This is a genomic window from Agaribacterium haliotis (genome assembly GCF_002312815.1).
Lineage (GTDB): Bacteria > Pseudomonadota > Gammaproteobacteria > Pseudomonadales > Cellvibrionaceae > Agaribacterium > Agaribacterium haliotis.
Genome location: NZ_NKQJ01000001.1, coordinates 230,686 through 288,356, shown reverse-complemented (window position 1 = coordinate 288,356; position 57,671 = coordinate 230,686). Strand labels below are relative to the sequence as shown.

54 protein-coding genes (1 of these 54 running past the window's edge) are annotated in these 57,671 nt (G+C 49.2%); 53 read left to right on the top strand and 1 reads right to left on the bottom strand.

The genetic code is table 11. The features are described 5' to 3' along the window. On the bottom strand, positions 1 to 305 hold the beginning of the coding sequence (flgA, locus tag CFK45_RS01345; RefSeq protein WP_096084597.1) for a flagellar basal body P-ring formation chaperone FlgA. It extends 403 nt beyond the left edge of the window; only the first 305 of its 708 coding nucleotides appear in the window; its start codon is at positions 303 to 305; its stop codon lies beyond the left edge, outside the window. A 162-nt stretch (positions 306 to 467) separates the two neighbouring features. Between flgA and CFK45_RS01340 the strand changes: the two genes are divergently transcribed. The 53 genes from CFK45_RS01340 to htpG all read left to right on the top strand — a co-directional run bounded on the left by CFK45_RS01340 (position 468) and on the right by htpG (position 57,660). Then, the gene (locus CFK45_RS01340) at positions 468 to 1,403 is read left to right on the top strand and encodes a chemotaxis protein CheV (protein ID WP_096084596.1); all 936 of its coding nucleotides are present in this window, start codon (positions 468 to 470) and stop codon (positions 1,401 to 1,403) included. A gap of 20 nt (positions 1,404 to 1,423) precedes the next feature. Next, the gene (locus CFK45_RS01335) at positions 1,424 to 2,251 is read left to right on the top strand and encodes a CheR family methyltransferase (RefSeq protein ID WP_096084595.1); all 828 of its coding nucleotides are present in this window, start codon (positions 1,424 to 1,426) and stop codon (positions 2,249 to 2,251) included. Positions 2,252 to 2,797: 546 nt separating this feature from the next. After that, positions 2,798 to 3,199, top strand: a complete 402-nt coding sequence (gene flgB / locus CFK45_RS01325; protein ID WP_096084594.1) for a flagellar basal body rod protein FlgB — start codon at positions 2,798 to 2,800, stop codon at positions 3,197 to 3,199. 1 nt (position 3,200) lies between these two features. After that, positions 3,201 to 3,638 carry a flagellar basal body rod protein FlgC gene (gene flgC, locus CFK45_RS01320; protein WP_096084593.1) on the top strand — a complete coding sequence of 146 codons (438 nt, stop codon included), beginning with the start codon at positions 3,201 to 3,203 and terminating at the stop codon, positions 3,636 to 3,638. 10 nt (positions 3,639 to 3,648) lie between these two features. Continuing rightward, positions 3,649 to 4,362 carry a flagellar hook assembly protein FlgD gene (locus CFK45_RS01315; RefSeq protein WP_096084592.1) on the top strand — a complete coding sequence of 238 codons (714 nt, stop codon included), beginning with the start codon at positions 3,649 to 3,651 and terminating at the stop codon, positions 4,360 to 4,362. Between the two features lie 9 nt (positions 4,363 to 4,371). Then, positions 4,372 to 6,354 (top strand): flagellar hook protein FlgE, encoded by a 1,983-nt coding sequence (locus tag CFK45_RS01310; protein WP_096084591.1) that lies wholly within the window; start codon positions 4,372 to 4,374, stop codon positions 6,352 to 6,354. 450 nt (positions 6,355 to 6,804) lie between these two features. Continuing rightward, positions 6,805 to 7,551: a flagellar basal body rod protein FlgF gene (locus CFK45_RS01305; protein WP_096084590.1), complete on the top strand. Its 747-nt coding sequence runs from the start codon at positions 6,805 to 6,807 to the stop codon at positions 7,549 to 7,551. A 66-nt stretch (positions 7,552 to 7,617) separates the two neighbouring features. Then, a complete protein-coding gene (gene flgG, locus CFK45_RS01300; RefSeq protein ID WP_096084589.1) occupies positions 7,618 to 8,403 on the top strand; it encodes a flagellar basal-body rod protein FlgG in 786 nt (261 codons plus the stop codon). Between the two features lie 24 nt (positions 8,404 to 8,427). Beyond that, positions 8,428 to 9,111: a flagellar basal body L-ring protein FlgH gene (gene flgH / locus CFK45_RS01295; protein ID WP_239923497.1), complete on the top strand. Its 684-nt coding sequence runs from the start codon at positions 8,428 to 8,430 to the stop codon at positions 9,109 to 9,111. Further along, on the top strand, positions 9,111 to 10,217 hold the full coding sequence (locus CFK45_RS01290; RefSeq protein ID WP_414630743.1) for a flagellar basal body P-ring protein FlgI: 1,107 nt from the start codon (positions 9,111 to 9,113) through the stop codon (positions 10,215 to 10,217). The genes flgH and CFK45_RS01290 overlap by 1 nt, the downstream gene beginning before the upstream one ends. Then, the gene (gene flgJ, locus CFK45_RS01285; RefSeq protein WP_096084586.1) at positions 10,217 to 11,308 is read left to right on the top strand and encodes a flagellar assembly peptidoglycan hydrolase FlgJ; all 1,092 of its coding nucleotides are present in this window, start codon (positions 10,217 to 10,219) and stop codon (positions 11,306 to 11,308) included. Before CFK45_RS01290 ends, flgJ begins: the two co-directional genes overlap by 1 nt. Then, positions 11,305 to 14,076 (top strand): flagellar hook-associated protein FlgK, encoded by a 2,772-nt coding sequence (flgK, locus tag CFK45_RS01280; RefSeq protein WP_096084585.1) that lies wholly within the window; start codon positions 11,305 to 11,307, stop codon positions 14,074 to 14,076. Before flgJ ends, flgK begins: the two co-directional genes overlap by 4 nt. Before the next feature lie 18 nt (positions 14,077 to 14,094). Continuing rightward, complete coding sequence (flgL, locus tag CFK45_RS01275; RefSeq protein ID WP_096084584.1) at positions 14,095 to 15,354, top strand: flagellar hook-associated protein FlgL; 1,260 nt, start codon at positions 14,095 to 14,097, stop codon at positions 15,352 to 15,354. A gap of 199 nt (positions 15,355 to 15,553) precedes the next feature. After that, a complete protein-coding gene (locus tag CFK45_RS01270) occupies positions 15,554 to 17,317 on the top strand; it encodes a flagellin N-terminal helical domain-containing protein (protein ID WP_096084583.1) in 1,764 nt (587 codons plus the stop codon). A 65-nt stretch (positions 17,318 to 17,382) separates the two neighbouring features. Further along, positions 17,383 to 19,020, top strand: coding sequence for a class I SAM-dependent methyltransferase (locus CFK45_RS01265; protein WP_096084582.1), 1,638 nt, complete (start codon positions 17,383 to 17,385; stop codon positions 19,018 to 19,020). A gap of 351 nt (positions 19,021 to 19,371) precedes the next feature. After that, positions 19,372 to 21,150, top strand: a complete 1,779-nt coding sequence (locus CFK45_RS01260) for a flagellin N-terminal helical domain-containing protein (protein ID WP_096084581.1) — start codon at positions 19,372 to 19,374, stop codon at positions 21,148 to 21,150. Positions 21,151 to 21,220: 70 nt separating this feature from the next. Further along, on the top strand, positions 21,221 to 21,610 hold the full coding sequence (locus CFK45_RS01255) for a flagellar protein FlaG (protein ID WP_096084580.1): 390 nt from the start codon (positions 21,221 to 21,223) through the stop codon (positions 21,608 to 21,610). A gap of 343 nt (positions 21,611 to 21,953) precedes the next feature. After that, positions 21,954 to 24,050 (top strand): flagellar filament capping protein FliD, encoded by a 2,097-nt coding sequence (gene fliD / locus CFK45_RS01250; RefSeq protein ID WP_096084579.1) that lies wholly within the window; start codon positions 21,954 to 21,956, stop codon positions 24,048 to 24,050. Between the two features lie 79 nt (positions 24,051 to 24,129). Then, positions 24,130 to 24,507, top strand: coding sequence for a flagellar export chaperone FliS (gene fliS / locus CFK45_RS01245; RefSeq protein WP_096084578.1), 378 nt, complete (start codon positions 24,130 to 24,132; stop codon positions 24,505 to 24,507). Positions 24,508 to 24,768: 261 nt separating this feature from the next. Beyond that, positions 24,769 to 25,152, top strand: a complete 384-nt coding sequence (gene fliS / locus CFK45_RS01240; RefSeq protein WP_096084577.1) for a flagellar export chaperone FliS — start codon at positions 24,769 to 24,771, stop codon at positions 25,150 to 25,152. 179 nt (positions 25,153 to 25,331) lie between these two features. Continuing rightward, entirely contained in the window at positions 25,332 to 25,601 is a 270-nt protein-coding gene (locus tag CFK45_RS01235) for a hypothetical protein (RefSeq protein ID WP_143247444.1), read from the top strand. A 166-nt stretch (positions 25,602 to 25,767) separates the two neighbouring features. Then, positions 25,768 to 27,201 (top strand): sigma-54 dependent transcriptional regulator, encoded by a 1,434-nt coding sequence (locus CFK45_RS01230; RefSeq protein WP_096084575.1) that lies wholly within the window; start codon positions 25,768 to 25,770, stop codon positions 27,199 to 27,201. A 240-nt stretch (positions 27,202 to 27,441) separates the two neighbouring features. Then, complete coding sequence (locus CFK45_RS01225) at positions 27,442 to 28,614, top strand: sensor histidine kinase (protein ID WP_239923496.1); 1,173 nt, start codon at positions 27,442 to 27,444, stop codon at positions 28,612 to 28,614. A 43-nt stretch (positions 28,615 to 28,657) separates the two neighbouring features. Beyond that, on the top strand, positions 28,658 to 30,100 hold the full coding sequence (locus CFK45_RS01220; protein ID WP_096084573.1) for a sigma-54-dependent transcriptional regulator: 1,443 nt from the start codon (positions 28,658 to 28,660) through the stop codon (positions 30,098 to 30,100). Between the two features lie 138 nt (positions 30,101 to 30,238). Then, positions 30,239 to 30,409: a PA3496 family putative envelope integrity protein gene (locus tag CFK45_RS18420; RefSeq protein WP_158224567.1), complete on the top strand. Its 171-nt coding sequence runs from the start codon at positions 30,239 to 30,241 to the stop codon at positions 30,407 to 30,409. 180 nt (positions 30,410 to 30,589) lie between these two features. Further along, on the top strand, positions 30,590 to 30,940 hold the full coding sequence (fliE, locus tag CFK45_RS01215) for a flagellar hook-basal body complex protein FliE (protein ID WP_096084572.1): 351 nt from the start codon (positions 30,590 to 30,592) through the stop codon (positions 30,938 to 30,940). A 21-nt stretch (positions 30,941 to 30,961) separates the two neighbouring features. Continuing rightward, entirely contained in the window at positions 30,962 to 32,626 is a 1,665-nt protein-coding gene (fliF, locus tag CFK45_RS01210) for a flagellar basal-body MS-ring/collar protein FliF (RefSeq protein WP_096084571.1), read from the top strand. Then, positions 32,623 to 33,657, top strand: a complete 1,035-nt coding sequence (fliG, locus tag CFK45_RS01205) for a flagellar motor switch protein FliG (RefSeq protein WP_096084570.1) — start codon at positions 32,623 to 32,625, stop codon at positions 33,655 to 33,657. The genes fliF and fliG overlap by 4 nt, the downstream gene beginning before the upstream one ends. A 2-nt stretch (positions 33,658 to 33,659) precedes the next feature. Then, positions 33,660 to 34,565: a flagellar assembly protein FliH gene (locus tag CFK45_RS01200; protein WP_096084569.1), complete on the top strand. Its 906-nt coding sequence runs from the start codon at positions 33,660 to 33,662 to the stop codon at positions 34,563 to 34,565. Beyond that, positions 34,562 to 36,007, top strand: coding sequence for a flagellar protein export ATPase FliI (gene fliI / locus CFK45_RS01195; RefSeq protein ID WP_096084568.1), 1,446 nt, complete (start codon positions 34,562 to 34,564; stop codon positions 36,005 to 36,007). Before CFK45_RS01200 ends, fliI begins: the two co-directional genes overlap by 4 nt. 32 nt (positions 36,008 to 36,039) lie before the next feature. Continuing rightward, complete coding sequence (fliJ, locus tag CFK45_RS01190) at positions 36,040 to 36,471, top strand: flagellar export protein FliJ (RefSeq protein ID WP_096084567.1); 432 nt, start codon at positions 36,040 to 36,042, stop codon at positions 36,469 to 36,471. Between the two features lie 95 nt (positions 36,472 to 36,566). Continuing rightward, on the top strand, positions 36,567 to 36,851 hold the full coding sequence (locus CFK45_RS01185; protein WP_096084566.1) for an STAS domain-containing protein: 285 nt from the start codon (positions 36,567 to 36,569) through the stop codon (positions 36,849 to 36,851). A gap of 26 nt (positions 36,852 to 36,877) precedes the next feature. Further along, a complete protein-coding gene (locus tag CFK45_RS01180; RefSeq protein WP_096084565.1) occupies positions 36,878 to 37,240 on the top strand; it encodes a response regulator in 363 nt (120 codons plus the stop codon). A 27-nt stretch (positions 37,241 to 37,267) separates the two neighbouring features. Then, positions 37,268 to 39,667: a chemotaxis protein CheA gene (locus CFK45_RS01175; protein WP_096084564.1), complete on the top strand. Its 2,400-nt coding sequence runs from the start codon at positions 37,268 to 37,270 to the stop codon at positions 39,665 to 39,667. Positions 39,668 to 39,676: 9 nt separating this feature from the next. Beyond that, complete coding sequence (locus CFK45_RS01170; RefSeq protein ID WP_096084563.1) at positions 39,677 to 40,246, top strand: chemotaxis protein CheW; 570 nt, start codon at positions 39,677 to 39,679, stop codon at positions 40,244 to 40,246. A 4-nt stretch (positions 40,247 to 40,250) separates the two neighbouring features. Then, on the top strand, positions 40,251 to 42,971 hold the full coding sequence (locus tag CFK45_RS18775; protein ID WP_275655664.1) for a methyl-accepting chemotaxis protein: 2,721 nt from the start codon (positions 40,251 to 40,253) through the stop codon (positions 42,969 to 42,971). A gap of 68 nt (positions 42,972 to 43,039) precedes the next feature. Continuing rightward, positions 43,040 to 43,879, top strand: coding sequence for a CheR family methyltransferase (locus tag CFK45_RS01160; RefSeq protein ID WP_204378395.1), 840 nt, complete (start codon positions 43,040 to 43,042; stop codon positions 43,877 to 43,879). Then, positions 43,879 to 44,529 (top strand): chemoreceptor glutamine deamidase CheD, encoded by a 651-nt coding sequence (gene cheD / locus CFK45_RS01155; RefSeq protein WP_096084886.1) that lies wholly within the window; start codon positions 43,879 to 43,881, stop codon positions 44,527 to 44,529. The genes CFK45_RS01160 and cheD overlap by 1 nt, the downstream gene beginning before the upstream one ends. A 37-nt stretch (positions 44,530 to 44,566) precedes the next feature. Further along, the gene (locus CFK45_RS01150) at positions 44,567 to 45,622 is read left to right on the top strand and encodes a protein-glutamate methylesterase/protein-glutamine glutaminase (protein WP_096084561.1); all 1,056 of its coding nucleotides are present in this window, start codon (positions 44,567 to 44,569) and stop codon (positions 45,620 to 45,622) included. A gap of 99 nt (positions 45,623 to 45,721) precedes the next feature. Next, the gene (locus tag CFK45_RS01145; RefSeq protein WP_096084560.1) at positions 45,722 to 46,030 is read left to right on the top strand and encodes an STAS domain-containing protein; all 309 of its coding nucleotides are present in this window, start codon (positions 45,722 to 45,724) and stop codon (positions 46,028 to 46,030) included. A gap of 35 nt (positions 46,031 to 46,065) precedes the next feature. Next, positions 46,066 to 47,808, top strand: a complete 1,743-nt coding sequence (locus CFK45_RS01140; protein ID WP_096084559.1) for a SpoIIE family protein phosphatase — start codon at positions 46,066 to 46,068, stop codon at positions 47,806 to 47,808. Positions 47,809 to 47,810: 2 nt separating this feature from the next. Next, entirely contained in the window at positions 47,811 to 48,158 is a 348-nt protein-coding gene (locus tag CFK45_RS01135; RefSeq protein WP_096084558.1) for an Hpt domain-containing protein, read from the top strand. A 238-nt stretch (positions 48,159 to 48,396) separates the two neighbouring features. Next, positions 48,397 to 49,659: a flagellar hook-length control protein FliK gene (locus CFK45_RS01130; protein WP_096084557.1), complete on the top strand. Its 1,263-nt coding sequence runs from the start codon at positions 48,397 to 48,399 to the stop codon at positions 49,657 to 49,659. A 75-nt stretch (positions 49,660 to 49,734) separates the two neighbouring features. Then, a complete protein-coding gene (locus tag CFK45_RS01125) occupies positions 49,735 to 50,265 on the top strand; it encodes a flagellar basal body-associated FliL family protein (protein WP_096084556.1) in 531 nt (176 codons plus the stop codon). An 11-nt stretch (positions 50,266 to 50,276) separates the two neighbouring features. Then, positions 50,277 to 51,281 (top strand): flagellar motor switch protein FliM, encoded by a 1,005-nt coding sequence (gene fliM / locus CFK45_RS01120; protein WP_096084555.1) that lies wholly within the window; start codon positions 50,277 to 50,279, stop codon positions 51,279 to 51,281. Then, on the top strand, positions 51,274 to 51,699 hold the full coding sequence (gene fliN / locus CFK45_RS01115) for a flagellar motor switch protein FliN (protein ID WP_096084554.1): 426 nt from the start codon (positions 51,274 to 51,276) through the stop codon (positions 51,697 to 51,699). The genes fliM and fliN overlap by 8 nt, the downstream gene beginning before the upstream one ends. A gap of 8 nt (positions 51,700 to 51,707) precedes the next feature. Next, on the top strand, positions 51,708 to 52,193 hold the full coding sequence (locus CFK45_RS01110) for a FliO/MopB family protein (protein ID WP_096084553.1): 486 nt from the start codon (positions 51,708 to 51,710) through the stop codon (positions 52,191 to 52,193). Between the two features lie 97 nt (positions 52,194 to 52,290). Next, positions 52,291 to 53,016: a flagellar type III secretion system pore protein FliP gene (gene fliP, locus CFK45_RS01105; protein ID WP_204378403.1), complete on the top strand. Its 726-nt coding sequence runs from the start codon at positions 52,291 to 52,293 to the stop codon at positions 53,014 to 53,016. A 14-nt stretch (positions 53,017 to 53,030) separates the two neighbouring features. After that, the gene (fliQ, locus tag CFK45_RS01100; protein WP_096084552.1) at positions 53,031 to 53,306 is read left to right on the top strand and encodes a flagellar biosynthesis protein FliQ; all 276 of its coding nucleotides are present in this window, start codon (positions 53,031 to 53,033) and stop codon (positions 53,304 to 53,306) included. Further along, positions 53,303 to 54,076 (top strand): flagellar biosynthetic protein FliR, encoded by a 774-nt coding sequence (fliR, locus tag CFK45_RS01095; protein WP_096084551.1) that lies wholly within the window; start codon positions 53,303 to 53,305, stop codon positions 54,074 to 54,076. Before fliQ ends, fliR begins: the two co-directional genes overlap by 4 nt. After that, positions 54,076 to 55,206: a flagellar biosynthesis protein FlhB gene (gene flhB, locus CFK45_RS01090; RefSeq protein ID WP_096084550.1), complete on the top strand. Its 1,131-nt coding sequence runs from the start codon at positions 54,076 to 54,078 to the stop codon at positions 55,204 to 55,206. The genes fliR and flhB overlap by 1 nt, the downstream gene beginning before the upstream one ends. A 150-nt stretch (positions 55,207 to 55,356) precedes the next feature. After that, positions 55,357 to 55,674, top strand: a complete 318-nt coding sequence (locus CFK45_RS01085) for a DUF4156 domain-containing protein (RefSeq protein ID WP_096084549.1) — start codon at positions 55,357 to 55,359, stop codon at positions 55,672 to 55,674. Between the two features lie 81 nt (positions 55,675 to 55,755). Further along, complete coding sequence (gene htpG, locus CFK45_RS01080; protein ID WP_096084548.1) at positions 55,756 to 57,660, top strand: molecular chaperone HtpG; 1,905 nt, start codon at positions 55,756 to 55,758, stop codon at positions 57,658 to 57,660. Positions 57,661 to 57,671 lie beyond the last annotated feature (11 nt).

The window sequence follows — 57,671 nt, the reverse complement described above, 5'->3', positions numbered from 1 at the left end:
GGTACGTAAATGCTCCAGCGTTTACCGCTGGGGCAATAGACCTTGGCGCTGAGCTTGTGCTGGTTGTAACGGGTGATCTGCAGCTGTATATCCGGTTGTTGATCACACTCGGAAAGCTTGAGGCGCTGATCGAGCTGGCTTACTCGAATTAAAACATCGTTGTTGAGTTCATCCTGGCTGAAACGTTCACTCAATTTTAGCCTGACCTCATCGTGAACGGCCTGGCGCAGTTGGTCTAATTCACCTGCGTTGATAGAAAGCGCGCTGGTGCTAAGTAGAAGGAATAAAAAAAAGCGTAGTCTCATGGATCTTGACCTATTCTGTAGGTATCCGGCTGGCAAACTTTGCCTAAGTATGTGCCAAATATTTGGCTTTTCCAGTTCTTGGAATATTCTTTAAGCGAAACAGCAAGGCGCGTGCCGGCTTGTCCGGAACTTAAAAACTGATCAAGAATTAAGTGGTGACAGATGGCAAGTGTTCTCGATAGTGTGAACCAGCGTACTCAGTTGGTTGGCCAGAACCGTCTCGAGTTGTTGTTGTTTAATCTCGGAGAGCATCAGCTCTACGGTATTAATGTTTTCAAAGTTAAAGAAGTACTGCAGTGCCCTCAGCTCAGCGAAATTCCAAAACGCAACCCTGTTGTTCGCGGTGTGGCGCACATACGTGGCGGCACCATCCCTATTATGGATCTACGCCATGCGACCGGTGGCAGACCACTAAATGACTTAAATAATTGTTTTGTGATTATCACTGAATACAATCGCAGCACTCAGGGTTTTCTTGTCAGGGGCGTAGAGCGCATTATCAATATGAATTGGGGCGATATTCACCCGCCACCAAAAGGCTCAGGCAAAGAAAACTACTTAACAGCCGTGACCGAAGTTGAAGGAAAACTGGTCGAGATCATCGATGTTGAGAAAATTCTTGCCGAGGTCAGCCCCGTTGACGAAGAGGTCAGTGCAGAGATTATCGAAAGTACGGTGGATGACGCTACGGTTCAGAAACACGTACTCATTGTTGATGATTCGGCAATTGCACGTAAGCAAGTGCAAAAAGTGGTTGAATCACTCGGTTGTAAGACCACTACGTTAAAAAATGGTGCCGAAGCGGTCGATTTCCTTAAGCACTTGGTTGCCGAAGGCAAAGACCCCTATCACGAGTTATTGCTTATTATTTCTGATATTGAAATGCCAGAGATGGATGGTTATACCTTCACTGCCGAAGTTCGGGGCGACCCCGCTTTAGATAAAATGCACATTATTTTGCACACTTCTCTTAGCGGTGTGTTTAATGAGGCCATGGTGAAGAAAGTAGGCGCGGATGATTTTCTCGCGAAGTTTCACCCCGATGAATTAGCCAAGCGTGTCAATGAGCGTATCGATGTTTTGACCTCAAATTCGTAGGCAATGATGGAAACGCTGCTGTGAGCCTTAACCCGGAAGAATTCACTGAGTTTCGACGCTTCTTGAAAAGCGCTGCGGGCATAGATCTCGGTGATAATAAACAGTACTTAGTGACAACACGAATACGCCGCGTGCTGCTAGAGTTTGGCTTGGAAAGTATTGGCGAGCTGACAAAAAGAATTCAGCGCGCGACCGAAAGGGAGTTGCGCCAGCGTGTTATCGATGCGATGACAACCAATGAAACCTTCTGGTTTCGAGATATTTATCCGTTTGACTACTTAAAATCGACACTGTTTCCTGAGATCAAAAAAAATAATGCGCTTGCCACCACGCGTATCTGGAGTGCTGCGTGTTCTTCTGGGCAAGAGCCGTATTCAATTAGTATTACTGCCGATGAGTTTGTGCGCTCTGCGCGGGGTGTCAGCGCCTTTAACTTAGAGCTGGTTGCCACGGATTTAAGCAGTGAGATTCTCGCTCAGGCGCAAAAAGGTGTATACGATAAGCTCTCTATCAGCAGGGGGATGTCTGATAAACGCCTCAGAGAATATTTTGATGCAACAGCTGATAACCGGTGGGCTATTAAGTCTGCGATCAAGCAGCGCGTTCGTTTTCGATCGTTGAACCTCCAGGACAGTTATCTGACGCTCGGAAAGTTTGATATCGTTTTTTGTCGCAATGTACTTATTTATTTTTCCTACGACTTGAAGGCCGACATTCTTAAGCGTATACACGGCGTGCTCAAGCCAGGTGGCTATTTGTTTCTGGGCAGTTCAGAGAGCCTCGGTGGCGCCTCGACGCTGTTTGAGATGGTGCACTGCAACCCCGGCGTGGTGTATCGGGCCAAGTAGCAACGAGCCTTTTTAACTTTTAACTCCAGCTCTTCCTTTATTTCGTTATTTTCTTTTTCTTTTTCTTCTTCTTTTTCGCTTTTTTGTTTGTGTAGGCTGCTAGGGCCTGTTAAGACTAATTAAATACGCTCTGCTGGAGCCTGAGTATTCGACCAGAAAGGCACTTTGAGCGCAGTTTAGCAAGCTAAATAAGCGATAAGTAACGCATCGGGGCGGATATTCAGGCCCAGCCCTTCGGGTTGTGCCCCTCATCCCGCTCTCTGTGTTGTTTGTCGCTTATTTGGAGAAACCAAACTGCGCTCCAAAACGCCTTGATAGCAGAATGAGGGGCGCAACAGAGTGCATTTAATTAGTCTTAACAGGCCCTAGTAAGTCGGGCGGCATCGCTTTGCCGCTTGCGGCGCTACGCCGGGCTGTGTTGTTGTTTGCTGTACATAAAAACATAATAAAAACAGTGTCTTATCGATTTTATTTGCCTGTGGCATGGCCATTGCATTTTAGCTTTCTAGTAAGCACTAATTCAGTTCAGCGGCAAGGTCAGGTCTTATGGCAATTAATTTTGAATCGGCACTGGGGGTGAAGGAGCACGCGATGCGTCTTCGAGCCCATCGCGCAAATATGCTGTCATCGAATCTCGCAAACGTTGACACACCGAATTACAAAGCGCGGGACATGGATTTTAAAGCCGAGCTACAGGCGCTAAGTGGCGGCGCACTTAAGAAAGATCTGCGCACTAATCACAGCATGCACATGGGCTTAAACCAGCTCGATGGCGCCGGTTTTGAAAAGCTTTATCGTGTTCCCCAGCAGCAGAGCATCGATGGCAATACAGTAGAAGAACATGTTGAACACGCCGAGTTTATGCGCAATTCACTGGAGTTTCAGGTCGGCTTTACCTTGTTAAACAGTTCATTTAAAGGCCTGAGTAAGGCCTTGCGCGGAGAATAATATGAGCCTCACAAGTATTTTTGATGTTGCCGGCTCCGGTATGAATGCCCAGAGTGTGCGCCTGAATACGACGGCGTCAAACATTGCCAATGCCGAGAGCGCCAGTTCAAGCACCGGTGAGGTCTATCGCGGTCGTCATCCGGTATTTCAGGCGCGCATGCTCGAGCAGATGCAAGGCGGCATGAGTTTGCCGCAGGGGCAAAGTGCAGGTGTCGGTGTTGATGTCACCGATGTGATTGAGAGTGATGCACCGCTGCAGCAGCGTTACGAGCCCGATCACCCGCTGGCCGACGACGAAGGTTATGTGTATTACCCGAATGTTAATGTGGTTGAAGAAATGACCAATATGATCAGCGCTTCTCGTTCATTTCAAGTGAATGTTGAGGTGATGAACTCCGCTAAACAGATGTTGCAGCGAGTATTGACCCTGGGTCAATAAGGAGAGGCGAATGAACGAAATCAGCAGTGCTGACAGTGTCTTTGCCGAGCTTGCCATCAGTCGCAAGCAGAACGACAAAGACGCCAGCCAAGAACTTGGTCAGAGTGCGTTCCTCGAACTGATGATCACGCAAATGGAAAATCAGAGCCCGCTCGACCCGCAAGACAACACCCAGTTTATTGCTCAGTTGGCGCAGTTTAGCTCGGTAGAAAGTCTCGACAAGCTCAATAAAAACTTCGACAGCTTTAGCGATAATTTTATTGCCAATCAAGCCTTGCAGGCGTCTTCACTGGTTGGCCGCTCGGTGACCGTACCCGCTGAACAAACAGCTCTTGAAGCCGGGGGCATCGTTAACTTAAGCAGTGAACTGCCGGCAAGTACCAGCGATTTGAGCCTGAATATCTACAACGAAAGCGGCTCGTTGGTTGAGCAAATAGACCTGGGGGCGCAGCGCCAAGGTTCCGTTTTGTTGCGCTGGGACGGCATGAATGCCGAGCTCAACGGCCAACTGCTCGACTGGAAGAGCAGTCACGACGAGGGGCTGCCCCCTGCAAATTACCGTTTTGAATTAAGTGCAAGAATTGATGGCGAAGAGCGCGCGCTCGATACCGCGCTCAGCGCCAATGTTAACAGTGTCACCGTTGCCGCAGATGGCACGCTGGCTTTAAATTTGGCCGGAATAGGCACCGTTAGCCTCGCCGACGTCAAACAGTTTAATGAGTAGGAGCGTAGTATGCCTTTTGATACAGCATTAAGCGGAATTCGGGCCGCGTCGGCCGACCTGGAGATAACCGGCAACAATATTGCCAACGCATCAACCACGGGTTTTAAATCGTCGCGAGCCGAATTTGGCGACGTGTACGCAACCTCGGTGCTTGGGGCGGGCAGTAACGCGATCGGTGCCGGGGTAAAAATTGAAGATGTCAGTCAGCAGTTTTCCCAGGGTAATATTAGCTTTACAGAAAATGCGCTTGATCTTGCGGTCAACGGCAAAGGTTTTTTTATTTTAAGTGAAGAGGGCGGTTTAACTTATACCCGCTCCGGCGCTTTTGGCGTTGACCCGGAAGGTTATGTTGTCTCCAATGGCGGCGCGCGACTACAGGGTTACGGTACGGATACGGCTGGTAATATTGTTCCTCAGATAGGGGATTTACAGATTGATCAGAATATTATTGACCCGCGCCAAACAACGGCGGTAGATCAGCAGTTAAATTTTGATGCAACCGCCGAAGTACTGCCGAGTCGCGGTCAGCAATTTATGTCGAACGGCCCGGTTATTGGTGTTGCCCAAGCGGGCGCCACTAATGGGTATCCGGCGCAGAGTATTGATATCACTAACCCGGATGGTGCGGTGTTAACCTACACTTCCGCTGACGATGCATCGGCGGCGGTTATCGCCGGTGAAATGAACGCAGTGTTAGGTTTAACCGCGACGGCATCGACCGATGCGACTTTGTCAAATTTTAACAACCTTACCAGTCCGTTAACGGTCACCGTAAATAACGTTCCGTTAAATGTAAATTCTTTAACTGAACTGGAAACGGCGGTGAACGCGCTGACTAATTCTACCTTGCCGGGGGTAACGGCAAGTTTGGATCCTGTGTCCGGTGATCTGTCGATCAATTCGAGTGTCGGCTCAGACTTGGTTATTAATATTGCCGGCGATGCCGGGGCAACCCTCAACGTCGCGGGGCCAGCAGGAGCGGCTCAGGCGCTTGTGGTCGGCGGCGCGACCGACACCGCTAACGTTGGCGGCACACTCGATATTATTGTTGAAGACGGTTATATCGTCAGCAACGAAGTGCCCAGCGGCACGGGAATTTTTCAGGCCCTGGGGGATATGACCGACCCGGCCAACCCCGAATTTGTTGCAGTTGAAGTCAACTCGTTTAACCCCGACGATCCGGCGACGTATAACTCGGCAACCTCAACAACTATTTACGATAGTCTCGGTGTGCCGCATGTGATGACGCAGTATTTTGTCAAACAACCATTTAACCCCACCGATCCCACCGCGCCGCCGAACCACTGGGAAATGCACGTGTTGATCGACGGGCGAGATGTCGGCAACCCCGATCCAACGGCGACGGACCCAACCGCCCCGACAAGGGCGAGTTTTGATATCTATTTTAATCCCAACGGCTCGCTCGACGATCAGCGCACGAGTGATTTTTTAATTACTAACTGGACGGTCTACGGCGATGACGGTTTACCCAATGGCGCTTTGCCGCCCAACTTGAGTGGTACTGTACCGATTCCGGAGCCGCCAATCAGTTCTAACTTTTTGATCAGTGTTGATGGCAGCACCCAATTTGGAACGCCGTTTGCGGTCAATACGGTTTATCAAAACGGTTTTACCTCCGGCCAATTAAGCGGCTTAACGGTTGATGGCGGCGGTATTGTTTTTGCTCGTTTTACCAATGGTGAGTCACTGGCGCTGGGACAGGTGCTGCTGGCCGACTTTGCCAATCAACAGGGGCTGCAGCCCATAGGCGATACATCCTGGGCGCAGACCTTTGAATCGGGTGATCCGGTTATTAATGAACCCGGCACATCGTCGCTCGGCGCCGTTCAGAGCGGTGCGCTGGAAGACTCCAACGTTGACTTAAGTGAGCAGCTGGTAAATCTAATTATCGCCCAGCGCAACTTCCAGGCCAGTGCGAAAACCATCGAAACGGCTGATCAGACAACACAAACAATTATTAACTTGCGCTAATCATAGGGCCTGTTAACACTAATTAAATACGCTCTGCTGGAGCCTGAGTATTCGACCAGAAAGGCACTTTGAGCGCAGTTTAGCAAGCTAAATAAGCGAAAAGTAACGCATCGGGGCGGATATTCAGGCCCAGCCCTTCGGGTTGTGCCCCTCATCCCGCTCTCTGTGTTGTTTGTCGCTTATTTGGAACAACCAAACTGCGCTCCAAACGCCTTGATAGCGGAATGAGGGGCGCAACAGGGTGCATTTAATTAGTGTTAACAGGCCCTAAGGTCTGTATTCTTGTTTTAAGTCTCTGCGCTGCCTGGACGCCTATGTATCCGGGCAGCGCTTTTTCTCCATCTGGCTTTGCGTTTTCTGTTGTTCGCAGATGTTTTTGATTTTGTAATTTATCTGGCACTGCTTTTGCAAATTTCCTAGTGACGTAGGCAAAGTGACAGAAAACTAGCGATGGATAAAGCTCTCTATATTGCGATGACCGGCGCCAAACACAATATGTTGGCGCAAACAGCCAGCGCAAATAATCTCGCCAACTTAAATACCACAGCGTTTAAATCTGAATTTAATCAGGCCAGGGCTCTCGGTGTGTATTACGGCGATGGCCATGCCTCCAGAGCCTATGCCATCACTGAAAACCAGGGCACGAACTTTCAGCATGGGGCAATGATACAGACCGGGCGCGAGCTTGATATCGCCGTCGATGGTGACGGTTTTATTGGTGTGCAAACCCCGGATGGCGGCGAAGCGCTGACGCGTGCAGGCTCACTTCACGTTGACGCATTTGGTGTGTTACTGAACGGCAGCAACTTGCCGGTGCTCGGCAATGGCGGACCGATCGCGGTACCGCCATTTGAAAAAATTGATATCGGCATCGACGGAGCCGTGACCATTGTACCTGTTGGTGCCAACGCCGATGAAACCGTCTTGGTCGATCGCATCTTTTTAGCGAAGCCGCAAACCGATGCCATACGCAAATCGGAAGACGGTTTGTTTCGTTTAAAAAATCCGGAAGCGGAGTTGGAGGCGGATGCAACCGTGCGTGTCGTATCTGGCTTTCTTGAGGGCAGTAATGTTAACGCCGTTGATGAATTGGTGTCGGTGCTAAATCTTAGCCGTCAATATGAAATGCAAGTTAAGTTAATGCAAACCGTAAAACAAAATTCTGAGGCATCGGCAAGAATGCTGCAGATTTCATAATTAATCGCTTGCCAACAGAACAAAAAGTAAAACTGCTGCGCGCTAGCGTCAGCTGGGAGAAGTTTAATGCACTCTGCGCTCTATGTAAGTAAAACAGGCCTGGCCGCTCAGGATATGCAGCTGACGACCATCGCCAATAACCTGGCTAACGCTTCAACCGTTGGTTACAAGCGCGATCGTGTAGTGTTTGAAGATCTGCTCTACCAAATTCGGCGCCAACCCGGAGCTCAGGCCACGGAAGAAGCGCAAATCCCATCGGGTTTGCAGCTTGGTACGGGTGTGCGCGTCGCCGGAACACAAAAGCAGTTTAGTTATGGCAGTTTGCAAATTACCGATCAGCCTTTGGATTGGGCGGTCGATGGCCGCGGTTTTTTTCAAATTCAACAAAGTGACGGCACCATTGCTTACACGCGCTCTGGCCAGTTTCATTTAAATGGTGATGGCGAAATTGTTACGGCCAATGGTCTGTTGCTCGATCCGAATATTACCGTGCCCCAGGATGCAGACAGGCTTACGGTCGGAACCGATGGCATTGTTTCAGCGTTTGTACCCGGAACCCCGGACCCGCAAGTGCTTGGAAATATTCAGACCGTCGACTTTGTTAATCCGGCGGGCCTGCAAGCTATCGGCAGTAATTTATTTGTCGAAACGGCCGCCAGCGGCGACCCGATTACCGGTACCCCGGGAGAGGATGGCCTCGGACAGATCAAGCAGGGCATGCTGGAAAACTCGAATGTCGATATTGTTGAGGAGATGGTAAATATGATTACCACTCAACGCGCTTATGAAATGAATTCAAAAGTTGTCAGCACTGCAGATCAAATGCTGCAGTTTGTCACGCAGAACTTGTGAGTGAATTAAATGTGCCGTCTTGCTGTGAGTAACTATTCCCTTAGCGCTATTGCACTAGTGCTGTTAAACGGCTGTGTGGTTCAGGCGCCTCCGGTACCCGACGATCCATATTACGCCCCGGTAATGCGTGCACACGATATTCCAGCACAGGCAAACAACGGTTCACTGTATCGACAAAATGTTGCGTTGGATCTATTTGGCGATCGCAAAGCGAAACGTATCGGAGATATTTTGACCATTGTGCTCCAGGAAAATACCAGCGCAAATAAAAGTGCAAATATAGAAATCACTAAAGACAACGAGCTGGCAACAACTGCTGCCAACGGCGGTACCGTACTTGGAACAACACCCGGTCTTGGCAATATGAGCCTGGTTACCGATTTAGGCATGGAGCGTGAATTTACTGGCGAAAGCGATGCCGATCAAAGCAATTCATTACGCGGCAGCATATCGGTCACGGTCATTGATGTTTATCCAAATGGAACACTACTTGTGCGAGGTGAAAAATGGATAACCTTAAATCGCGGTGATGAGTTTATTCGTATCAGTGGCCTTATCCGACCCGATGATATCAGCCCAAGCAATACGGTTATGTCCACGAAAATTGCCAATGCACGTATTCAATATGCCGGTACGGGTGAGTTCGCCGATGCCCAGCAAATGGGTTGGGCCAGCCGCTTCTTTAACAGTGCAATATGGCCGTTCTGATGTTGCGTTTTAATTGTTTGATTTTGCTGTTTTTCATTTCGCTTCAGCCTATGTTTTCGCTGGCCGAACGCCTGAAAGATATTGCCTCGATTGCCGGTGTGCGCAGCAACCAACTTGTCGGCTACGGTTTGGTTGTGGGGCTTGATGGCACCGGTGACAAAACTAACCAAACACCGTTTACCACGCAGAGCTTTGAGGCGATGTTGAGCCAGCTCGGTATTACTCTTCCACCCGGTTCGAGTTTTCAGTTAAAAAATGTTGCGGCCGTGGCGCTTCACGCTGAGCTGCCTGCATTTGCAAAACCGGGTCATAAAATTGATGTAACCGCTTCGTCGATTGCCAATGCAAAGAGCCTTAGAGGCGGAACCTTATTAATGGCGCCGCTAAAAGGTATTGACGGTCAGGTTTACGCCATCGCCCAGGGCAATTTGATTGTCGGTGGTTTTGGCGCTGAGGGTAAAGACGGCTCGCGTATTACCGTTAATGTACCGAGCGTGGGTCGCATACCTGATGGAGCAATGGTCGAGCGCTCTGTGCCAACTAAATTTGGCGGCGACAATGAAATACAATTTAATTTACACAACCCTGACTTTACTACCGCCAAACGGGTTGCCGACAGTATTAATCGCTTGCTTGGGCCGGATGTGGCCCAGCCGACAGATGCGGCTAGCATTAAAGTTCAGGCGCCACTTAATCCAGCTCATCGGGTTGATTATCTGGCCCTACTTGAAAATGTCGAGGTTACACCGGCCGAAGCTGCAGCAAAAATTATTATTAATTCGCGCACCGGTACCATTGTCGTAGGTAAGCACGTTCGGGTTGCGCCGGTTGCGGTCACTCACGGTTCTTTAACGGTAACGATCAGCGAGAGTTCAGCTGTCAGTCAGCCAAATGCCTTTGCCGATGGTGAGACGGTTGTTGTGCCTGAGAGCGATGTAGAGATTCAAGAAGAAAGTGGCCAGATGTTTAACTTTGCACCGGGGCCGAGTCTCGATGATATCGTTCGTGCGGTCAATGAGGTTGGTGCGGCGCCCGGCGATTTAATGGCCATACTTGAGGCGCTAAAACAGGCCGGTGCGCTAAAAGCAGAGATAGTGGTGATCTAATGAGCTACGATGCCCTTGGCCACAGTTCCGCCGCACTAGCTACAACAGATGTCTACACCGATTTAAGCGGTTTGCAGCAACTTAAGCACAGTAAAGATAAAGAGGCCGCGTTAAAAAAAGTTGCCCAGCAATTTGAATCTTTATTTGTCTCGATGATGCTAAAGTCGATGCGCCAGGCCAACGATGTGTTTTCTCAAGGCTCGATGTTCGATAGCAGTGAGAGCCGTTTTTACCGCGATATGTACGATCAACAGCTATCGCTAAGCCTGGCTCATGGCCGGGGCATTGGCATCGCCGATGCGATGTACCGGCAATTAAGTGGCGAGCAACAGCGCAGCATTCAACAGTCGGAACTTCAAGCCCCGGCCGTAGCTAAGCGTGCGGCGCTAGTTAACGCCAATGGCCACGCTGTAGATAGTGGCGCGGCGAGAGACCATCTTGTTAATAGTGGCAAGCTTAATGATGTAGAAGTTCACGGCGCCAACTCCAATGATATTAAGGTCGATAGTAGCCGGGTAGATCAAGACTCCGTGCAAAAGAGCTTCGACGTTGACGGGCTGGATGACTTTATAAATAAACTGCAGCAGCACGCTGAAGCGACGGCAAAAAAACTGGGAGTTGATGCGGATATCCTGCTTGCACAAGCCGCGCTTGAAACCGGTTGGGGCAAAAAAGTAATTAAAGATTCGCAAGGGCTCAGCAGTTTTAACTTTTTTAATATTAAAGCGGGTTCGTCCTGGCAAGGCGATCGCGTTAGCAAAACAACTCTCGAATTTATCGGCGGTGTTGCCAAAAAAGTCAGTGCGCAATTTCGCTCTTACGAAGGTGCCGCCGCAGCGTTTGAAGACTACCGAGCCCTACTTAGTCAAAACGGGCGCTATGACTTGGCCTTGAGCCTTGCCGCCGATGCCGGGAAATTTGTTGCCGCGCTGCAAGATGCCGGCTATGCAACCGACCCCAATTACAGCAACAAAATTATGTCGGTCTATGAGCGCATTAAAGACTGGCGCGAGAGCGATAAAGTCAGAAGTGGGTTTAACGGCGATAGCTCAAGTGGCGATGGGGCTGGCGAGCTTGGGGTGAGACCATGAGCTCCGATCTTCTCGGCACCGCGGTTACCGGTCTGCGGGTTAGCCAGTCGGCCCTGAGCACCACAGGGCACAACATTGCCAACGCCGGCGTCGATGGTTATAGCCGTCAGCGAGTTTTGGCTGAGACTGCACCGGCGACGCCTCAAGGTGGTTTTTATGTCGGCAACGGCGCCAGTGTTGCGTCGGTCGAGCGCCAGGTAAATCAATTTTTGGTTCAGCAGCTGCGCGTTGATACAACCCTGTACAACGAGCTCGAGGTATTTCACAGCGAAATCGCCCAGCTCGATTCGCTGTTATCCGATGCATCCACAGGGCTTTCCGGTGCGTTTGAGAGTTTTTTTGCGGCAATGCAAAACGGCGCAGACGACCCAACTTCTATTCCCGCGCGCCAGCTTATTATTAGCGAATCCATTAACTTGGCGGATCGTTTTAATACCATCCATTCACGCCTTGTGTCGATTAACGATGGCATCAATAGCGCATTAGAGACGGCGGCGGCGGAAGTGAATGCGCTGGTTGCCAATGTCGCAGAGCTAAACAGCAAAATTGCCGACGCCCTCGGCTCCGGCAACGGTGAGCCAAACGATTTAATGGATCAGCGCGATCAAACACTTAAAGAGCTGTCGAAATACATCAGTTTTCAAACCTACGATCAGGGTTTTGGCGAAATTAATATCCTAATCGCCAATGGCCAGAACCTGGTGGTCGGCTCGGAAGCCCGGCAAATAGCAGTCGTTGCCGACCCTGAAAACCCATCGCAGCGGCAACTTGTGTTCGTTGGGGACGAAGCGCAGCGGCCATTGCCGGAGGGCAGCCTGGGCGGCGAAATAGGCGGCTTGTTTCGCTTTCGCGATGACGCGTTAGCGGATACCTACAATCAAGTGGGGCGAGTGGCAGTGGTGCTTACTGACAGCTATAACGATATGCATCACCTCGGTCTCGATTTAAATAATAATTTTGGTGGCGATTTTTTTCTCGATGTTAACGACAGGCAAGTTACCTTAGATCGGGTTATCGCAAGTTCTGAAAATCCGCCGCCAAATGACCGGGTGATGAGCTTGTATATTCGCGATGCCGGTCAGTTGAGCACCAGCGATTATCGAGTCGAAATGGTCAATGACGGTTTATATACCGTTACCCGATTAAGTGATGGCGCCGAACTTGTCCGTGAACTATTACCCGGCTCTTACCCGTTTAGTGTCGAGTTTGACGGTATGGAGCTGTACTTTGAGCGCGGCTCGTTTCAAGCTGGAGACTCGTTTTTATTACAGCCAGTGCGCAACGGCGCGCGCGATTTTGAGTCGGTGCTAGTCAGTCCAGATGAATTGGCATTTGCCTTGCCGCTACTGACCGATGCGTCACTGGGCAATCGCGGCAGCGCCGATATTAGCGCAGGGCAGCTACTGTCGTTAAGCGATGCCGCCGGCAATGCACTGCCGCTGTTTGCGACACCGGGACAAATTAGTCCGCCACTGTTGGTGAATTTTATCTCGGATAGTATTTATGAAGTGCTCGATAACAGCGACCCTGCAAACCCGCAGCCGCTCAACCCACCGATGTCGATGCGCGACTACGTGCCCGGTACCGATAATTTCTTATTTTCCAGCGATCCGGGTGAAACCCAGGTACTGATGGATGGCGCCAGTATTGGTCTGCCCGCAGGCTCGGTGCCGGTGATTGGTGGCGGGCCTTTATTTAATGGTTATCCCAGCGAAGTGATCAGCATTGAGAGGCCGCCGAGTGCCTCAGGTGGTGGCGCATCGATTGATACGGTAACGATTCCTGCAAATGCCAGTGCGCGGGCAATCGCCAGTTTATTTAGCAATATTGAAGGCGTTGAGAGCAACGCCAGCAGTTATGCAGAATTAAGCGCAACCAATAATTTAAGCCTCAGTTCGCCGCTGCAAATAAATATCAATGGTGAAGATTTGATTGAGTACGAGTTTGATCCGGGCCTCGGCACCTTTGTTATCGCTGCCAACGTACCGGATCCTGCCACCGATGAAGTGGCCTTTAATCAATATCTGGAGCAGCGTATCAATGACAATAGCAACCTTCAGGCGCTTGGTTTTTTTGCTAAATCGGCCGTTGATGCGGCCACTGGCATAGAGGAGCTTCGTATTTATGCAGCGCACGGCGATGATATTCAAATCACCCTGGAGGCGGATAATACCGGCCCGGACACGATGAATGTCAGTGACGGCATCAACCCTGTTGTTGCACTCGATGGTCAGGGTGTTGGTGTAACGGCTGCGTTGGCGGTTGGTGGAACCTTGGATTTATTTTTGCCCGATGGCGTTGCGTTTCCGGCGGGAGCCCCGGTCAGTGCTTTATTTGGCGATCCGAGCGCCGCAGGTTTTGCGCAGTCAACCTATCTAGGTATTCAAGTTTATCTTCGCGGCGAGCCTGCCGCCAACGATACCTTTTCATTAGATTTTAATATCGACGCGGCCTCCGATAACCGCAATGCCTTATCACTGGTTGAGCTCGAGGCACAAAAAACCGTGGGCCAGGGCGTGTTGAGTTACAGCGATGCTTATGCCGCGTTGGTGGAAACGGTAGGCATAGACACTTCGTCATCGGGAATTAACCGCGATGCCGCCGAACAGGTACTTGAGCAGAGCCAAAAACTTCGCGACAGTATTAGTGGTGTCAACCTCGACGAAGAAGCGTCGGATCTTATTCGCTTTGAGCAGATGTACGCTGCAAATGCTCAAGTTATCAGTGTGGCACGGGAATTGTTTAATACGTTAATAGGCTCTTTCTAACGGAAAACTGTTGCCGCTATGCGTATTTCAACCCAACAAATTTTTAATATTGCCAATAACAGCATGGCTGATGCAAGCAAGGCCATGGTGAAAACTCAGGAACAATTAAGTACGGGGCGGCGTGTACTTGAACCTTCGGATGATCCTGTTGCGTCGACAAAAATTTTGGCGCTAACCGAAGAGCTGGCGATTACCGAGCAATATCGAACCAATATCAGCATTGCAAAAAATGATTTGACCATCGAAGAAGCCGTTCTGGATGGTGTGTTGAATATAATACAGCGTGTACAGGAGCTGGCCGTTCAAGCAGGTAACAGCGCCACACTCAGCCCGAGTGAATACACCTCGTTAGCCAATGAGGTTGATGCCAGGGTTGACGAGCTACAGAGCCTGATGAATTCAAAAAATGCCAATGGCGATTATATTTTTGGCGGTTATAAAAGTACCACAGAGCCTTTTGTGGGCAGTGTGCAAACGGGGTTTACTTATGTCGGTGATGAAGGGCAGAAGTTTGTTAAAGTTGCCAACAATACCACGGTAGCCTCCGGGGATTCTGGTAAAGATTTATTTGTTGATATACAGAGTAACCGGCCCGAGATTGCCACCAGTGCCTCGGCCAGTAATCGCGCCCAGCCGCCGGCGACAATCTCCATAGGTTCGGTGGTTGACAGGGCCGCATTTGAGCAGCTTTACCCCGAAGATTTAGTCATTAGTTTTAATCTCGATAGCAATATTATTCCTGCCGGGAAAAATTTTACGGTTACTGAGCGCTCAACCGGGCGTATTGTTGCGGCCGATCAGCCCTATACGCCGGGCGCCGATATTAATGTGGCGGGCCTTAGTTTTCGTATTATTGGCAGCCCTGCGTCACAAACGCCGTTTAATGCGGGTGATAAATTCTTAGTTGAAAGTACTGATAAACAGGATTTGCTAACAACCGTTGCGCGCTTTAGTGAAGTAATGAAAAACTTCGACGGCTCAGAGCAAAGCCGCAATGCGCTGGAAGATACGGTTGGCGATACCATTGCAAATTTAGGCAATGCACAAACCAGTGTGCTCGAAGTTTCCTCTAAGGTTGGCGCGCGCGTCAATACGCTCGAAAGCACGGAAAGCCTGCACACCGATGCGACGCTAGTTATCCAAGAATTAATTGCCCAGTTGCGCGATGTGGATTACGCCGAAGCATCGACGCGTTTATCTGCTGAATCTTTAATTTTGCAGGCGGCACAAACTGCATTTACTCGTGTAAGTCGTCTGAGTTTGTTTGAGCGCCTGTGAAAGCTCTTGCCGCTTGAGCGGCAAACTTTTGTCTCTCTTTATTTTTGTCTTGCTCTAAGTTGTAAATTATTTGTTTGTTTGTTTTTTAAGTTGTTGAAAATAAAGAGAAAAATATAGTTGGCACGAGGCTGGCTATTAAACAGGCAAATCCATCATTTTTTTGGTGGGGATAATTGACTAAAGGTTGTAGGAGAACACTATGCCTCTTGTTATCAACACAAACGTGGCTGCGCTAAATTCTCAGCGCCAGCTCATTCAATCTGGCAATGATATGAGTCAGGCCATGGAGCGTTTGGCATCGGGGCGTAGAATTAATACTGCGGCCGACGACGCTGCAGGTTTGGCTATTTCCAATCGCATGACCTCGCAAATTCGCGGTCTTAATCAGGCGGTGAGAAATGCAAACGACGGCGTGTCACTGATTCAAACAGCCGAAGGGGCCATGGATGCAACAACCAATATTTTGCAGCGTATGCGCGAGCTGGCCATTCAATCGGCAAACGGTATTTACGCCGATGTCGACAGGCAAACACTCGATGCTGAAGTTCAGCAATTAAAAGCGGAGCTCGATCGTATCGCCACGTCGACGTCATTTAACGGTCAGTTATTGCTCGATGGCAGCCTCGGCGAAGTGGATCTACAGGTTGGCTCGCAAGCCTATGAAACCATCACGATGAATATTCCAGCAATGGATATTAATACCTTAGGCGGCGATGCCGGTGGCGATATCGTGGGCACAACGATGAGTGTTGATCCGACGGCAATGACTATCGACGGCACCGGTACCAACACCTTGGAAATTAACGGTCAGGACGTTGGTGATCTCAGCTCGGCAACCAATATGCAAGAGCTGTTAGATTTATTTAATACCAATGTTAGCGGGGTGACGACAACAGCCTTTACCGAAATTGTCGCCGCGTCGACCGGTACCGGTATTCTCCGCGGTGGCGACACGATGGACCTCACCGTGCATCAACTCGATGGCACAATAAATACCTATCAAATAGGCGATACCGGCAGTATGGATGAGCTGGCTGCGCGGGTAGGTGAAATTACCGGCGGCAGTGTCACCGGTGAAATTAACGATGCCGGCTTACTTGTGTTATCAAATTCGGACGGCGCGGCGATTAACGTAACCTATACCGGTGCGACGGCTGCCAATACCGGTATTACAGCGTCGGCCGGTATCGCGATTAACCAGGCCTACCAGGCGTCGCTGGATTTTACTTCCGCTGACGGCACCGGTGTGACCATCGCCTATGGCACCACGGCTGTGACCAACGGTGCGGAAGTGGAACTCGGTGTGAATGCGCGCACGGCGGTCGGCGATATTCAGGGCATCGAGGTGGCCGATGGTACGGAATCTGCGTTAGCTGAAGGTGATGTGATTATTAACGGCATTACGATCGACGCCGTTGCGATCGGCGCAGATGCCTTTGCCACGGTGCAGAATCTCGCCGATCAAATTAATGCAAAATCGGCCGAACACGGTGTTGTGGCAACGGTTGCAGCGGGTGGCACGGCTGCCGATGGTGTGTTGTCGCTCAACTCGGTTGACGGAACAGAAATAACCATTGAATTAACCGGCGCGGCCAACGCAACCACAACGGGTTTATTGGAAACAAATAACTCGGCGACTCAGGGCAATTCAGTGGCCGATATTCAGATCGCAACTGTGGATGGCGCCCAGGAGAGTTTAGCAATTATCGATACAGCGCTGGAAACTATTAATGATACGCGCTCCCAGCTCGGTGCAATTTCCAATCGCCTGGAATTTACGATGGGTAATTTGTTAAATGTTGTTGAGAAAACTGAAGCATCGCGCTCGCGTATTATGGATGCCGACTTTGCCGCCGAAACCTCGGAATTAAGTCGGGCGCAGGTGTTGCAGCAGGCCTCCCAGGCGATGCTGGCGCAGGCCAATGCCCAACCTCAACAGGTACTTCAGTTGCTGCAAGGGTAAACGCAGCACAGCAGCGCCGCCGACTATGAAAATAAATAAGGCGGCGCTGGTTATGGATTTCCTCTATGATCGAAACTCAGGAAGATAAAGCACTGCTCAAGCACTGTCTTAATAAAGACTATGTGTCGTGCGCAAAAATAAATATTCGCCGCCAACTTCAGGGGCGACTCCCCGATACGGATCTTAATACTCAGGTTTTCTTTTTAAGCCACTTAAAACCCAGTGACGTTGATGCACAAACCAGGCGAGCACTGCTGCAACTGCTTGAACTGGACTCGTTGGATGTCAGTCGTTTGACCGCTTTGCTCGGTCAAATACTTGTCGATGAGTTAAACGCTGATGCCGATAATTTGATTGAACAGTCGCTCAAAAATGATTTATTAAAGCCCTTTCTGAAAAGCATGCTGTGCAGCAATATTGCGCTTGAACATCTTTTATCAAAGCTTCGCCATGCTTTATTAATGAAACTTGGCGCTGAAGGCGCATTAAATCACGGCGAAATCGATCTTGCGTCTCACTTGCTGCTACAACTGATAAAAAATGAATATTTATGGGCTGTGAGCCCGATAGAGCAAGAACTTGTTCAGGGCCTTCATCAGTTGTTGCTATTGTCGTCAAAGCAGCCTGCCTGGGAGCCAGAAAAAAGCAATTTGCTGATTTTAATGCTGGCTCTTTATATGCCCTTAGAAGAGTTGTGGCAAAACTATCAGCTATATGAATTTAGCCGGCAGCAGTGGCCGAATATTCTGCTTCCGGCCTTGGCGTTAACCGTGCAAGCGAAACTGCATGAAGCTCGGTTAAGAGAGACGATTCCGTCATATATGGATTCACTATCGGCTGTGTCGGCCAAAGTACAAGCGCAATATGAGCAGCATCCTTATCCGCGCTGGCAGCGTTTGCGCCTGGACAAAGCTCAGACGAGCAAGGCATATTTTAACAAAACGCTGCCGGGGGCTCGTTTTTCATTTCTCGACAATAAGCGTGTTGATATTTTGGTGGCAGGCTGTGGCACTGGCTCTCAGCCCCTATCTCTTGCTGCGCAACTTACGAATACTCACGTTACTGCGATTGATCTCAGTCTGGCGAGCTTGAGTTATGGCAAGCGTATGTCTGAAAAATTGCGTATTGACAACGTTGACTTTGCTCAAGTAGATCTCTTAGATGCGGCTTGCCTTAAGCAGGATTTTGACTTTGTTGTTTGCAGTGGTGTGTTACACCATTTAAACGACCCTTTGCAGGGCTGGCAGGTACTGACCCGATTGCTGCGAGACGGCGGTGTTATGAGCATCGCGCTTTACAGTGCGATTGCCAGAGCCGAGATTCGCCGCCAGCGCGCGTTTGTGCATCAGGCCGGCTTATCGTCTTCGGCCTCGGATATTAAAAAGTATCGCCAGGTTCTAATGCAGCGTGAGCCCGATTCAACAATCACCCAGTGTCGAGATTTCTGGTCGCTCAGTGAATGCCGAGATTTGATATTTCACGAGTGTGAACATCAGTACAGCTGGCTCGGGGTGAAAGAGGCGCTGGATAAACTGGGGCTTAAGTTGCTAAAAGTAGAGGCTCCCGAGGCGAGTCTTGCGCAGTTTGATCGCGCCTTTCCCGAAACAGGGGCGCGATTGAAACTGGAGAATTGGCACGAGTTTGAGAAAACAGCACCATCCACATCTATAGGCATGTATCACTTTTGGTGTGAAAAGCGTTAATGCAGAGAAGTGTTAAAGTGTATTTCGATATTTCTTTTGTGTTCGTAAACTGATTTTGTTATGCCTACTAATTCTATTTTATTTTTTTGCCGAAGTTTTGCAGCAGGCTTAGCTTATGGCTTGTCATTCGCTGCTGTCCCTACTTAAGTTATTGAAAAATAAGGTTTATATTGTTTTGGATGTGGGCCGCCTTTACACGTGTTGCCGCTAAATAATAAGTTTCAAAATAAGCCTAAAGTTCCCCGTAAATAAGCCGAAAAACTAAGCAGTGCGAAGTGGGATGTAACCCTTCGTGATAATAAACCTGTCTCATTAGATAGGTTCTCGGAAACTTATTTTGGGAGGCTCACCATGCCTTTAGTTGTTAACAGTAATATCTCCTCACTGAACGCCCAGCGTCAGCTGCTTCAGTCCGGTATGGAACTGGATAAGGCAAGTGAGCGACTCGCATCGGGTAGGCGCATTAACTCGGCGGCCGATGATGCAGCCGGCCTTGCGATTTCTAACCGTCAAACGTCTCAGATTCGCGGTCTGGATCAAGCTATCCGGAATGCAAACGACGGTGTCTCACTGATTCAAACGGCTGAAGGTGCCCTGGATGAGACAACTAACATCCTCCAGCGTATGCGTGAGCTGGCCATTCAATCGTCGAACGGCATTTATTCAGATACCGACCGCGCAACCCTGGATGCTGAGGTTCAGCAGCTCAAAGCAGAAATTGACCGAATTGCAGAGACAACCTCATTTAACGGCCAAAATATTCTCGACGGCACCTTAGGTGATGTCAGCCTGCAAGTGGGCTCCGATGCCAATCAGACCATTAGCTTTACCGTTGGTCAGCTCGATGCTGATAACTTAGGTGGTGCGGCCTCTGCGGATATCGTCGGTACTGAATCTGCGCAAACCGTAGGCGGTGCAGTTGCCGACCTTTCTGAAGCGTTAAACGAAGTTACCGGCGCTGCCAACTTGACTTTGACCATTAACGATCAAGATGTCGGTGACCTGACTGACGCCACCGTAGGTGCGACTCTAGAAGACAAACTCAGCACTATTAATGAAGCTGTATCCGGTGTTGAGGCTTCGGCGTTTGTATCGCTGACAGCAGATAGCGACGGCAACGGTGTTATTCGCGGCACAGACTACGTGCAGCTGGCGATTCTTCGTCAAGACGGCACAACCACAACTCTGCAAGTCGGCGATACCGGCAGCATGGAAGAGTTTGTCGACAAGGTGAACGAGTTAGGTGGTGCCGATATTGAAGCCAGCCTTAACGATGATGGCCGTTTAGTGCTTTCTAGTTCAACCGCTGAAACCATTACCGTCACCGAAAGCGGTGTGGTCTCGGCCGATGCCATTGGTGTAACAACCGCCACGGCGCAGCAAGCTCAGCTCGAGCTGACCATTACCGATGATTCGGTCGACAATATTGATGTTGTTTACGGTTCGGCGATCACTGCTGATATGTCTGGTGACATTGGTCTGCAAGCGCGCACTGACGGCAATATCACCGGCGCGACGGCGATCACTGCAAACTCCCTGGATCTTGTTGAAGGTGACATGACCATCAACGGCGTTGAAATCGGTGCTGTGACCGGTAGTGCCACGCTCGCCACTCAGCTGACCAATATGGTTGACGCCATTAACTTGAAATCTGCTGACCACGGTGTGGTGGCGACATCAAGCGGTACGGCAATCTCGCTGAACTCGGTAGATGGCTCGGAGATTTCGATCGAGTTTACCGACACCTTGGGCACCATGGATGAGATTCTCACCGCCTACGGTTTGATCGAAACCAATTCCTCGGAGTTTCAGGGCAACGCGGTATCGGATGTAGATATTTCTACAGAAGCGGGTGCGCAAGCGGCGATCGAAGTGATTGATACCGCGCTTGAGCAGATCAACACCACTCGTTCAGAGCTCGGTGCGGTCAACAACCGCCTCGATTTCACCGTCTCGAACTTGAGTAACGTCAGCGAAAAAACCTCGGCCGCGCGCTCTCGAATTGTCGATGCCGACTTTGCCGCTGAAACCGCTCAACTGAGTCGCGCTCAGGTACTGCAACAAGCCTCTCAGGCCATGCTGGCCCAGGCCAATGCAAGGCCTCAGCAAGTATTGTCACTGCTGCAGTAGTGATGAAGTAGGACTGGGAGCAATTAAGCTGGTGACTTCGGTCACCGGCTTTGACGCAGAGAGGTGACCCATGAATGAAGTAAGGCTAGGACAAGCAGCCCTGCAGGCTGTGATAGGTTCTTCTTCATCTAAGGGGGCAGCAGATGCTAAAGAGCAGCCGCCATCGCAAGCAGCTTCGGCTGCACAAGCGGTTCAAGACAAGGCCAACGAAGCAGAGCAAGCCAAGCCGGCAAGTGAGCTTGACCTCAAGCAAGAGGTCGCCAGAGTCAATGACTATGTACAGAATGTACAGCGCGATCTGCAATTTAGTGTTGATGAAGAATTGGACCGCACCATTATTCGTGTTGTCGATAGCGATTCAGGAGAATTGATCCGTCAGATTCCCGAGGACATCTTTTTGGAGTTGGCCCGGCGTCTTGAGCAAGACGGTGAGATGCATTTACTGAACGCGCTCGGTTAGCGCGAGTTTAAGCTTCTTTAGGGTGCCAGCATTTTGCTCGCGCCCTAAAGTTGTTGTTAGGGCTTGCGGGCTTTTATCTGTTAAGCCCGTCGTTCGTGAGCTTATTTCCCCTATCTTATTTATGCCCGATTAAGCTGGCATTAATCTCGCATATTCTCTTTCGGAAACGGAGATGTAAAAGTACATAACGCTCTATTTCCGCTGTGGGCGTCAGAAAAGTGGCATAACTAAAACTGTTTAACAAACTAAAGGTTCCTATAGTTTCGGCCAAAGCGGGCGATACTCATAAATGAGTAATTGCGCGCCTTTTGCTGTGCTATAAACGCCTTGGTTTTTTAAGACTATGATCGACAACAATATCATTCAAAGCTTAGGGGCTGGTTCGGGCATTGATACGAGAAGCCTGGTTGAGCAACTGGTTGAAGTTGAACGAGCAGCGCCCCAGCAGCGTATCGATTCAAAAACAGAGCTCGCCGAAACCCGGATTTCAGATTTTGGCCTGCTCTCGAGCGCACTGTCGACCTTGCGTGATGCTGCAAACATACTGACCGATCCCGAGTCACTTTTTAGTAAAACGGCGTCATTCACCGAAAGTGATGCTTTAGTTCCCCTTGAGTTAGATACTGATGTTCAACCGGGTTCATATTCATTTAATGTCAGCCAAATTGCTAAATCTCACACGCTTGCCTTTGATGGCTTTAGCGATCCGACCGATCAAGTTGGTGAAGGTACACTGAGTTTTAATTTTGGCTCGTGGGATCGAAGTGGTTTACCGTCGAGCGCTCCAAGTTTTAGCCAAGATCCCGATGCCGAGAGTTTTGATATTGTTATCGATAGTGATAACAACAGCTTAGAAGGGCTTCGCGATGCAATTAACAATGCTGAGAAAGGCGTAACTGCATCAATTATTTACGACGGCTCTCAATATATCTTAAGTGTGGTGTCAGAATCCGGGCTGAATAATGAGCTGGAAATTGTCGCCTCGGAAGCCGGTGGAACGCCGAGTAACAACGACGATAACGATCTGAGTTTTTTCTCATACAATGCCGATAAAACGGTTGCGGCATCGACCTTCCTGGATATTTACGACGATTTTGAAAAACAAGCCGGCCAGGATGCCGAGCTGACTTTAAACGGCATCAGCATCAGCCGCGAGAGCAACACCATTGATGATATCGTCGAGGGTTTAAAACTCGATGTGCTCAAGGTTATGGATGCCAACGATCTTGTCACCATTACCATTGAAGACGACAAAAACTTTGCCGAGCAAAATATACGTGCGTTTGTCGAGGCCTACAACGGCTTTATTGACGCAACCGACCCTATTTTTGGGGTCAATGAGGTTGAAAATGACGATGGTGAAACGGAAACAGTTGTTGGTTCCCTGGCGAACGATGCGTTGGCTAAATCCATTTTAAGCCAAATTCGCTCGGTGATTGCATCGTCTATTCCCGGTTTGGCTGATTCAAATTTTTCCTCCCTGACAAACCTTGGCATCCGAACAGATCTTGATGGAAAACTGACCATTGACGAGGAAGATTTCAGCCGAGCTTTTGACGAAAATTTTGAAGATGTGCAAAAGTTACTGGCACCACATACATCGTCGAGCTCCGAAGATGTTTTAATTAATAGCTTTAACGATGCGACAGAAGCCGGGCAATACGAGCTTATTGTTACCCAGGCGCCATCGAAAGGTTTTTTTCACGGTGCAGCGGCAAGTTTTCCAATTGATACTTCAACCAAGACTTACGGTTTTACGATTACGGTTGATGGTGTGACATCTTCGGCGCTACAACTGCCCGATGCCAGCTATGACAACCAGGATGAAATTGCAGCAGCGTTACAAAGTCTTATTAATAATGACAGTGCCATTAGTGACGGTAATAAGTCTGTTGTTGTCAGTTACAACGCCAGTGACAACCGTTACGAGTTTACTTCGTCCTCGTACGGATCTAGTTCAAATATCGTGTTTAGTGCAACAAGTGCAGACGCTTCCGAGCTCGGTTTAAGTGATGCTTCAGGCACAGCCGGTCAGACGGCTGCCGGAACGATCAATGGTGTTGCAGGCTTTGGCTCGGCCAACGTATTGCTGCCTGCGCTGGGTGAGCCTGGAGAGGGGCTGGCACTGCTTATTGGTGAGTCGGCAAGTTCCGCCACGCTGAATTTTAGCCGCGGCTTTTCCGGTGAATTAGAGCGTTTAATTGACAGTTTACTGAGTAGTGACGGTGTTATTGCAACACGAACAGATACGTTAGAACAGCGTATTGAATCTTACGAGACAGATCAAGATGATCTCGATCGACGCATTGGCGCTTATGAAGAACGTCTGTTAAACCAATTTATTGCAATGGAGAGAATTATTTCTTCGTTGAATACGTCGGGTAGTTTTTTAGATAACTTAATTCAGACACTTCCTTTTACCGCTCAGAACGATAATTAAACATAAAGTTTTAATGTTGTTCGCCGAAATAAATTAATAGTATTTATTAAAAATAATCAGTTTTCTCTTAGAGGTTGATATGAACTATTCCGCAGCTGTCGCTTCCTACTCACAGGTAAAAACTCATAGCGGTGTAGAAGATGCCAGCCCTCATCAGCTAATTTGTATGCTGTTTGACGGTGCCTTAGAGCGTATTGCTCAAGCAAAGGGCGCAATGGATCACGGCAATGTCGAATTAAAAGGTGCGAAAATTAATAGCGCTATTAACATCGTTAACGGCTTGCGAGAAAACTTAAATCACGATGATTCTGAGGATATCAGTGCTAATCTTGAGCGTTTATACGAATATATCACTCGCATACTCAGCCAAGCGCATTTGAAAAATGACAAAAGCCTTCTCGATGAGGCCGCTGTACTGTTAGCCGATATCTCTACTGCGTGGAAGCAGATTGCTTAACGGCACTTTTGTAATCCTTGTTTGTTGCCCCAAGTTATTTTTTATAGCTTTCGCACGCCCGTCGTAGTGCGCTGTTTTTTAAGGCTATATTGCTGGTCGGGCTTTAAATTTTCTTGATCACAATGGATCTCTATTTGGCGGCATATACGTTTATATCAGTTGGCACCGCTCTTGCTCTTTTGCTAATAATGCCTTGGATTTAGGCTGTTGTTTTATTGTTAAGCAAGACTTTGCCGCACGGCGGCAAGATGGAGGCAACTTATGTCGGTACACGCAACTTCTGCTGCAGCTCAGGTTCAACACTGCGCTAATGATCCGCACAAACTGATCAGTTTGTTAATGGCGGGAACACTCGAGCGCATTGGTCAAGCCAGGCAGAGTATCTATGACAACAAGCGAGATGACTTTGATATCCTGCTTGTGAAAATAGTCAGTATTATCAAGGGGCTAAGAGCAAGCCTGGATTTTAATCACGGTGGCGAGATCGCCCTTAATCTCGATGGTCTTTACGAGTACATGTTGGCGCGCCTCACTGATGGCACACAGTGCCCAGAAGACGATGTACTTGCGTTGAATGAACTCGAATCGCTGATGACTCAAGTAAAAGAAGGTTGGGATGCAATGCCAGCAGGGCGGGCTGCGTAAAGACTCTTTTGATTTGTTTGGGGGCTCGCTCGATGGCGCGTTCTGAACGCTTTGGACGGTAATTTATGTTTCACTTGAGCGTATTAATTGGTGTTAAGTCCCTAGTGCCAGCTTGTTATTAAAGCTTGGGCAAAAGCAGCCGAAAAGCTTTGAAACTGGTGCGGTCATGGAGCTTTTGTATGTCATTAATTAGTCGTTCACATGTTGATCTCGTTCGCCTCAGGAAAGGCATGCAAAGCTGTTTTGAAAGCGGTGATTGGATGGGGCTTAGGGCAAAAGACCGGGCCATGGGAGCCGCGCTGGATCAGGCGTTTCAAGACTCCTCCCGCAATGCGGTTGAACTGGTTGCTGAAATGGAGCGTGTACTGGCGCTCTATGCCCGGATTGTTGAGGCATTGCCCAGTAGCGAGCAAGAGATGTTGCAAGGCTTCCCATATTCTCGCGCATAACGACGTTTATTATGCTCCTGATTTGCCGACACCAAAGCAGTGCCTGCTCGTCGGTAATTTGACTATGGTCATTTTTCTGACTATACAAATTCTTACCAGCGCCGACTTCCTATCGTGAATGGAGTTCTCGTTAGAGTGGCGAAGCTTATTTGGGAAGACGTTGTATATGTTTGATGTAAAAAAGATTGCTGTGGTGTGTGATGAGGACGAGACCCGGCACGACATAGTTACGGTTCTGAGTTTTCTTGGTGAAGATGTATTTGAGTTAAATTTTGATCAGTGGCTGCAGTTAAGTAAGGACAATAAACAACACGTTGAAATTGCCTTTGCCAGTTCGGAGAAGGATCACGGCCAGTTTGCCCATTTCCTTAAGGATTGTTCGGAAGCAAATGACAGTATTGCCGTTGTTAATATCGGCCCAGAGCCGGAGCTTGGTGACAAGCTTGATGAACGAATCAAAACGATGCTGGTGGCGTCGTTTATAAAAATCCCGGGTTATAACGATCTAAACGATGCTTTGCATCGTGCTCAGTGTTTTATCAAAGCAATTAAAGCCAGGCGAAGCCATCATCAAAAACGCCCACTACATTTGTTTTCGTCTTTAGTGGGTAGCAGCGATAGCATACAGCAAGTCCGGGATATGATGGCTCAGGTCGCCGACAACGATGTTACCGTATTGATTGAAGGTGAGAGCGGCACAGGCAAAGAAGTGGTCGCGCGCAATCTCCACTATCACAGTGCTCGCCGAGAAGGCCCTTTTGTTCCGGTGAATTGCGGTGCGATTCCCGCTGAGCTGCTTGAAAGTGAACTATTTGGGCATGAAAAAGGGGCCTTTACCGGTGCGATCAGTGCCCGGGCCGGGCGTTTTGAACTCGCCGAAGGCGGCACACTGTTTTTGGATGAAATCGGTGATATGCCCCTGCATATGCAAGTCAAAATTTTGCGTGTGTTGCAAGAAAAATCGTTTGAACGTGTTGGCGGCAACAAAAGCTACAAAACCAATGTCAGAATTGTTGCGGCCACTCATCGCAACCTTGAAACGATGATAGACAAGGGCGATTTTCGCGAAGATCTGTATTATCGATTAAATGTTTTTCCGATTGAAATGCCCTCGCTGCGCCAGCGTTCGGAAGATATTCCTCTGCTTATTAACGAACTCGTAAAAAGGCTTGAGTCCGAAGGGCGGGGGTCCATCCGTTTTAGTTCGTCGGCGCTGTTGTCATTGTGCCAGCACCCGTGGCCTGGCAATGTACGTGAACTTGCAAACCTTGTTGAACGCATGGCGATTATGAAACCCGGCGCGGTTATTGGTGTCAGCGAACTGCCGCCGAAATATCGTCACGTTGATATTGAAAACGACTTCGATGACCTGACGCAAAGCACAGAAGCGTTATCCCCATCTGTTGTAAATGTTGGTGATACCGTGCTTCTGCCAGAAGCCGGTATCGACTTAAAAGAATATATCTCCGAGCTTGAGCAAACACTGATTCAACAAGCGCTGGACAACAACAGCGGCGTGGTCGCAAGAGCGGCCGAACAGCTTATGATTCGCCGTACTACCCTGGTTGAAAAAATGCGTAAATACGGTATGCAGCGCTAATGCTGTGGCCGGCATTTGCGTAAGTTTTAGTAAAGTCGGGCCCTCAGCTTTTCCCCATAGTTTTCTTTACTCCTGTGGCTGAATGTCAATCTCTTGACTTTGGCCTGAATTTTATCTTTTTTAAGTGTTTGATAATAAAAGATAATTTTTGTTGGCAAAGTCTTTGCTGTCTATACCAATAGTCCTACTAATGTGCCAAAGAAGTGGTTATAGACTTTGTTATCAACAGCGAATAACAGCTTGTCCCAGTCCGAACTTGAGAAGCAGCAGAGCCTCGAGGCGGCGTTTAATTTTTTTAATGAAACCAGTGCTCAGCTGGAAAACAGTTATCGCGCGCTTGAGACAAAAGTTCAGAATTTAAGTAAAGAGCTGGATCAGAGCGAGCAGCAGCTCGAGCGTGAGCACAAGCGACACAGCTTGCTGGAGGAGCGCATGCAGGCGCTGCTGCACTTTCTGCCCGGCGGTGTTTTGGTGCTTGATGAGCGCGGGGTGATTGTCGAAGCAAATCCGGCGGCAGAAAAGCTGCTGCAGAGCTCACTGGTTGATAAAGTTTGGCGCCACATTATCAATGATTGTTTTAAACCCCAAAACGATGACGGCCTTGAAGTCTCTACTCACAGCGGTCGGCGCCTCAGTGTTTCAACCTCGTCGCTGATGGAGCGAGGGCAAATCATCTTGCTGACAGATCTGACTGAAACCAGAGCTTTGCAAGAGCATTTGAGCCGTAACGAGCGCTTGTCGGCAATGGGGAAAATGGTATCGGCACTGGCTCACCAAATACGCACGCCCTTAAGTGCCGCGATGCTTTACGCCGGACATCTCTGCGACGCTGAACTTGAGCCTTCACTGCAAAAACGCTTTGCAAAAAAATGCCTGTCTCGTTTGAGCCATATGGAAAAGCAGGTGCGTGACATGATGCTGTTTGTAAAAAGCGAGTTGCCGTTAAATGATGTTATTACCGTCGGCGAGTTGGATCTTCAGCTAAAGCTTGCCGCCGAGCACTTGCTTCAGGATTCAAGACTTGAGCTCAATTGGCAAAATCACTGCGCCGAGGCCAGTTTAAAGTGTCACGTCGATGCACTGGTGTCAGCCTTGATGAACCTCGTCAACAATGCTTTACAGAGCATGTCTGCTTATGCGTCGCAAAAGCTAACGATATGTTTTGCCGAGGATTCGCTCAAACAACAGTTGAACGTAACGATTAGCGATAGCGGCCCGGGTATGGATAAGCAAACCCTCGAGCAGGTGCAAAAGATGTTTGTAACGACAAAAACCAACGGTACAGGCTTGGGGCTTGCCGTTGTCAAAGCGGTTTGTCGGGCCCATGCAGCGACGTTTTCGCTTGAGTCGGAGCCCGGTGTCGGCTGCCGCGCAAGTATTCAATTACCGCTTATCGAAGTGTCAGCGGCTTAGCCTATTTATTGGCGCTACTGTACAAACACACAAGGTATTACAAATGAAGGCAAACAAAAATCAAGCACGAATTCTGGTGGTAGAAGATGATGCTTCATTAAGAGAAGCAGTAGTCGATACCTTGCTGCTGGCAAAAATGCGTTGTGAACAGGCGGACAGTGCCGAGCAGGCAATGGCAATTTTATCAAAAGATATTGATTTTGATTTAATTGTATCCGACGTGAATATGGGGGATATGTCCGGTCACGATTTATTACTGGCGGTAAAAGATCAGTGGCCTCACATTCCCGTTTTGCTTGTTACCGCCTACGCAAGCGTTGAAGACAGTGTGAGAGCAATTAAAGACGGCGCCGTTGACTACTTAGTTAAACCCTTCTCACCCGAGGCCTTAATTGAGTGTGTACAGCGCTTTGTCGGCTTTAAGAATAAAGCCGAAGGGCGCCCGATAGCGGAGTCGCCTTCAAGCAAGCAGCTGTTGAATCTAGCCGAACGGGTTGCCGCGAGCGACTCAACCGCGTTATTACTTGGAGAAAGTGGCACAGGCAAAGAGGTACTTGCGCGTTTTATTCACGAACGCAGCCCGCGAGCCGACGGCCCGTTTGTTGCGGTTAACTGTGCCGCGATTCCTGAGAATATGCTCGAAGCTACACTCTTTGGCCACGAAAAAGGGGCTTATACGGGCGCTTATCAAAGTGCGCCGGGCAAGTTTGAACAGGCTAATGGCGGCAGCATTTTGCTTGATGAAATATCAGAGATGGATCTGGGCTTGCAGGCCAAACTGCTGCGTGTGCTGCAAGAAAGAGAGGTTGAGCGTTTGGGTGGGCGCCGCAGCATCAAATTAGATGTGCGGGTGATTGCTACGTCTAACCGTGATATGCGCTTGGAAGTAGATGCCGGACGCTTCCGCGGTGACTTATATTTTCGCCTGAATGTATTGCCGCTGTCCTGGGCGGCTCTGCGTGAACGGCGCGAAGATATTTTGCCTCTGGCTCACAGCCTGTTAGACAAACACGCGCACAAACAACACCGCAGGGCGGTAAGTTTAAGCCAATCTGCGCAGCGAGCGCTGTTGGAGTATCGCTGGCCTGGAAATGTACGCGAGCTCGACAATGTCATGCAGCGCGCATTAATTTTGCAATCGGGCGAGCTTATCGAGGCGGAGCATCTGGGGTTGGAGCTGGATCAGGTCCACAGCAATGAGCCGCTTATTAAGCTTTCTTCGCCACCGACAAACACTGAACTGCATGCTCAAGCTTTTGCGCCAGACAGCGCAGCGCATGAACACACAAATATCGAGAGCGACGAAGCGCTGCTTGGCAACGATATGAAGCGTCACGAGTTTGACATTATTGTTAAAACCCTAAAGCTCGAACGCGGCAGTAAAAAACATACCGCCGAGCGCCTTGGTATCAGCCCGCGAACCTTGCGCTACAAAATTGCCCGCTTGCGAGAGCAGGGTTTTGACCTCGAAGCGGCAGGCATATGAATGGCGGTTAATGTTTGACGGGGAGCGCGCTATGGAGTTTTATCAAAGCTTCATCGCTCTTTCATTAAAGTGTCATTGATGCTTAGCACCATAATATCTTGTTATCGATTGTTAGCTTAACAACTACCGAGGTGAGATATGGAAACTGAAATTCCAGAGATGCCGGCCGAAGCGGTGCATTTTGATGAAAAGTTCTGGCATGCCTTCAGTCGCCCGATCAATGGCACCGATGCGCGTCGCCGTTTGGAAGATAAGCTCGAAGATCAGCGTTTGCGCAAGGCGCTAATGGAATACGATTTCGACTTTTAATCATCCCTGAATAGATAACCCACCCACTTAGATAAAAGCACGCGTCCTGCGTGCTTTTTTGTGAGTATCATTTCAAAATAGGCAAGTTTTTGCCAACGGCAAAGTTTGGCCTGTTTTGTGCACTTAAGCTTTTACGCAGATAGGAATGCCAAAGTTTTGGCAACTTGCTGAGAAAAGCTTATGACAGATCGTATTGACGTTAATCGCTTGCTTGTTGAAATGCGCGCGTTAAAAAGCCAAACCCAGGCGTTTGGCGCCACAGGTGTCGACAGCCGCCCCGGTGTTGCACCGCTTGAGCAAAATAACGGCCCGCGATTTAACGAAGTGCTCGCCAGCGCCGTCGACAAAGTGAATGAGGTTCAGCAGGCTTCAAAATCGATGGGCAACGCGTATTTAAAAGGCGAGCCGGGCATTGATGTCACCGACGTTATGATCGCTTCGCAAAAAGCCAGTGTTGCGTTTGAGTCGATGGTGCAAGTTCGCAATAAACTTGTTGAGGCTTATCGCGACGTGATGAATATGCCAATTTAAGGCGTGAGTGGGATTTAGTTTATGGCAGAAGCATCGGCATCCAGCAACGATTTAATCGAGGGGTTTAATAACTTAAACCTGGTTCGCCAAGCCGGCCTTATGATTGGTCTGGCAGCCAGCGTTGCCCTGGGTTTTGCTGTGGTGCTGTGGAGCCAGGGTGAAGACTGGAAACCGCTTTACGGCTCGCTTGACCGTTTGGATTCTTCCGAAGTTGGGCGCGTGCTCGATTTTAATGAAATCCCCTACAAAATTGATGGCTCAACGGGTGCGCTTTTGGTGCCGGTTGAAGATGTGCGCAAAGCGCGCATTGTACTTGCCGATAATGGAATTAAAGGTGATCAAAACTTTGGTTATGAATTACTCGACCAGGAACAACAGCTCGGCACCAGCCAATTTATGGAGGCGATTAAATATCGCCGCGGGTTAGAGGGCGAGTTGTCGCGAACAATCGCAGCCGTCAACGCCGTGCGCAGCGCGCGCGTACATCTGGCCATACCCAAACAAACCGTATTTATTCGCGACGGGCGTGAGCCCAGCGCTTCGGTGTTTCTGGATCTCTACCCCGGTCGCCCCATTTCCCCGAAACAAGTTCGCGGTATTGCTAATTTGGTCGCCTCAAGCGTACCGGAAATGGACATTGATAATGTCACCGTGGTTGATCAGAAGGGCAATATGCTCTCGGTTGAAAAAGAGGATGAAAAGCTTGCGCAGGCCTCCCAGCATATTGAGTACACCCGAAAAATCGAGAATGACCTAATTCTGCGTGTTCGCCGCTTGCTCGGCCCGATTGTTGGCGACGGTAATTTTAAAACGGAAGTTGCTGCAGACATTGACTTTACCGAGATTGAACAAGCTGAAGAGAGCTTTAACCCCGATCTTCCTGCCGTTCGCTCCGAGCAAAGTATCGAGGAGCAACAAACCGGTGCCGGTGGTGTCGGCGGCGTGCCCGGTGCACTCGCGAATCAGCCGCCTGCCGATGGCGCAGCGCCGGAGCAAGCCGGTGCCGGCGCAGCCGGTGACGGGGCGCAACAGCCCTCGCGAGCGCGCTCCCAAAATGTTAAGAACTATGAGCTCGATCGCACTGTCAGTTATACCAAGCACCAAAAGGGGCGCCTGCGTCGCCTAAGTGTTGCAGTGGTTGTTGATGACAAGCGACAAATTAATGCCGAAACAGGTGAAGAGCAGCGTATTGCGTGGACGGAAGCCGAGATTGAGCGCTTGTCTATACTGGTAAGAGACGCGGTTGGGTACAGCGCCGTGCGCGGTGATAGCGTCAACATTCTCAACGAGCGCTTTATGCCGCTGCCTGAATTTGAAAATGTTGAAGCACTTCCGCTGTGGCAGCAAGACTGGTTTATCAAGCTTGCCAAACAGCTCGGCGGCGTGTTGATTATTGCGCTGTTAGTTATCGGCTTGCTGCGTCCAGTGCTGAAAAGTTTGGCGGCCTCCGGTGTTCAGTCCCGTGCGGAAGAAGAGGCAAAAGAGCTCGCGGCGCTGCAGGCATCCGGGCTCGACAGTTTTGACTCGCTATCCGATGAGACCGTCACTTTGACAGGTGGCGATGCGCTGGCTCTGCCCTCACCAGAAGAGAGCTACGAGCAGCAGCTCAACGCTGTTAAAGCCCTTGTTGCCGAAGACGCCGGCCGTGTTGCGCAAGTTATCAAACGCTGGATCAATGAAGAATGAGTGCTCAGACGCCCGCGAAACAAGAATCAAAAGCGACCGTCAATTTAAGTAAAGTTGATCAGGCGGCTATTTTGCTGATGTCGATGGGCGAGAGCTCCGCGGCAGAAGTGCTCAAGCATATGGGGCCAAAAGAGGTGCAGCGCCTGGGTACGGCCATGGCCAGCCTGACCAATGTTCAGCAGTACGAAGTCGAAGTGGTATTAAACAACTTTATGGATGAAGTGCGCACCCAAACCGGCTTAGGTATGGGCGCCGATGGTTATATCCGCAATATGCTTGTCAGTGCACTAGGTGAAGACAAAGCTCACGGCTTGATCGATCGCATTTTACTCGGTGGCAACACCACAGGGCTCGATACCTTAAAGTGGATGGAGCCGCGTTCGGTCGCCGATATTATTCGCAACGAACACCCGCAAATTCAAGCCATTGTATTGGCTTACCTCGATGCGGATCAAAGTGCCGAAGTACTGCAGTTTTTCCCGGAAAAGGTGCGCCTGGATGTGATGCTGAGGGTCGCGGCGCTGGATACGGTGCAGCCGAGTGCTCTGCAAGAGCTCAACGATATTCTAGAAAAACAGTTCTCTGGCAATGCCGGTTCGCAAACTAAGGATATCGGCGGCTATAAAACAGCGGCTGAAATTATTAATAACCTCGACAGCGGTGTTAGCGGCGAGTTGATGGACAGCATCCGCGAAGTAGATGAAGACTTGAGCATTCAAATTCAAGATTTGATGTTTGTCTTTGAAAATCTCAAGGATGTTGATGACAGGGGCATTCAAGTTCTTCTGCGCGAAGTCAGCTCGGATGTGCTTATTTTGGCTCTCAAAGGAGCCGATGATGTGTTGCAGGAAAAAATATTTGCCAATATGTCTAAACGTGCTGCCGAGCTACTGCGCGATGACTTAGAAGCCAAAGGGCCTGTCAAAATTAGTGAAGTTGAAAATGCTCAGAAAGAAATTCTTACCATTGCTCGTCGCCTTGCGGATGCTGGGGAAATTAATCTCGGCGGAGGTGGAGAGGAAATGATTTAAGCATGAGTAATGACAGTGAAAACAAAGAGCGTATTCCCTACGAACAAATAGATGAGCACAGCGTGCAAGGCTGGGGTTTAAAACCCATGCGCGGTCGAAACCCGCGCACTGGGAAAAATGCTCAGAATAAGAATGTTCAGATCGACAAGCTAAAACAAAGTGAAAAACCTAAACCGCTCACCGCAGAGCAGCTGCAGCAAATCAGCGAGCAAGCGCGCCGAGAAGGCTTTGAGCAGGGCTTAAAAGAAGGCACGCAACAGGGCTTGCGACAGGGGCAAAAAACAGGTGAAAAAGCCGGGCAGCAACAAGCGTATCAGGAAGCTCGCAAAGACATAGAGGCGCTGCAGCAGCAACTGAAAAACTGCATTGAGCGTTTATTTGAGCCCATGCGTCAGCGCGAGGCGTTAATAGAAAAAGCGCTAATGCAGCTGAGCTTAGACATTGCTCAAGCGCTGTTGTCTGAAGAGATAAAAACACGGCCCGAGATTTTTTTACAAGTCATCCACAAAGTGCTAGCGGCGCTTCCTAAATCTGCTGAAAACATTCGGGTATTACTCAACCCCGCCGACGCTGAACTGATTCAAAAACTCATCCCGCGCAGTCGCCAGTGGCAGCTTGAAGTGGATGCCAGCATCGCCAGTGGTGGCCTGCAGGTACTAAGTGATAGCAGTGAAGTTGATTTTAGTGTTGAGTCACGCATTGCCCAATATTTAGCTAAGGTTGAGCAGCAACGCGGCAGTGTCGAGGCGCTGGAGCAGCGCGTCGATATCGAGACACCGGCAGGCCAAGGCCAAGCAAGCGGCGCCGGTGATCGCTTAGATAGCAAAGAGTACAGCGAAGCTTCTGGCGATAAAAAAGTCGCGCAAGGACTCAACGAAGTGGGTTCACCCGGGGCGGAAGAGTTGTGATTGAGCTCGGCCCTAATTTAATCGAACGCGTTGCCGGCAAGTTTGATTTTGATATTTTTCAGCAGTCGCCTCAGGCCGTTGGTCGTTTAACTCGCATGGTCGGGTTAACCATGGAGGCGGTAGGTATTGAGCTCAGCGTTGGTCACAACTGTGTGGTCATCGACAAAGACGGGCGGGCCATCGAAGCCGAAGTTGTCGGCTTTGATAACGATGTTTCTTATTTGATGCCCGTTCAGCGTATCGATGGCATGCAGCCCGGAGCCAAGGTGCTGCCGACAGACAGGCGCTCGGCGCTGGTGATGGGCGAGCACCTGTGTGGCAGGGTGATTAACGGTATTGGTCGCCCCCTCGATGACAAAGGGCCGCTGGATGAACTCAGTCGCGACGATTTTAAGATTCAGCATATTAACCCCTTGCACCGTCACCCGATTGACGAGCCGCTCGACGTTGGTATTGGTGCAATTAATGCGTTGATGACGGTAGGCAAAGGCCAACGCATTGGTCTGTTTGCCGGCAGTGGTGTCGGAAAGAGTATGTTGCTTGGCATGATGACACGCTTTACTGAGGCAGACATTGTTGTTGTTGGTTTGATTGGCGAACGCGGTCGCGAAGTCAAAGAGTTTATTGATCATATTCTCGGTGAAGAGGGTTTAAAAAAGGCGGTTGTGGTTGCATCGCCGGCTGATGACGCGCCGTTAATGCGCCTTCGCGCCGCACAGCTGGCATCGCGAGTGGCAGAGTATTTTCGCGACCGCGGCCGCAACGTACTTCTATTGATGGATTCATTAACGCGTTACGCTCAAGCTCAGCGTGAAATCGCGCTGGCGGCCGGTGAGCCCCCTGCGACCAAAGGTTATCCCCCGTCGGTATTTGCACGTATACCCGAACTGGTTGAGCGCGCGGGCAATGCTGAGCAGGGCGGCGGTTCGGTAACGGCGTTTTATACCGTGTTAACAGAGGGGGACGATTTACAAGATCCGATCGCCGATTCGGCGCGCGCGATTTTGGATGGGCACATTGTGTTAAGTCGCGCACTGGCAGAAGAAGGAGTTTATCCCGCCATCGATATTGAGGCGTCGATCAGTCGGGTGATGCCAAATATTGTTAGCGCGGATAAGTTGGCTCAGGCCCAAAATGTTAAACGTTTGTTGTCGTTATATCGCAGTAATCGCGATCTTATCACCATAGGAGCGTACAGCAAGGGCAGTGACCCGGCCCTTGACGAAGCCATAGAGCGCCACCCTGCACTGATGGACTTTGTGCGCCAGGCGCTGGGTACGGGCAGAAACCTTGAGCAAAGTTGGGTGCAGTTACAACACGCGTTGACTCGTAAAAGCGCTGATACAAACACTGCGCCGGCAGCGCCAAGCCCGCTTCGCGGTCAGCATGAGGCCGGCAAGCGAACACTGAACAGCGCAACCAATAAGCCGCAGGAAACTTAGCTTTAGCTTAGCTATGGTTTAGGTGAACTTAGGTGACCGATAAAAAAGCGCGTCGAATAGAGCTGCTGTTACAACTGGCGCGGCGCAAAGAAGATGAAGCTGCGCAATACCTCGCCGAGCAGCAGCAATTTGTATCTGAGAGTGAGCAGAAACTCCAGGCCTTGACTGATTATTACGCCGAATACGAGCAGCACTTTAAGCAAAGTCGCCAAAATTCTGAACAGCTTGCGCGCGCTAGAAGTTTTCTTGCCGGCTTGCACGATGCCGAGCAGGTTCAGCAACAAACCCTGGAAAAGGCCAAAGCACAATTAGAGCGAGCGCGCCACACGTGGCAGCGTCAGCACCATGAAAGTGAGTCGATTAAGGATTATCGCCAGCGCCATCAGCAAAAGCTAAACAAAGAAGAAGAGCGCACTTTGCAGAAGCTGCTTGATGAACAGAGCTTGCGGCCGAAAAGGCGCTGACGCAGAGCTTGAGCTTTGTTATGCCTTTTATTCGCAAAAAGGGGTGTGCTGTCTACACTTAGTTGCAGTAAAGCATATAGCGATGAGGTCAGCGCATGGGTTCAAAATTGGACTTTACCCTTCCTGAAAATTTAACGATTGCGCAAGCACACGCTTTGCACGATGAGCTGGAAGCGTTAATTGAAAAAGCAGAAGCTGATGAGCTGGTGCTTCACGCCGCTAAGGTCAGCCGCGCAGACACTGCGGGCATGCAGTTGGTTCTTGCTTTAGTGAATGCGAGCAAAGAGCGACAAATGGGGCTTGTGTGGGATCAGCCTTCACAAAAATTTCTCGACGCGGCCAAAATCCTTGGCATTGAGACGGCACTCGGCCTGCACTAAGACATTTATTTTGAGGGAGATGCACGATGGCAAAGATTCTCGCTGTGGATGATTCCGCGTCGATGCGGCAGATGGTGAGTTTTACTCTAAAGGGCGCCGGGCACGAGGTGATTGAGGCCAGCGACGGCGCGCAAGCGCTAAAGCTTGCGGAAGCTGAAAGTGGTATTGATTTGGTTATCTCAGATATCAATATGCCAAATATGGATGGCATATCATTAATAAAGCATTTGCGGGCACTGTCCAGTTACAAATTTACCCCGATTCTAATGCTAACGACCGAGTCGAGCGCCGATAAGAAAAATGAAGGGCGCTCTGCTGGTGCAACCGGTTGGATAGTTAAACCGTTTAATCCCGAGCAACTGCTCGCGACGATAGCAAAGGTTCTTTAAGTCTGCCTGAGTTCTAAGGAGTCCTGGATGACAATAGATCTAGAACAATTTCATCAGGTCTTTTTTGAAGAGAGTGTCGAAGGCCTGGATATTATGGAAGCGGCACTGATGGAGCTCGATGTCGACGCACTCGACGATGAAACCATCAATGCTATTTTTCGCAGCGCTCACAGTATCAAAGGTGGCAGCGCTACCTTTGGTTTTAGTTCTATAGCAGAGTTTACTCATGTTCTTGAAACCTTTCTTGATCAAGTTAGAGCAGGTCAGCGCGCACTCAGTGCTGACGACATTAATATACTGCTTCGCTCTGTCGACTGTATGCGGGAAATGCTCGAGCAGCTAAAATCCGGCCAGGACGGAGCAACGGAACTTGCTGCGCAACTAAAAAAACAATTCGAAAACCTCCTCACTGATCAAACTGCCGCACCCGTTGATGCGCCAACCACAGACGCCGCGCAAGCAACTGCTCAAACGTGGCGTATAAACTTTGCTCCGAAGTCTGAGATATTCCTGTCTGGTAATGACCCTTTAAGAAATATTCAAGCCTTAGCCGATCTTGGTGAACTGAGTTTGTGTTGCGCAATTGATGCGTTACCAACGCTATCCGATCTCGATCCGGAAAAGAGTTACCTATCTTGGAGCATGAGCCTCTTCAGTGCTTGTAGTGAAGATCAAATACGCGAAATATTTGAATGGATTGAAGATGAATGTGACTTAGATATCGCTATCGCCGCTGATGATGAGGCCCAACTACCGAACAGTCACCAGTCACTGTGCTCTGGTACTGAAGCCTGGCATATTCGATTTAAGCCCGCGCTTGATTTACTTCGCACCGGCAATGATATCGTTCGCATGTTTAAAGCGCTGTCGGATTTTGGTGAGCTCAAGGTGCAATGTGACAGCAAGCTGCTACCTGAGCTGCAATCAATGGATGCCGAAAATTGTTATCTTGAGTGGTCGCTTACACTTTGTAATTCAACGGCGAGTCGATCCGAAATCGAGGCCGTATTTGAATGGGTGCTCGATGATTGTGCGTTAAAAATCGAAGCCGCTCAAGGCGCAGGTAAAGATTCGGTGGAGCATGCCTCTGAGCCAGTGAATAAACAGTCGGCCCCAAAAGAAAAAGATAAGAAAATACCCGCGACAAGCCCAGCTAAAAAGCTATCTGGCGAAACGTCATCAATCCGTGTCGGCATCGATAAAGTCGATAGCCTAATTAATATGGTGGGTGAACTTGTCATTACCCAAAGTATGTTGGGGCAGCTTGGCACGCAGTATGAGCTTGATCGTGTGCCCAAGTTAATGGAGGGGCTAAGCCAGCTGGAGCAAAATACGCGTGAGCTACAAGAAAGCGTCATGAAAATACGGATGCTGCCGATCAGCTTTGTGTTTAGCCGTTTCCCTCGTATGGTCCGCGACCTTGGGCAGAGCTTGGGCAAGTCAGTCGAGCTTGTGCTCAATGGCGAGAGTACTGAGCTTGACAAAACAGTTATGGAAAAAATTGGTGATCCACTTGTACACCTTGTTCGCAACGCGGTTGATCACGGTATAGAAACACCAGCTGAGCGCGCGGAGCAGGGTAAAGACCCAAGTGGGCATATCGAGCTTAATGCCTTTCATCAAAGCGGAAACGTAGTGATTGAAATCTGTGACGATGGTCGAGGTCTAGATCGTTCAAAGCTTGTGCAAAAAGCCATTGAAAACGAACTGATTAACGAGCGTGATGCCGAAGCGATGACTGACGAACAGGTATATGACCTGATCTTCCAGCCAGGTTTTTCTACAGCTAAGGAAGTAAGTGATGTCAGCGGTCGCGGTGTTGGTATGGACGTGGTTAAGCGAAATATTCAAGCGCTAAATGGCCATGTTGAAATTCAATCTAATCCTGGAGCGGGATCAAAAATCACTGTTAAGTTACCGCTGACGCTTGCGATTCTCGACGGCCAACTCGTTCGGGTTGGAGATAATACTTATGTATTTCCGCTGGTATCCATCGTTGAATCACTGCAGTGCCAGGGTGAACTAGTTCGGCAGGTGGGTGGTGGTTGTAGTGTTTTCAAGTTGCGTGATGACTACGTGCCGATTATTGAGCTTTATAAAGCATTTTCTGTTGAACCTGAGTCGACCTCAATTGAAGAGTCGTTATTGGTTGTGGTTGAGGCAGACGGCGAAAAATATGGCATTGTTGTGGATGAGCTGTTAGGGCAGCAGCAGGTGGTTATTAAGAGCTTGGAACAAAATTATCAGCGTGTGGAAGGAATATCCGGCGCAACCATTCTTGGTGATGGTACTGTTGCATTGATTTTAGATATTCAGAGCATAGTGAAACTCGCTGCGGAGCGCTTGGGGGTAAAGACTCAAACGCTAGGTTTGATTGTTGGAAATCAAAAATCGGAACTTAAGCAACCGCACCAGGCTGCGGGTTAAGAGGCAAATATGGAAGCAAAACAATTGTCGTCGGAAGGCTCTGTTAAAGCGGTTGATGCGACGGATCTTAACGCAAATTCAGATAACCAATACCTTACTTTTATTATGGCCGGTGAAGAATACGGTGTAGATATTCTCGCAGTTCAGGAGATTCGGGGGTGGGAAGCAGCGACGCCACTACCCAATGCACCGCCGCATATTAAGGGCGTAATTAACCTTCGTGGAACGATTGTTCCAATTGTTGATTTGCGTCAGTGTTTTGGCATGCAGGCGATCGAGTATACGCCTGTCACCGTGGTTATTGTTTTAAAAGTTGAAACGGAAAATACCTCGCGGGTGATGGGCATTGTTGTTGATGCTGTTTCAGATGTATATGCCTTGGCTGACAGTGATATGCGGCCCGCACCAGATTTAGGTTCATCAATTAACACTGAGGTTATTCGCGGTTTGGTAAACGTTGATGACAAAATGGTTATTTTGTTGGATATAGACCAGTTACTTGACCTTGAAGATATTCCAAATTTGGGCTCGTTACAGCAGCAAATTAGTAGTGTGACCACCGCANATACAAAGGAGTAAGGACATGAGTTTAATGAATATTTTTTCATCGAATAAAGATGATGGATGCCAGGAATTAAGAGATAAACTCGAAGCGGTAAGTCGAACACAAGCGATTATTGAGTTTAGCCCGGATGGGACCATTGTCGATGCGAATGATAATTTTCTCAACGCAATGGGGTACAGGCACGACGAAATAGTTGGCAAGCACCACAGTATGTTTGTAACACCTGAAGAGCGTTTAAGTTCAGAGTATCAGCAGTTTTGGTCGTCACTGAATCGAGGTGAACATTTTGTTCAGGAATATAAACGTGTCGGCAATGCCGGAAAAGAAGTGTGGATACACGCATCTTACAACCCGTTAAAAGATGATCAGGGGCAGGTTTATAAGGTCGTTAAATTCGCTACAGATATTACCGCACAGAAGCTCCAGGCAACAGAAAACAATGCCAAAATTGACGCGATATCCAAGTCTCAAGCAGTTATTGAGTTCAACATGGATGGCAGCATTATTACCGCAAATGAAAACTTTTTGTCTACGGTTGGCTATCGTCTCGATGAAATTCAAGGCAAACATCATCAGATGTTTGTTGACGATGAAACCGCTTCAAGTGCCGCTTACAAAGCGTTTTGGGATAAACTTAACCGCGGTGAGCACGATGCAAATGAATACAAGCGTTATGGTAAGGGCGGTAAAGAAGTCTGGATTCAAGCGACATACAACCCCGTCCTGGGCTTGGACGGAAAACCAATAAAGGTGATTAAATACGCCTCCGATATTACAGAGCAAAAACGACAGGCTGAAGAAAATCGCAAGATTGCTAATATTTCGCAAGCGCTGCAGTCTTGCCAGGCCAATGTAATGTTGGCGGATGAAAACTTAAACATCGTTTATATGAATGATGAAGTGCAGCGTATGTTGCGTCATCGAGAAAAAGAGTTGCAGCAAGAATTGCCAAGTTTCTCTGTCGATAAATTACAGGGCAGCAATGTAGATCAGTTTCACGCGAACCCTCAGCACCAGCGGGGAATGATTTCAAGATTAAAAGAAGCCTATAAGGCCGATGTTAAAGTTGGTGGCTTAACTTTTGATTTAATCGCAACACCGTGGCTTGACGTAGACGGTAAGCGAATCGGCACTATTGTTGAGTGGAACGATAAAACTGATCGACTAAAAAAAGAGCAGGAGGAGCGGCGCATCGCAGCGGAAAATGCGCGTGTTCGCCAAGCGCTCGATAATGTGTCGGCCAATGTCATGATCGCTGACCCCGATTGCAACATTATGTATTTGAATGATGCGGTGTTAGAAATGATGAGAAATGCCGAATCGGATATCCGTAAAGAGTTACCAAATTTTAACTCTTCAAAACTTATGGGTATGAATATCGACGACTTTCACAAGAACCCCGCACATCAACGTGGGCTGCTTAAGGGCTTAAAACAAGCTTACTTTGGCAAGGCGGAAGTAGGGGGGCGCAGCTTTACGGTTATTGCTAATCCCGTGTTTAGTGACGGCGAGCGCGTCGGAACTGTTGTTGAATGGGCTGACAAAACTCAAGAACTATCTATAGAAAAAGAGATAGATAGCATTGTTGAAGCCGTCGGGCAGGGCGACTTTACCAAGCAGGCCAGCCTCGACGGTAAAGACGGGTTTTATTTAAATCTAGCTAAAGGTTTAAATAACTTAACCAGTACGGTCGAGGTCGCTTTTAACGATATCTTGCGCATGCTCGGGGCGATGGCTCGCGGAGATCTGTCAGAGCGTATTACGCGTGAGTATGCCGGTGCATTTTCGCAATTAAAGGATGATGCAAATGCGACGGCAGATAAACTCACTGATGTAATTAGTAAGATTCGTATTAGCTCTAATTCCATTTCGACGGCTGCAAATGAAATTGCACAAGGCAATACAGACCTCAGTCAACGAACGGAAGAGCAGGCCTCTTCTCTCGAAGAGACGGCTTCAAGCATGGAGCAGATGACCTCAACGGTTAAGCAGAGCGCAGAGAACGCTGAGTCGGCCAATGAGCGGGCCAATGAAGCGAGGGACAAAGCGCGAGAAGGTGGGGAGGTTGTTGAAAAGGCTGTTGTCGCGATGGGCGACATCAATGCGGCTAGTAAGAAAATTAGCGACATTATTGGTGTGATTGATGAGATTGCGTTTCAAACTAATCTGTTAGCGCTTAATGCGGCAGTAGAGGCTGCTCGAGCCGGTGAGCAGGGGCGCGGGTTCGCGGTGGTTGCTGGTGAGGTAAGAAATCTCGCTCAGCGCAGTGCAGGTGCAGCCAAGGAAATCAAAGATTTAATTCGAGATACCGTTAGCAAAGTGGATGACGGTACAGCGTTAGTTAATCAAAGTGGCCAGACCTTGTCCGAAATTGTTCAGTCGGTTGAGAATGTCACATCCATGATGCGTGAAATTGCCGATGCAGCGAGGGAGCAAACCTCAGGTATTGAGCAGGTAAATGCTGCTGTGAGTCAAATGGATGAGATGACTCAAAAGAATGCGGCGCTGGTCGAAGAGGCTACAGCTGCCGGTGAGGCAATGGCTGATCAGGCCCGAGATATGAATCAAGTCGTGTCGTTCTTTAGTACAAGTGCGGGCTCGGGTACCGGTGTTGTGGCAAGTGCTGCCCCTGCTGTTACTCACGTCGCTCAGCCAGCAATTGCTGCTGCGTCTACTGCCAATGTAATCAGTCTTCCAGAAAGCGGCAGTGCGGGTGATGATGAGTGGGAAGATTTTTAGCTGAATGACGACACAGATGTTATCTGTGTCGAATTATATGCTCATGAGCCTAAGCTGGAGGTTGCCGGATGAATGCGCGAGGTAAATTTTCTGATAGAGAGTTTCCAATGACCGATGTCGATTATCAGAATATACAGAGCCTCGCTTATAAAATTACTGGCATTAAACTTACCGAACACAAAAAGGACATGGTCTACGGGCGCCTGGCCAGGCGCTTGCGCCGGCTGAACCTCAATTCGTTTGCTGATTATTGTACTTTAATAGCGGCGAATAACTCCCCTGAATTACCTAATTTTGTTAACTCTATTACTACCAATTTAACCGCTTTTTTTAGAGAGGCTCATCACTTTGATTTTATTAAAGATGAGGTCTTACCCCGCCTGCTGCGAGAGAATCAAAGTTCTAAGCGTATACGATTCTGGTCTGCCGGGTGCTCTACGGGGGAAGAAGCCTACTCTCTTGCAATGGTTTTATCGCAGTTTTCGCTGCTGCGCTCGTGGGATGTGAAAATTCTAGCCACAGACCTCGACTCCAATGTGGTGGAGCGCGCAAAACAAGGTATCTATGACGGTGACAGGGCCGAGAAGGTACCCAGTGCTTATAGCAACTGCCTGCAGGGTAGTAGAAGTGGTGGCAAATACCGCATTAAGCAAGCGGTTTCATCGCTGGTGACCTTTAAACAGTTAAATCTGCTACATCAATGGCCGATGAAAGGCCCCTTTGATGTGATCTTTTGCAGAAATGTAGTGATTTACTTCGATATGGAAACCCAAAAATTATTATTTGATCGCTACGCGGATATGCTCTGTACAGCCGGTCATTTATTTATTGGCCACAGTGAAAACCTACACAATATTAGTAATCGATATGAATCGTTAGGGCGAACGATTTACAGGAAAAAATGCTGATGTCGATACGCGATCACATGAAGGCCAAATTGCCCAATGCACTTGCCGGATTTGAGCATGTAAACCGCTATTGGGATCGACGTATGGATACCCCCGCGGCGAAAATTCTTCCCGGTGAATGTTATGTCAGTGATAAGGGTGAGATGATCGTTACTGTTTTGGGCTCGTGTGTCGCAGCCTGTGTGCGCGACAAGCGCCTAGGTATCGGAGGGATGAATCATTTCATGCTGCCTGTTCAGCACTCTGATAGAGCGATTGAGCGGCCGTCACTGGTGAATTCAGCACTGTGTTACGGCAATTGGGCAATGGAGTTCTTAATTAATGAAATTATGAAGCTCGGTGGCACGCGCAGCCATATGGAGGTCAAGATATTTGGTGGCGGTAAGGTGCTCTCGGGTATGAACAATATCGATATCGGGGCGCGCAACGTCGGTTTTGTACTGGAGTATCTTGAGCGAGAAGGCTTGAGGATTGATGCGCAGGATGTCGGCAGTGATTGCCCGAGAAAGGTTTTGTATTTTCCCGATACCGGAGCGGTAAAACTCAAGCGCTTACGTGTCCGCGCCAACGATACGGTCGAACGCCGTGAAAAGGCATATATGGAGTCAATGATGGAGAAGAAAAGCTCCAGCGATGTCGAGCTGTTTTAGCATGAAGTTCCTGTTATTTGGCCTTAGGTAGCCGCGCATGAATAATAAAAAAATTAAAGTATTGATTGTCGATGATTCGGCGTTAATTCGCGCCCTGTTAACTGAAGTTCTCAAGTCAGATGCAGAAATTGATGTCTGCGGTGTAGCCTGTGACCCCTACGAAGCGCGTGAACTTATCAAGCAGTTAAACCCCGACGTGTTAACGCTTGATATAGAAATGCCAAAGATGAACGGCATCACATTCTTGAAAAACCTTATGCGTCTTCGGCCAATGCCGGTTGTTATGATTTCCACACTTACGCAAGAGGGTGCTCCGGCAACCCTTGAAGCGCTGGAGCTAGGTGCGATTGATTTTGTCGCCAAGCCAAAAAATGAGGGCGCAGATGCACTGGCGCGTTATGCTGAGCATATCTGTTTAAAAGTTAAGGCGGCCGCGCGGGCGAATATTCGTCAGAGTTTTGCGCTTGAGGGTAAAGAACTACCCGCTGTCGATGTGCCCAGGCTTTCGGGCGGTCGCAGCAACTATCTCTGCGCGATTGGCGCCTCTACAGGGGGGACCGAAGCTATTAAAGAGGTAGTGAGTTGTTTTCCTGAAAACTGCCCACCTACCTTGATTACGCAGCATATACCAGAGAGTTTTAGCGCGTCGTTCGCCAGGCGAGTCGATAGTCAGTCGGCGGCCAAGGTATACGAAGCTGAGCAGGATCAGTTGGTTGAAAGTGGCTGTGTTTATATCGCGCCAGGGCATTCACACCTAATGCTCAAGCGCAAAGGCAAGGATTATTATTGTCATTTAGATCAGGGCGCACCGGTTAATCGCCATCGACCAGCGGTAGAGGTGCTGTTCGACTCGGTGCTTACATTAAACGGTGCAAACGCAATTGGCGTATTGCTAACTGGTATGGGGCAGGATGGGGCGCAGGCGTTGTTGCGTATGCGCAAGGCTGGCGCAATGACCATAGCGCAAGATGAATCGTCCAGTGTTGTTTGGGGTATGCCCGGTGCGGCGGTTGCACTGCAGGCTGCAAGCAAAGTCCTTAGCATAGATCGAATCGCCTCAGCTATTCTCGCAGACTATGTAAGAGCGAAATAAAAAGCCGTTGGGCGTGGTGCTGTCGGCCGCGAATTAGTCTATCATTAGGCCTATAGGAATAGCCGCAGCCGGGTTTGTCAGTTTCAGGAGAATAACTTTATGTCAATCCAATCAAATGTGTCGTCGGACGGGGCAGTGCTGACCATATCGATTGATGGGCGTTTCGACGCTAGCTCTTTGGATGATTTTCGACGCAGCTATGAAGATTTGGATGCAGGCGCGGTCAACGAGTATCAAGTTGACTTGCAAGATACGGTTCATCTCGATAGTTCTGCACTTGGAATGCTACTGGTTTTGCGGGATTTTGCCGGTGGTGATCAAGCTAATATCAAAATTAAAAACTGCTCCCCCGAAGTGAAGAAAATCTTCGCAATCTCTAGCTTTACTCAACTTTTCGATATTCAGTAGCCAGGCCTTTGGTCTGGTTACGAGGTCTGTATTGAGTGACCACGGAAAGCCCTTCTTTACGAATTCTGATCGCTGAAGATTCAAGTGCCGATCGCCTAATACTTGAGAGCATCGTTGCCCAGGCGGGGCATCAGGCCATTCCAGTTGCCGATGGCATTGAAGCGCTAGATGCATTTGAGGCACATCGCCCCGATATTGTTTTACTCGACGTGATGATGCCGAATATGGGAGGGCTGGAAGCGGCACGTAAAATACGGGAGCTCTACCAAGATGAGCTCGTACCTATTTTATTTTTGACGTCACTTACCGATAACGAAAGCCTGGTTGAGTGCATCGAAGCCGGTGGCAACGATTTCATACCGAAGCCTTACAACTCTGTTGTTCTTAAAAGTAAGATCAAGGCTTTCGCCCGCGTTCGGGAAATGCATCAAACCCTTACTCACCAAAAGCAGCAGATTGAACTTAATAATCAGCACTTGATTCAAGAACAAACTGTCGCGAAGCAGGTGTTTGATCAAATCGCGCACACAGGTTGCCTCGATGATGGTTATCTCAACTTTTACATGAGCCCGCTGGCGGTGTTTAACGGTGATGTTATTGTCGCTGATGTAAGTCCGTCGGGTAGCCTGATTGTGTTGCTCGGTGATTTTACCGGCCATGGTTTGCCCGCAGCTATTGGCTCGATGCCACTGGCAACCACATTTTATGGCATGGTACGCAAAGGCTTTTCCGTCTCGGATATCATGGCAGAGATAAATCAAAAGCTGCATGAAATCTTACCGGTTGGTTTTTTCTGTTGCGCAACCTGTATCGACATTAATATGCAGCAACGGCGTTTGCGGTATTGGAATGGCGGCTTACCTGCGAGTTTTCTATACCGAAAACAAGGTGATGGTTTTGAAGCGCTTGCGTCTAAGAATTTGCCCTTAGGCGTTTTGTCGAGTAAGGAATTTCGAGCGCAAACCGAACGCGTTGCACTCGATACCGGAGACAGGCTATTTCTCTGGTCTGACGGTATTTTTGAAGCCCGAAATTCAGCCGGTGCAATGTTCGGTGAAGATCGACTGCATCAGTTTATTGAGCAGAATAAACACAGTGATGATCTTTTTCACGCGGTACTGGATGAAGTTCAGGCCCATATTGGTGAATCCGAAAAAGACGATGACTTGTCGCTGGTTGAGATTCCTATCCAAGATATTCAATACGAGAACAAGCGACATCAGTACGAGGTGCAAAGCTCAGAGAAGCTCGCTGACTGGACCATGGATTTGAGCTTAGATGCAAATACCCTTCGCCAATTCGACCCTTTACCGCTGGTGACAAGTATACTCAATGAGATCAGCGGGCTCAGTCCGCACCGCACCATCTTATATACCGTTGTTGCCGAGCTGTATTCCAATGCGCTTGAGCACGGTATATTGCGCCTTAAGTCCTCTCTTAAATCGAGCCCGGAGGGTTTTGTTGAATACTATGAAACTCGTCGTCAATCTCTTGCTGAGCTAGATAGTGGCAGTGTGCGCTTTATGATTAAGCATCGCGAGTCGAGCGATGACAAAGGTAAGTGCGGCACGCTGCGGCTTAGGGTGATCGACAGTGGTCAAGGTTTTGGGGTAGGCCAAGATAAGCTCTACGAAAAAGCCGATGCGGGCGACGCCGGGCAGCACAATTATTTTGGCCGGGGCCTGTCACTTATGAACAGTGTCTGTGACGAGGTTATTTTGCGGGCACCGGGCAATGATGTCGAGGTTGCCTTTAGTTGGCACGAGCAGGATCAGTAATCATGTCAGAACAAATGCTCCTCGATCAGGCCATGTTGCATCAGCTCAAAGATTTATTGGGGGAAAAGTTCGAAACCCTGGTGACGGCTTTTATCGACGATGGAGGCAAACGCCTTGAGCGCTTAAGTTTGGCGGTAACAGGGCCTGAATTTCATATCGTGCGTGCAGAAGCTCACGGTCTTAAAGGCAGCTGTCGCAATATTGGCGCCAACGCCTTGGCTGATATTTGCGCGGATATTGAAAATGCTGCGCAAAAAGAGGATGCAAGCAATCTTGCGCCAAACCTTGCCTCTGCCCTGCAAATGTTTGCCGATGTTTGTGAGCAATTGCGCCGGGTAAATACTCCCTAATTTAGTACTCTCTTCTTCGCTACCTGTGCTGTCGTAGCCTTGCGTTTTTTCTTTCACTGCACTTAGGCCTGGATTTGATATTGGCATAGAGTCTGCAGCCTCTCTTTTGTGACACCCTCAGATCTAGTTTGGGCTTATGCCATTGGCAGTTCTGGGTCTTTGCAGTTGTTCAGGTATTTGTTGTTATTAAGTGCTCAATGACTGACTCAATGAAACCACGCTTAGAGGTAAGATAAGTATGCAGCTTTTGCCAACGGTTAGCGCAACGCCCGATGTATCCCAGGCGGAGTCGACTCAAGTGGACGCCCAGCACAGTTTTGTTGATGCTGCCGCTTCAGTTACTAGCGGTAATGAAGGGGGGATGGATGACAAGCAGACATTTGCTGCCGCTTTGGCCTTTGTTGTCGACGAAAGAAGCCTTGAGCAGCAGAGTCTTGAGCACGCTGAGCTATCTAATACGCTGCCGGCCTCATCGCCAGATACTGGTGATCGCGCTGTTGGCGCTCAAGTCACCGTGCCTTTGCTTGCCGCGGCAATGACGCATGCGGAGGGCGCAGTCAGCGCAGCAGCCGCAGATGAGTTGGCGCAGCCGTTTGCACTTACTGCAAGTACCTCAAAGATTAATGCGGCTGCGTTTGTCGGCGCCGAGCTTCGTTCAGATCTTACAGGCGGCTCTATCGCAGGCTTCAGTGTTAATCAGCATGGCCTTGCTGGGGGGGCGAGCCCAGCCGCCGCGGCCGCGGTTTCTGAGTTTACGCTGTTTCCTGCAGGGCTTTTGAATAATAACAGCGCAGCCAAGCAGGCAAACGAGTTTACAGCACTTAAGGCGTCCTCTGCGCCAGCGTCTGTTGCGGTCGCAAGCGAGCTCAGCGCTGTGGCACCTGGTTCGCAGTCGGTTCGCGTTACGCTTGCTCAGCAGGCGATGTCCGGTGTGGGCAAGCTGGAGCAGGCCATAAGTTTAAGTGATCGCCCAGCTGCCGGTGCTGAGTTGTTACAAGAGAAAGCTGTCGCTGGCGATGCTGCAGTGATGGAAAACCGTTTGAACCAGCTACACTCGATGGGCTCGGGCGCGGCAAAATCGAGCCTGAACCTAAGTTTTTCTGCACCTCGGTGGAATGAGGCCCTTGGTCAACAGGTTGTACAGTTGGCGGCTAAGAATTTAAATTTTGCTGAAATTCAGCTCGATCCACCCGAGCTCGGCCCTCTGCAGGTAAGAGTTCAGCTTCAGCACGATCAAGCCGCTGTAAGTTTTAGTGCGCAATCTTCTGCTGTGCGTGAACAGCTTGAACAGGGCCAGGCCAGGCTTAGAGAAATATTTGCCGCAGAAGGGTTTGATCTTGTTGATGTCGATGTCAAAGATCAGCGTCAGCAGCGCGATGATCTAGACTCAGAGCAGGGGGCGGAGCAGGCGGCAGATCAATTAGTCGATGCTACTGACGATGAAGATCAGGCTCAGTCAGTATCGATGCAATTAAAGCTCGGTGTCGACGATTTTGTGTAGTTGCTAATCCAAAAATTCGTGGCATAAGTCTTGCTGCCATGCTCTTGAGCCTCGTTTTTACGACGGAACTTTGACATGGCAGATGAAGAACAAGAACAAAACGACGACAACACCGATGCGCCCGCATCCGGTGGCAAGAAAAAACTTTTATTGTTGCTGCTTGTAGGCCTTGTGCTTATCGGTGTGTCTGTGGGCGGTACCGTTGCTGTTCTGTCGATGTTGCAACCCGAAGCCGTGCCAGAAGAAGGTGAGCAGCTCGAGCAAGAACCCGTTGAAGCCCCTCCCAAACCTGCCATTTATTACGCTTTAAAACCCGAATACATACTCAATATCGAAGCTCGCGGGCGGCGGCGTTACTTGCGCCTGGATTTAACGGTGATGACGCGGGAAGACGATGTCATTGCCGCGCTCGAACTACACCGCGCCACCGTTGATCACATTGTTACCTTGGTGGCCGGCGGGCAGATTTTTGAAGAAGTGCAAACAGCTGAAGGCAAGGAGTTTTTGCGTTTGCAGCTTTTAAAAGAATTGCAAACGGCCTTTGAAAAAGAAATTGGCAAACCCGGTATTGAGCAAGTGCTCTTTACTAATTTTGTTATGCAGTAGGGTAAAGACTTGTGCAGGACTTATTAAGCCAAGACGAAATCGATGCGCTGCTTCACGGCGTCGATGACGGAGATATAGAAACCGAAGGCGAGTTGGACCCAGGTGGTGTTGTTGCCTACGACCTGACCAGTCAAGACCGCATTGTTCGCGGGCGCATGCCAACGCTGGAGATGATCAACGAGCGCTTTGCCCGCTACACCCGTATTTCAATGTTTAATTTATTGCGCCGCACAGCCGATGTCAGTGTTGGCGGCATACAGATTCAAAAATTTGGCGAATACGTTCACACCCTCTATGTGCCAACCAGTTTAAATATGGTCAAGTTTCGCCCGCTGCGCGGCACGGCGTTAGTTATTCTCGATGCAAAACTGGTTTTTAAGTTAGTTGATAATTTTTTTGGCGGAGACGGTCGCCATGCCAAAATTGAGGGGCGTGAATTTACTCCGACGGAGCTTCGTGTGGTGCAAATGGTGCTTGAGCAAGTGTTTATCGACTTGCGCGAAGCGTGGAAGGCGGTGCTGGAAATTGAGTTTGAATACATTAATTCCGAAGTAAACCCATCAATGGCTAATATTGTTAGCCCCAGTGAGGTGGTCGTGGTGTCGACCTTTCATGTGGAGCTCGATGGCGGTGGCGGAGAGCTTCATATCACCATGCCGTACTCAATGGTTGAACCGATTCGCGAGGTGCTTGATGCCGGCCTGCAAAGTGATACCGATGAGCGCGATGAGCGTTGGGTTAAAGCGCTTAAAGAAGATGTAATGGAGGCCGAAGTCGCAATTGAGTGTGATGTGGTTGAAAAAAAGATCTCATTGCGAGATATCGTCGACCTTCGGGATGGCGACATTATTCCAATTACGATGCCGGATTTTCACGTCGTGACAGCAAACGGTGTACCACTATTTAAAGCTGAGTTTGGTCAAAGTAATGACAACTTGGCACTGCGTATTCTTGAACCTTTTGATCGGCCCTCTAGCAGCGCTGAATCCAACCCTCTGGGAGAAGTAAATGAGTGATGAAGACGACAATGTCGATCAGGACAGCATGGCCGATGAATGGGCCGCGGCGATGGAAGAGCAGGAAATTATCGATGCCGAGCAAGACGCGGCCGAGCCCGCTCAAGCGGTGGAGCTCGACGATTTTGACAACGTAGAAGCACCCAGTGGAGAGGGGCAGCCCGACCTAGAAGTGATTCTCGATATTCCTGTATCGATTTCAATGGAGGTTGGTCGCACCAATATTACCATTCGCAATTTATTACAGTTGAATCAGGGCTCAGTGATTGAGCTCGATCGCTTGGCGGGTGAGCCACTTGATGTACTGGTGAATGGAACCTTAATTGCTCACGGTGAGGTTGTTGTGGTCAACGAAAAGTTTGGTATTCGCATGACCGATGTTATCAGCCCATCTGAGCGTATCAAGCGTCTTCGTTAGGTAAATATATGCGTGCTGACTTAGCTAACGATACTAAATATTCGGCTGCAGCGGAGCAACTGGGTTCGGTAAATACACTTGCCGAGGGTGCGGGCTCTTACGCGGCAATGTTGATCCAGGTCGGCGCCGCGCTTGCGTTTATAGTTGTTCTTATCCTGGTGCTTGCATGGTTGGGGCGGCGCTTGCCGATTTCTGCTTTAACAAATAATCGCCAGTTGAGCGTGCAGGCCTCACTAGCTTTGGGCCGAAAAGAAAAGGTGGTATTGCTTACGGCCCGTGGTCAAAGCTTTTTAGTCGGTGTCGCCGATGGCTCTGTTGCGCTTTTACATGCGTTTGAGCACTCTTCTGAGCATTCGCAGGCTGACGAGAAAAAAACAGCAACAGATTCCGTGCAGGCGCTTAGCCAAAAACCAGATTTTTCGTCATTCTTACAGGGTCTGCTTCAGAAAAATACCGACAAGGCAGATAAAGGAAGCAGCAGCCGTGTTGACTAAATCTTCGCTGATCCTGTTCTTTTGCCTGCTTGTTAGTTCTTTAAGTTCGTCGCTTCACGCTCAAGATCAAAACCAGCCACAAAGCGCCAGCCCGGCTATCAACAAGGCCGAAAATTTGTTGCAGGGAAATAGTGTCAAGGCCTTGCCGGCGCTGCCAGCACTAACGGTTACAAAAAAAGCTGATGGCAGCGAAGATTACAGCGTGACCTTGCAGATACTCATACTCATGACCATGCTGACCTTTCTGCCAGCAATACTCATGATGATGACGTCGTTTACCCGCATAATTATTGTGTTTTCTATCTTAAGGCAGGCACTCGGTTTGCAGCAGAGCCCATCCAATCAGATTCTTATTGGGCTGTCTTTGTTTTTAACATTTTTTATTATGACGCCGGTTATCGAAGAGGTGAATCAACAGGCGTTACAGCCATATATGGCTGAGAAAATCACGTCGATCGAGGCGTTAAACAGGGCGAAGCTGCCAATGAAAGCATTTATGCTAGCCAACACCCGTGAAGATGATATCGATCTGTTTTTTCGTATCAGTGCTCACGACCCCGTTGCCAAGGCCGAGGACATACCTTTTTCGATACTGATGCCGGCCTTTGTAACATCGGAGCTAAAAACGGCCTTTCAGATCGGTTTTATTATTTTTATCCCATTTTTAGTCATCGATATTGTTGTCGCCAGTGTGCTAATGGCGATGGGTATGATGATGTTGTCGCCGTTAATTATTTCACTGCCGTTTAAGATTATGCTGTTTGTTTTAGTCGATGGCTGGGGGCTGATAGTCGGCACGCTGGCGGCGAGCTTCGGTATTTAACTTAGAGTATTGTTATGAGCCCAGAGATAGCCCTGCAATTATTTGGTGAAGCATTTTACCTGGTGGTGTTGATGGTGTTAATTATTGTGGGGCCTAGCTTATTGGTTGGCTTGACGGTTAGTATTTTTCAGGCTGCGACGCAGATAAATGAGCAAACTCTAAGTTTTCTTCCGCGTTTGATCGTCACCTTGCTTACCATCATGGTGATGGGGCCCTGGTTGACTCAGCAGTTTATTGATTTGTTTCAGCAACTAGCTTTACAAATTCCAGAGCTTATTACCCTGCGATGATCAGCGATCAAGAGATTGCCTTATTTGTTCAGCAGTACTTTCTGCCGTTTGTGCGTATTGCGTCGATGTTTATGGTGGTGCCAGTTATCGGTTCTAAGCTCGTATCTCCACGCGTTCGCCTGGCGCTTGCGAGTTTACTGAGCATACTTGCGCTGCCGTTAATGCCGAGTTTTGAACCGCTGCCTCTGTTGTCGGTTAATATTTTACCTGTCGCACTTCGCGAGATAGCGATAGGCACTTTGATGGGCTTTTGTTTTCAAGTCGTTTTTCACGTATTTGTTTTAGCCGGGCAGTTTATGGCGATGAAAATGGGCCTGGGTTTTGCGATGATGAACGATCCGACCAATGGTGTGCAGACCACAGTATTGAGTCAGTTTTTCTTGATCCTTACCACATTGATGTTTGTGTCGGTTAACGGCCACCTCTATCTTATTTCTTTGCTTATGCAAAGCTTTCACACCCTGCCTGTTGGTCAGTCTTCATTTGCCCCGGCCAAGTTATATATGATGGTTGAACTCGGCAGCTGGATGTTTGCCTCTGCGCTGGTGTTTGCACTGCCGGTCATGACCAGTTTGTTATTTATTAATATCGCTTTTGGTGTGATGAGTCGCGCAGCGCCGCAATTAAATATCTTTGCTATTGGTTTTCCATTTACGCTTATCTGCGGTTTGGGGCTCATTTATGTCGGCTTGGGCGTATTTATCGAGAGCTTTGAGCTGAGCCTCAATGGTGGTTTTGCTTACGTGCACGAACTGATTGAGGCACCTTGATGGCTGAGGAAGACAGCGCTCAGGAAAAAACAGAAGAGCCGACGCCAAAACGCCAGCAAAAAGCTCGAGATGAAGGGCAGATTCCGCGCTCTAAAGATTTGACAACGTTTGCGGTGTTGATCGCCAGTGCCCTGGGGTTAATGATTTTTGGTTCGGCGATGGCGCAGAGTTTGATGCGCATACTGGTGCATAATTTTTCTCTTACTCGCGATCGCTTATTTGATCAAAATACGATGTTTAGTCACTTAGGCCTGGCTTTTGATGATTTTTTCTGGGCGAGCCTGCCGTTTTTCTCCGTGGTTGTGTTTGCCGCGATTGTCGGTCCGACGGCGCTCGGTGGCATTTTGTTTAGCGGTAAATCGCTGTTGCCTAAATTTAACCGCATGGACCCGATTGCCGGTATTAAGCGCATGTTTAGTGTGCGCTCATTAGTAGAGCTGGTCAAAGGTATTGCCAAAGTGAGCTTGGTGATTGCCGTAGCGTTTTTGTTGCTGTACCTGACCAAAGCCGAATTAATGGGGCTTGCACGCGAAACCTTAAACGAGGCGGTGCAACACGCGCTCGACTTGTGCCTCTGGGCCGGCATCGCCCTGGCTTCTTCGACCATCGTCATTGCGATGATTGATGTGCCGTTTCAACTGTGGGAGCACAAGAAAAAGCTACGCATGTCTCGCCAGGATATCAAAGATGAATTAAAAGACTCGGAAGGTAAACCCGAAGTAAAAAGCAAAATCAGGCAGATGCAAATGCAAATGGCGCAAAACCGCATGATGTCTGCGGTGCCCGAGGCCGATGTGGTGATCACAAACCCAACACATTTTGCCGTTGCCTTAAAATACAAGCCCGAGTCAATGAGTGCGCCGGTGCTCGTTGCTAAAGGTGTTGATCAGATTGCGCTAACGATTCGCAGTATGGCGAAAGAGCACAAGATCGAGCAGGTTGAAAGCCCATCTTTGGCGCGGGCCATTTTTCATACCACTGAACTTGAGCAAGAGGTGCCGGCGGGGCTTTATGTTGCCGTGGCTCAGGTGCTTGCCTATGTCTTTCAATTGCGCGAGTTTCGCCGCGGCCGCGGTGACAAGCCTTCCTACCCTCAAGTGCCCGATCTACCGGCGGATATGCGCTATTGATGGTGTTGGGCCTATTTGCTGGCAACTGTCATGTGTAGGCTTTGAGCCTTAAAGCGCGAAGCGCGGGCGATGTGCGACAAATTTTAAATCGCAGCTAAAAAAGTGCCACGTGCGCCGTGTATACTCGGCGTTTTTAATTGAGGTCGAACTATGATTGTTTTTCGAACAGCCTGCTTAGCATTAATTACCTTAACTACCGCCTGCACCTGGGTTAAGCCTCAAGAGGGGGCTGACAACGTGGCTTTGGTTAAAGACAGTCACGTCGCTAACTGCGAGCGCCTGGGCAAAGTAAATGTTGCCGTCAAGCACGATGTTGTTGGTTTAGAGCGCAAGCGCAGTAAGGTCGCTGAAGAACTGCTCACCCTGGCTAAAAATGAAGCGGTAAAGATGGACGGGGACTCGCTGGTATCTCTGGCTGAACCGGAGCAGGGCAGCCAGCCTTTTGCGGTATATCGCTGCAAACCATAAATTTTCCCCGGGCCCTTGAATTAAAACTTGCGGCCCCCATCTAAGCCTGCAGTTCAAATTAGCTTCACTCAGGAGACCAACATGTGCGCAGAGGCCACTAAAGAAACCCGTGGATTTGAAACTGAAGCCAAGCAGCTGCTTCACTTGATGATTCATTCTCTTTACTCAAACAAAGAGATTTTTCTTCGTGAACTTGTGTCCAATGCATCGGATGCCGCAGACAAACTGCGTTTTGAGGCTCTAAATCAGGCCGAGTTGTTTGAAGACGACCCTGAGTTGAAGATTCGCATTGATTTTGACAAGGATGCCGGCACCGTCAGCATCAGCGACAACGGCATCGGTATGAGTCGCGATGAGGTGATCAGTCACTTAGGCACGATTGCCAAGTCTGGCACGGCGGCGTTTATGTCTCAATTGAGCGGCGACGATAAAAAAGACAGTCAATTAATCGGTCAATTTGGTGTCGGATTTTACTCTGCCTTTATTGTTGCTGATAAAGTTGAAGTGTTTACTCGCCGCGCCGGTCTGAGTAAAGAAGAGGGTGTGCACTGGGAGAGCCACGGCGAAGCCGAGTACAGCGTTGAAACACTTGAGCGCGCTGAGCGCGGTACCACAGTGGTATTACACCTGAAAGATGATCAGCAAGAGTTTGCCGATGGCTGGCGCCTGCGCTCGATCATTAAAAAATACAGTGACCACATCAGCTTGCCGGTCGTTATGCTAAAAGAGCAAAGTGGTGAGGATGCAGATAAAGGCGAGCCTGAAGACGAAGTCGTCAATACAGCCAAGGCATTGTGGACGCGCTCGCGTTCTGAGATTAGCGACGACGAGTACAAAGAATTTTACAAACACATTAGCCACGATTTCAGTGACCCGGTTAAATGGAGTCACAACCGGGTCGAGGGTAAGCTCGACTACACCTCCTTACTTTATCTTCCAGCGAAAGCGCCGTTCGATTTATACAATCGCGATGCCGCGCGCGGCTTAAAGCTCTATGTTCAGCGCACATTTATTATGGATGACGCCGAACAGTTTTTGCCTTTGTACCTGCGCTTTGTTAAAGGTGTGCTCGATTCGAACGATTTGAACTTGAACGTCAGCCGCGAGATCTTGCAAAAGGATCCAAATGTCGATTCGATGAAGTCTGCATTGACTAAGCGTGTGCTGGATATGCTTGGCAAAATGGCGAAGAACGACGGCGAAGCCTACGCCGAGTTCTGGCAAGAGTTTGGTGAAGTATTAAAAGAAGGCCCGGCTGAGGACTTTAGCAATAAAGAAAAAATTGCTGCGCTGTTTCGCTTTGCATCAACTCACACAGGCTCGGCCGAGCAAAGTCAGAGCCTGGGTGAATACGTTGAGCGCATGCAAGAAGGGCAGGACAAAATTTATTATGTGGTTGCCGACAGCTATAACACGGCTAAGAGCAGCCCTCACCTCGAGATTTTCCGCAAAAAAGGCATTGAGGTTCTATTGCTCAGCGATCGCATTGACGAATGGCTGATGGGGCACCTGACCGAATTTGACGGCAAGCAGTTCCAGGACGTTGGCAAAGGCGCGCTCGATCTCGGCGAGCTCGACAGCGAAGAAGATAAAAAAGCGCAAGAAGAAGTTGAAAAGAAATTTGAAGATTTCGTAAAACGCCTGCAGGAAAGCTTGAAAGACGATGTTGAGTCTGTGCGCGTCACACACCGTTTAACTGACTCCCCGGCGTGCCTGGTGGTTGGTGAGCACGATATGGGCGCGCAAATGCGCCGTATTTTAGAGCAGGCCGGCCAGGCTGTGCCCGAGTCAAAGCCGACCATTGAAATTAATCCTGAGCACCCTCTGGTGCAAAAAATGGATCAGGAAAGCGACGAAGACCGCTTTGCCGATTTTGCCAGCATACTTTTTGATCAGGCTTCCTTAGCTGAAGGTGGCTCGATTAAAGATCCGGCGGCCTATGTTAAACGCATGAACAAGCTACTATTGGAGCTAAGCCAGGCTTAACTGTCTCGCCA

Bases quoted from the DNA above. Each gene is read 5' to 3' on its own strand.
- CFK45_RS18420 (WP_158224567.1), top strand. From the start codon at position 30,239: ATGGAAACTGAAATTCCAGAGATGCCGGCCGAAGCGGTGCATTTTGAT.
- CFK45_RS18775 (WP_275655664.1), top strand. From the start codon at position 40,251: ATGAGTTTAATGAATATTTTTTCATCGAATAAAGATGATGGATGCCAG.
- flhB (WP_096084550.1), top strand. From the start codon at position 54,076: ATGGCTGAGGAAGACAGCGCTCAGGAAAAAACAGAAGAGCCGACGCCA.
- CFK45_RS01180 (WP_096084565.1), top strand. From the start codon at position 36,878: ATGGCAAAGATTCTCGCTGTGGATGATTCCGCGTCGATGCGGCAGATG.
- CFK45_RS01160 (WP_204378395.1), top strand. From the start codon at position 43,040: ATGAATGCGCGAGGTAAATTTTCTGATAGAGAGTTTCCAATGACCGAT.
- CFK45_RS01110 (WP_096084553.1), top strand. From the start codon at position 51,708: ATGCGTGCTGACTTAGCTAACGATACTAAATATTCGGCTGCAGCGGAG.
- CFK45_RS01220 (WP_096084573.1), top strand. From the start codon at position 28,658: ATGAAGGCAAACAAAAATCAAGCACGAATTCTGGTGGTAGAAGATGAT.
- flgB (WP_096084594.1), top strand. From the start codon at position 2,798: ATGGCAATTAATTTTGAATCGGCACTGGGGGTGAAGGAGCACGCGATG.
- fliS (WP_096084577.1), top strand. From the start codon at position 24,769: ATGTCGGTACACGCAACTTCTGCTGCAGCTCAGGTTCAACACTGCGCT.
- htpG (WP_096084548.1), top strand. From the start codon at position 55,756: ATGTGCGCAGAGGCCACTAAAGAAACCCGTGGATTTGAAACTGAAGCC.
- CFK45_RS01235 (WP_143247444.1), top strand. From the start codon at position 25,332: ATGTCATTAATTAGTCGTTCACATGTTGATCTCGTTCGCCTCAGGAAA.
- fliE (WP_096084572.1), top strand. From the start codon at position 30,590: ATGACAGATCGTATTGACGTTAATCGCTTGCTTGTTGAAATGCGCGCG.
- CFK45_RS01310 (WP_096084591.1), top strand. From the start codon at position 4,372: ATGCCTTTTGATACAGCATTAAGCGGAATTCGGGCCGCGTCGGCCGAC.
- CFK45_RS01230 (WP_096084575.1), top strand. From the start codon at position 25,768: ATGTTTGATGTAAAAAAGATTGCTGTGGTGTGTGATGAGGACGAGACC.
- CFK45_RS01305 (WP_096084590.1), top strand. From the start codon at position 6,805: ATGGATAAAGCTCTCTATATTGCGATGACCGGCGCCAAACACAATATG.
- flgC (WP_096084593.1), top strand. From the start codon at position 3,201: ATGAGCCTCACAAGTATTTTTGATGTTGCCGGCTCCGGTATGAATGCC.
- fliN (WP_096084554.1), top strand. From the start codon at position 51,274: ATGAGTGATGAAGACGACAATGTCGATCAGGACAGCATGGCCGATGAA.
- CFK45_RS01255 (WP_096084580.1), top strand. From the start codon at position 21,221: ATGAATGAAGTAAGGCTAGGACAAGCAGCCCTGCAGGCTGTGATAGGT.
- CFK45_RS01175 (WP_096084564.1), top strand. From the start codon at position 37,268: ATGACAATAGATCTAGAACAATTTCATCAGGTCTTTTTTGAAGAGAGT.
- CFK45_RS01130 (WP_096084557.1), top strand. From the start codon at position 48,397: ATGCAGCTTTTGCCAACGGTTAGCGCAACGCCCGATGTATCCCAGGCG.
- fliG (WP_096084570.1), top strand. From the start codon at position 32,623: ATGAGTGCTCAGACGCCCGCGAAACAAGAATCAAAAGCGACCGTCAAT.
- flgL (WP_096084584.1), top strand. From the start codon at position 14,095: ATGCGTATTTCAACCCAACAAATTTTTAATATTGCCAATAACAGCATG.
- CFK45_RS01125 (WP_096084556.1), top strand. From the start codon at position 49,735: ATGGCAGATGAAGAACAAGAACAAAACGACGACAACACCGATGCGCCC.
- CFK45_RS01265 (WP_096084582.1), top strand. From the start codon at position 17,383: ATGATCGAAACTCAGGAAGATAAAGCACTGCTCAAGCACTGTCTTAAT.
- fliF (WP_096084571.1), top strand. From the start codon at position 30,962: ATGGCAGAAGCATCGGCATCCAGCAACGATTTAATCGAGGGGTTTAAT.
- fliQ (WP_096084552.1), top strand. From the start codon at position 53,031: ATGAGCCCAGAGATAGCCCTGCAATTATTTGGTGAAGCATTTTACCTG.
- CFK45_RS01315 (WP_096084592.1), top strand. From the start codon at position 3,649: ATGAACGAAATCAGCAGTGCTGACAGTGTCTTTGCCGAGCTTGCCATC.
- fliR (WP_096084551.1), top strand. From the start codon at position 53,303: ATGATCAGCGATCAAGAGATTGCCTTATTTGTTCAGCAGTACTTTCTG.
- CFK45_RS01260 (WP_096084581.1), top strand. From the start codon at position 19,372: ATGCCTTTAGTTGTTAACAGTAATATCTCCTCACTGAACGCCCAGCGT.
- fliS (WP_096084578.1), top strand. From the start codon at position 24,130: ATGAACTATTCCGCAGCTGTCGCTTCCTACTCACAGGTAAAAACTCAT.
- CFK45_RS01135 (WP_096084558.1), top strand. From the start codon at position 47,811: ATGTCAGAACAAATGCTCCTCGATCAGGCCATGTTGCATCAGCTCAAA.
- CFK45_RS01085 (WP_096084549.1), top strand. From the start codon at position 55,357: ATGATTGTTTTTCGAACAGCCTGCTTAGCATTAATTACCTTAACTACC.
- CFK45_RS01270 (WP_096084583.1), top strand. From the start codon at position 15,554: ATGCCTCTTGTTATCAACACAAACGTGGCTGCGCTAAATTCTCAGCGC.
- cheD (WP_096084886.1), top strand. From the start codon at position 43,879: ATGTCGATACGCGATCACATGAAGGCCAAATTGCCCAATGCACTTGCC.
- flgG (WP_096084589.1), top strand. From the start codon at position 7,618: ATGCACTCTGCGCTCTATGTAAGTAAAACAGGCCTGGCCGCTCAGGAT.
- fliD (WP_096084579.1), top strand. From the start codon at position 21,954: ATGATCGACAACAATATCATTCAAAGCTTAGGGGCTGGTTCGGGCATT.
- CFK45_RS01200 (WP_096084569.1), top strand. From the start codon at position 33,660: ATGAGTAATGACAGTGAAAACAAAGAGCGTATTCCCTACGAACAAATA.
- flgJ (WP_096084586.1), top strand. From the start codon at position 10,217: ATGAGCTACGATGCCCTTGGCCACAGTTCCGCCGCACTAGCTACAACA.
- flgK (WP_096084585.1), top strand. From the start codon at position 11,305: ATGAGCTCCGATCTTCTCGGCACCGCGGTTACCGGTCTGCGGGTTAGC.
- CFK45_RS01340 (WP_096084596.1), top strand. From the start codon at position 468: ATGGCAAGTGTTCTCGATAGTGTGAACCAGCGTACTCAGTTGGTTGGC.
- CFK45_RS01185 (WP_096084566.1), top strand. From the start codon at position 36,567: ATGGGTTCAAAATTGGACTTTACCCTTCCTGAAAATTTAACGATTGCG.
- CFK45_RS01150 (WP_096084561.1), top strand. From the start codon at position 44,567: ATGAATAATAAAAAAATTAAAGTATTGATTGTCGATGATTCGGCGTTA.
- CFK45_RS01290 (WP_414630743.1), top strand. From the start codon at position 9,111: ATGTTGCGTTTTAATTGTTTGATTTTGCTGTTTTTCATTTCGCTTCAG.
- CFK45_RS01145 (WP_096084560.1), top strand. From the start codon at position 45,722: ATGTCAATCCAATCAAATGTGTCGTCGGACGGGGCAGTGCTGACCATA.